A 55,664-nucleotide genomic window follows, 5' to 3' on the forward strand; every position below is an offset into this window, starting at 1 on the left:
CTTCGGCCCAGGACCAGCCACTGGCCCCTGGTTCCTCGCTTCCACGCACGGGCTCCCAGTGCAACGCGCCCTCGGGCGATCGCGACCAACTCCGGCAGGCACACGCCACCCAGAAGAGCCATCCCAGCGCGCCCAGCACCGGCACGACCGTGTGCCGGGCAGGACTGGCCGGGGCGTTCGACGTGTACAGGTACAGCGCCAATGTCGTGGCGGTTGCCAATCCGAGAAACAGCAACAGCCCCGCCTGGAACGCAGAACGCCCCACCGGGTAGACCACGGACGGGGCGCTTTGCATGGTGGGCGTGCTGGATAGGAGCGATCGGTAGGATCAAACGCGTTTGAATACCAGCGAGCCGTTGGTGCCGCCAAACCCGAAGTTGTTCTTGAGCGCCACATCGATCTTCATGTCGCGCGCCGTGTTGGCGCAGTAATCCAGGTCGCACTCCGGGTCCTGGTTGAATATGTTGATCGTGGGTGGGCTCTTCTGATGATGCAGGGCGAGCACGGTGAACACACTTTCGATGCCTCCGGCGCCACCCAGCAAGTGCCCCGTCATGGACTTGGTCGAGTTCACCACCACCTTGGCAGCGCGATCGCCGAGCGCAGCCTTGATGGCGTTCGTTTCGTTCAGGTCGCCCAGCGGGGTCGAGGTGCCGTGTGCGTTGAGGTAGTCGACCTGGTCCGCATTGAGCCCGGCGTTGCGCAAGGCGCTCACCATGGCTCGGCGGGGGCCGTCCATGCTGGGTGCAGTCATGTGACCCGCATCGGCGCTCATGCCGTATCCGGAGAGTTCGGCGTAGATCCGTGCACCTCGGGCTTTGGCAAACTCATATTCTTCAAGCACCATCACCCCGGCGCCCTCGCCCAGCACAAACCCGTCGCGATCCTTGTCCCACGGACGGGAGGCGGTGGAGGGGTCGTCGTTGCGGGTGGAAAGCGCACGCATCGCGGCGAAGCCGCCCACGCCCAGCGGCGACACGGTTGCTTCGGAGCCGCCCGCAACGATCACGTCGGCGTCTCCATACTCGATTTTTCGCGCCGCCTCTCCGATGCAGTGCAGGCCGGTGGTGCATGCCGTCACCACCGCCAGATTCGGACCCTTGAAACCGTATCGCATGGACACGTGGCCGGCAATCATGTTGATGATCGAGGCCGGCACAAAGAATGGCGAGATGCGACGAGGCCCGCGGCTCACCAACTCGGCATGGGTTTCCTCGATCAGCGGCAAGCCACCGATGCCCGAACCGATGATGCAGCCGATTCGGATCGCCGTCTCTTCGTCCAGCGCATCCCCCAGTGGCAGACCGGAGTCCATCACGGCCTGATGGGCCGCGGCGACGCCGAAGTGGATGAAGCTGTCCATCGTGCGCGCTTCCTTGGCGCTCATGTAGGACTCGATGTTGAAGCCCTTCACCTCGCCGGCAATCTTGCAGGCGAAGCTGGATGCGTCAAACCGGGTGATGAGGTCAATGCCGGAGCGCCCGGCCAACAGGTTGGCCCAGGCATCTTCCACCGTGTTGCCCACGGGGCTGATACATCCCAGGCCGGTCACGACGACGCGACGACGGCTCATTCATTTCCCCCACGCTGTATGCCATGCAGCTCGAACGCGATGTCCTGCGGACCTGCGATCGGGGCTTGGGGCAAGCGTTTTGCAATCAACAATCAGGCCTTCTGGTGAGCCATTGCGTAATCGATGGCGTTTTGCACCGTTGTGATCTTCTCGGCATCTTCATCGGGAATTTCGATACCGAATTCGTCTTCGAGGGCCATCACCAGTTCCACCGTGTCCAGGGAGTCGGCGCCGAGGTCGGCCACAAAGGCTTTCTCGTTCGTGACCTGTCCCTCTTCCACGCCGAGTTGTTCGGCAATGATTTTCTTAACACGTGCTTCGATATCGCTCATAAGTCCCTCTGAGGGTGGTTGAAATGCAAGGCCGCCATTTTAGCCGTGCCAGGAAGGTCTCCCGGGATGGCCCGCCGGGCGGCTGGCGCGGCGATTCAACAAAAACGATGTGAGCGCGTCGTCAGGACATGAACATGCCACCGTTGACGTGCAACTCCTGTCCGGTGACATACGAGGCATGCGGACCGGCCAGGTAGGCCACTGCATGGGCGATGTCGGACGGCTTGCCCAGATGACCGAGCGGGATCTGACCGAGCAGCGCCTTCTGCTGCTCTTCCGGAAGCGCTGCCGTCATGTCGGTTTCAATGAATCCGGGGGCAACGCAATTCACCGTGATGTTGCGACTGCCGAGCTCGCGAGCCAATGCACGGGTCATGCCTGCCACGCCGGCCTTGGCCGCAGCGTAGTTGGCCTGACCCGCGTTGCCCGACGCGCCCACCACACTGGTGATGCTGATGATGCGACCGTAGCGCTGCTTCATCATCGGGCGGATCACCGCCCGGCTCATGCGAAACACGGCCTTGAGGTTGGTGTCCAGCACCGCGTCCCAGTCGTCGTCTTTCAGGCGCATGGCGAGCATGTCGCGGGTGATGCCTGCATTGTTCACCAGCACCTGCAGCCCGCCGTGGGACTTGACGATCTCGTCGATCAAGGCTTCGGCCGACGCCGCATCGTTCACATCAAGCCGCGCACCCCGACAGCCCGCGGCAGCGTTGGCAACACCCGCCAGGGTGTGGGTGATCTTCGCGGCGCCGTCATCGCTGGTGGCGGTGCCGATCACCACCAGACCGCGCGCGACCAGCTCTTGCGCAATGGCCGCGCCGATACCGCGCGAGGCACCGGTGACCAGCGCCACCTGACCCGCAAACTTCACTTCCGACATGGTGTGCTCCCGGCCTCAGGCCAACAAGGTTTTGACCTCGGCCAGCGAGGCCGGGTCGTACAGGGGTGCGCCCGTGAGTTCGGGATCGATGCGTTTGACCATACCGGCGAGTACCTTGCCCGGACCACACTCGATGATCGTCTCGATGCCCCGCGCCTTGATGGTCTGAACACATTCCACCCAGCGCACCGGCCCGAAAGCCTGACGGTACAGCGCGTCGCGAATTCGACCGGCTTCGGTCTCCACAGCCACATCGATGTTGTTGACAACAGGAATCTGCGGGGCAGCAAAAACCGTGCTGGCCAGTTTCTCCTTCAACCGCTCGGCCGCGGGCTTCATCAGACTGGAATGAAAAGGCGCCGAAACCTGCAACGGCAGCGCACGCTTGGCGCCGTTGGCCTTGAGCACTTCGCACGCCTTGTCGACGGCTGCCTTGCTGCCGGCGATCACGGTTTGGGCAGGATCGTTGAAGTTCACTGCCTCGACCACCTCGTGGCTGCCGGCACCAAAGCTGGCTTGAGCCTCCGCGCAACCGGCGATCACGCGTTGGGCATCCATCCCCAGAATCGCAGCCATGGCGCCGGTGCCGACCGGCACGGCTTCCTGCATGGCGGCCGCCCGAAAACGCACCAGCGGAGCTGCCTGCGACAGCGTCAATGCGCCCGCTGCCACCAGTGCCGCATATTCACCCAACGAGTGCCCTGCAAGAACATCGGGTTTCGCGCCCCCTTCGGCACACCAGACGCGCCAGGCCGCAACGCCTGCCACCAGCATCACCGGTTGGGTGTTCGTGGTCAGGGACAACTGTTCCTTCGGCCCCTCATGGATCAGGCGCCCCACGTCTTCGCCCAGGGCGTCCGACGCTTCGGCAAGGGTGCCCAGCACTTGCGGATGCTCACCCCAGGCGTCCAGCATGCCCACCGCTTGCGAACCCTGACCCGGAAAAACAAAGGCGAAATTCTTCATGAAATCTTCGATGGTTGGTGTGCGCAAACAGCCGTGACCCCAGGGTCACTCAAAAGACCAGCAGCACGGCGCCCCAGGTGAAGCCACCGCCAACGCCTTCAAGCATCAAGGTGTCGCCCTTCTTCACCTGACCCTGGCGCACGGCGTGATCGAGCGCGAGCGGGATCGACGCTGCCGAGGTATTGCCATGCTGGTCAACGGTCACCACCACCCTGTCCATGGGCAACTTGAGCTTGCGGGCCGTGCTCTGCATGATCCGGATATTGGCCTGGTGGGGAATGAGCCAGTCGACGTCCTCGGCGGTGCGGCCCGCCTTGGCGAGCACGGCGCGGGCCGTGTCTTCCAGCACGCCGACCGCCAGCTTGAACACCGCCTGGCCGTCCATCTTGAGCAGCGGATCTCCCAGCACCGCCCCCCCGGACACATGCCCGGGCACGCACAGGATGCCGGCGTGTTTGCCGTCTGCATGGATGTCGGTGGCGAGGATGCCCGGAGCGTCCGCGGCTTCCAGCACCACAGCTCCCGCGCCGTCGCCAAAAAGCACGCAGGTGGTGCGGTCGTTGAAATCCAGGATCCGGCTGAACACCTCGGAGCCGACCACCAGGGCCTTGTGCGCCGTGCCGGACTGGATCAATGCGTCGGCCACGGTGAGGGCATAAATGAAACCGCTGCAGACAGCCTGCACATCAAAGACCGGGCAGCCGGAGATGCCGAGCTTGTGCTGCAACAGCGCCGCGGTGGAAGGAAACACCATGTCGGGCGTGGAGGTGGCCACGATGATCAGGTCGATGTCTCCCGGCTGCAGTCCTGCTGCACTCAGGGCTGCGCGGCAGGCTTCGGCGGCCAGGTCGCTGGCAAACACCCCATCGGCGGCAAAGTGGCGTGCGCGGATGCCGGTCCGCTCGACGATCCACTCGTCGCTGGTTTCAACGCCGCGCCGGGCCAGCATGTCCACCATGTCGGCGTTGGTCATGCGATTCGGGGGCAGGCAGCTGCCGGTACCGGTGATGCGGGCGAAACGGGTCATGCGGGGCGAAGGGTCAGAGTGTCGGGATGCTTTTGAGTTCGCTGGGCAGCGACTCTGGCGAGATCAACTGCTGCGCATGGGCGATGCGGGCACGCACGTTCTCCAGCAGGCGATTGTGGGCCGCATCATAAGCCCGCCCCAGCGCCTGCTCGAACGCAAACGCGTCCGCGGATCCATGGCTCTTGAACACAAGCCCCTTGAGTCCCAGCAAGGCTGCGCCGTTGTACCGGCGGTGATCAACCCGGTTTTTAAAAGACTTTAGAACAGGATAGGCAACGATCGCTGCCATTTTCCGAAAGATGCTGCTGGTGAACTCTTCCCGAAGAAAGCCGCTGATCATGGAAGCCAATCCTTCGCTGGCCTTGAGCGCCACGTTGCCAACGAAGCCGTCACACACGACGATATCGGTCGTTCCCTTGAAGATGTCGTCACCCTCCACATTCCCGAAAAAGTTGAGATCGCCGGTGTTCGCCGCATTTCGCAACAATACGCCCGCTTTTTTGATCACTTCACTGCCTTTGATGACCTCTTCACCCACATTTAGCAAACCGACGCTGGGCTCCTGCCGTCCGGTGGCAGCGGCCACCAGTGCAGATCCCATCACCGCGAACTGCAGCAGGTGTTCCGCCGTGCAATCGACGTTGGCGCCGAGGTCCAGCACGGTGGTGGCGCCACCCCGGGCGTTGGGCATCTGCGTGGCGATCGCCGGACGGTCGATGCCGTCCAGGGTCTTGAGCACGTAGCGGGCGATGGCCATCAGGGCGCCGGTGTTTCCGGCAGACACCACGGCCTGCGCATGCCCGTCCTTGACCTGGTTGATGGCCACCCGCATGGACGAGTCCTTCTTGCGGCGAAGCGCCACTTCAACCGAGTCGTCCATGCCGACCACCTCGGCAGCAGGGACCACGGTACAGCGCACGTTGTTGAGCAACTGGGGCCAGGCCTTGAACAGCTCGGGTTTTCCCACCAGCAGCAACTGGACTTGCGGGTGGCTGATCAGAAAGGCCTGGCAGGCGGGCATCGTCACGCCCGGACCGACATCTCCACCCATGCAATCCACGGCAATGGTGATCATCTCAACTTCCTGAGGCGGGCACGATGGGTGCCCCGTCCATGAAAAAAGCCCGCATGGGACATGCGGGCCTGGGCCGGTTGATTCCGCCTGACCCCGAGCGCATGACGCAGCGAGGCCAACGGCGCGCCATCACGTCAGGCTTCGGATTTGTTCTTCAGCACCTGACGGCCACGGTAAAAGCCGTTGGGGCTGATGTGGTGACGCAGGTGGATTTCACCGGTGGTGGGCTCCACGGCGATGCCGGGCACGTTCAGCGCGTTGTGCGAACGGTGCATGCCGCGCTTGGAGGGGGACTTTTTGTTTTGCTGAACAGCCATGGTGGGCTCCTGAAATCGGTGGGGACAAACGGGTGCGCCTGATGCAGGCACATCGGAGTGCCAATGGATGCCAGCGCAAAGCCAAGGATTATAGCCCGAAGTGCGGACTCACCACCCAGGCAGCTTCGGGGACCGGCGCAGTGCCTATTTTTTGAGCTTTGCCAGCCCGGCAAAAGGATTCTTGCGCTCAGGCTCGCCGTCGTCGAGCCCCACCATGGGATCGGAAACCTGCATCACCACCGGCACCGGGCAGGTTTCGTGCAGGGGAACCAGGGGCAACTCCATCAACAATTCGTCTTCCAGCACGTCGTGCAGGCTCGGCCGAGGCTCCAGTGCAAGAAGGTCTTCCTCACAGTCGTCGTCTTCGGCAGCGGCGGTGGCTTCGTCGTTCACGAACCGGAACCAGCGGTCGACCGACAAAGAGGTGTCGACGGGGCCCAGGCAACGCTGGCAGGTCAGCGGCACGCTGGTGCCGGCCTGCAAATGGAGCCAGGCGGCAGCCGCACCGCCCGTGGTCCCGGCGCGCATTTCACCGTGGGCCTGCCAGGCCACCGAACCCAGGTTGGCCTGGCCGTCCTCGGCGTGAGCCTCTGCCTTCAAGCGATGGAAGTGCTCGATCGGCTCGTCGGCTTGCAGGCTGGCACCGGCCTGGGCGAAGGCGCGCACGTCCAGCCTGTCCGGACTCCAGCTGGTTTTGGGGGTGGGTTTCATGTGGGGCAGTTTAAGAGAATGCAAGGAGAATAGCGGGATGACCTCCGACCGCCCCGCCACTCCCCCTCCCACCTCAAGACCTCTCATCCTGGGTTCCACTTCGCGATACCGGCACGAGTTGCTGTCAAGGCTGAAGCTGCCGTTCGAAACCGTTGCGCCCAACGTGGACGAAACCCCGCTGTCGGGTGAAAACCCCGCGGACCTCGCCGTGCGACTGGCGTTGGCGAAGGCGCGCGACGTGGCAGCGCGCCACCCGCAGGCAGTGGTGATCGGCAGCGACCAGGTGGCGGACCTGCGCGGCGAGCCACTGGGCAAGCCCGGCAGCCACGAGCGGGCGGTGGTGCAGCTCAAGCGGCTGCGCGGCGAAACCGTGGTCTTCCAGACCGCGCTGGCGGTGGTGTGTGCGGCCACCGGGTTTGAACAGTGCGACATCGCATCGGTGCGCGTGGTCTTTCGCAAACTCAGCGACGCCGAGATCGAGCGTTATCTCCGCGCAGAACAACCCTACGACTGCGCCGGCAGCGCCAGGAGCGAAGGACTCGGCATCTCGCTGCTGGAGCGCATCGACAACGACGATCCCACGGCACTCGTGGGGCTGCCATTGATCCGCACCTGCCGGATGATCCGCGCCGCGGGCGTGCACGTGCCGTGAACGCCGAACCTGCGAAGAAAGGGGCTCTCTACCTGGTGCCCACGCCACTGGATTTCGGCATGTCTGTGGAGTCCGCCGCGCTGGACACCTGGCTGCCCCGGGAGACGTTGGCAGTGGCCAGCAGGTTGACGCACTGGATCACCGAGAACGCCAGGAGCACGCGCGCCTTCCTGAAGCGGCTCGACGCGGCCGTGGGCATCGCCGCGCCCGTTCAAGGTCAGCACATCACGGAATTGCCCCGCGCTGCGCACAAGAAAGGCGACCACGCGCCGCAGGCGCAGGGCGACGCTCAGGCACGCGAACTGCTGGATCCGGCCTTGCAGGGCCACGACGTGGGACTGGTGAGCGAAGCCGGCATGCCGGCCATTGCCGACCCGGGCAGCGCCGTCGTCCGCGCTGCGCACGGCCTGGGCCTTCGGGTGGTGCCCCTCACGGGACCGGTCTCGTTGATGCTGGCCCTGGCTGCCAGCGGCTTGAACGGGCAGAACTTTGCATTCGTCGGCTACGTCCCGCAGGAATCTGCCGATCGGGCCAGGCGACTGCGCGAGCTGGAAGCACTGGCCTTGAAGACGGGACAAACGCAGATCCTGATCGAGACGCCCTACCGCAACAGCGCGCTGCTGCAGGCGCTGCTGCACAACCTGCACCCGCACAGCCGGCTGGCGGTCAGCTGCGCCATGTCGCTGCCCCAGCAGGTGAGCCGAAGCGCCCTGGTCAGCGAGTGGAAACGCAGCACGGCCCTGACCAGCGCGCTGCCGCTGGAGACGCCGGCGGTGTTTCTGTTCGGACGTTGAAGCGATCCCCCGGGGGGCCTCAACCCAATACGCGCTGAATGTGGGCGCGCACCGACGCGCCGAGTTCGGCATTGGCCAGCGCCAGGTCAATGGTGGCCTGCAGAAAGCCTTCCTTGCTGCCGCAGTCGTAGCGCGTGCCGTCGTAGCGGAACGCCTGCACCTTCTCGGTACCGATCAGCGCGGCGATGCCGTCGGTGAGCTGGATCTCGCCCCCGGCTCCGCGGGGCTGGCGGCGAATGCTCTCGAAGACCGCCGGCGTGAGCACATAGCGGCCGGCCACAGCGAGTGTGGACGGGGCCACATCGGGCGCGGGCTTCTCCACCATGGCAAACACCTCGGCCAGCGCAGCGCTGACACCGTGAACATCGACCACGCCGTAGCGCCGGGTGTCGGCGCGCGGCACGTCCTGCACGGCCAGCACGGTGCCCGGGCTCGATTCGTAGGCTTGCACCATCTGCTGCAACACCGTCGGACCACCTTCGGCCTGCCGTTTGCCGATCATCAGGTCGTCGGCCAGCAGCACGGCAAACGGCGCGTCGCCCACCAGGCGTTCGGCACACAGCACGGCATGGCCCAGACCCAGGGCGCGCGGCTGGCGCACGTACACGCAATCCATGTCGTCGGGTTTGATGGAGTGCACCAGTTCGAGCAAGGCCGACTTGCCACCCGCTTCGAGCTCCATTTCCAGTTCGTAAGCGGTGTCGAAGTGGTCTTCGATGGAACGCTTGTGACGCCCGGTCACGAAGATCATTTCGCGAATACCGGCGGCGTAGGCCTCCTCCACCGCGTACTGGATCAGGGGCTTGTCCACCACCGGCAGCATTTCCTTGGGAATGGCCTTGGTGGCGGGCAGGAAGCGGGTGCCGAGACCACCCACGGGGAAAACGGCTTTGCGGATTTTCATGGTTTCTCTCTGAGGTATTGTTTCCAGGGCTGCCCGGCATGGTAACGGCGCATCGTGCAAGTCCATCAAAGGGCTACACTGATTCGACCGCCCGACGGGCCCGGTATTCTTTGTACCGCCTTCGCGCATTCTCCCCCTCGCCAACCTGCCCACCAGCCCACGAGCCGCCCATGAGCATCACACCCGTCATTCTTTGCGGAGGCTCCGGCACCCGCCTGTGGCCGCTGAGCCGCCAGAGTTTTCCCAAGCAATTCGTGCCCCTGGTGGGCGACCAGAGCCTGTTGCAGCTGACGCTGGAGCGTCTGGCCTGGTGCGGGAACACGCCCATTTGCGTGGCCGCGGAAGACCACCGATTCCTGGTGGCCGACGCGATGGAATCGCGCGGCTCTTCGGGGCAGGTGCTGCTGGAGCCGGCCGCTCGCAACACGGCGGCGGCCATGGCACTGGCCGCCCTGCTCGCCACCAGTCCGCCCGATGCCGATCCGCTGCTGCTGTTCTGCCCTTCCGACCACCACATTCCCGATGCCGAGGCTTTTGCGCACACCATACAGCTCGGCGTCGCGGCGGCAGAGGCCGGTGCCATCGTCACCTTCGGCGTGATGCCCAGCTTTCCCAGCACCGCGTATGGCTACATCGAGCAGGGAGAGGCCCGGTCCGACGGCAGCCGCCGCGTCGCACGCTTCATTGAAAAACCCGCACCCGCGGCTGCGCAGGCCTTGCTGCTGCAAGGCAACGTGCTGTGGAATGCCGGCATCTTCCTGGCGCGCGCCAGCACACTGCTGACAGCCCTCGGCCAGCATGCCGACGACATCCTTCAAGCCTGCCGCCAGGCGATGGCGCGCCCGAAACAGGACACCGTGGGCCTGATTGACTTCGTGCGGCCCGACGCGGCGTCGTTCCTCGCCTGCCGCTCGCAAAGCATCGACTACGCAGTGATGGAACGCCATGCCGACGTGGCCGTGGTGCCCTTTCAGGGCCAGTGGAGCGACGTCGGGAGCTGGAACGCCGTGGCCGATCTCAGCCCGGCCGACGACGATGGCAACCGGATCACCGGCCAGGGCCACACCCTGCACGCCAGCAACACCTTCATTCACGCGCCGGGCCGCACCGTGGTGGCGCTGGGCACGCGAGACCTGCTGATCATCGACACGCCCGACGCCCTGCTGGTGGCCCAGCGCGACCACGCCGAACAGGTCAAGGATGTGGTGGCCCACCTCTCGCGCCTGAAAGTACCGCAGGCTGCGCTGCACCGCCGGGTGGCCCGCCCCTGGGGCTGGTACGACAGCGTCGACATGGGCGAACGCTTCCAGGTCAAGCGCATCGGCGTCAAGCCCGGCGCCAGCCTCAGCCTGCAGAAACATCACCACCGCGCTGAACACTGGATCGTGGTCCAGGGCACGGCCGAAGTCACTCGGGGCAGCGAAACCTATCTGTTGTCGGAAAACCAGTCGACCTACATCCCCATCGGCGAGGTGCACCGGCTGCACAACCCCGGCAAGCTGGCACTGGAAATGATCGAGGTGCAGTCGGGCAGTTACCTGGGTGAAGACGACATCGTGCGGCTGGAGGACAAATACGGCCGTCAACCCGATGCCGCCAAATCCTGAGGCAACCCGCATGAAGATCCTGCTCACCGGCGGCGCCGGCTACATCGGCAGCCACACCGTGGTGGCCCTGGTCGAAGCGGGCTTCGACCCCGTCGTGCTGGACAACTTTGCCAACAGCCACCCGGTGGTGATGGAGCGCCTGGCCACCATCACCGGGCGCCCCGTGGCGCTGGAGCGTGGCGACGTGCTCGACACGCCCTGGGTGGAAGACGTGTTGCGCCGCCACCAGCCGGCCGGCGTGGTGCATTTTGCGGGCGACAAGGCGGTGGGCGAGAGCGTGGCGTTGCCGCTCAAGTACTTTCACAACAACATCGGTGGTGCGGTGAGCCTGCTGAGGGCCATGCAGGCCGTGCACGCGCAAGACCCCGCCATCGCGCCCACACTGGTGTTTTCCAGCAGCGCCACGGTGTACGGGGACCCGGTCACGGTGCCGATCACCGAAGACTTTGCGCGCAGCCACACCAACCCGTATGGCCACAGCAAGCTGGTGATCGAAGACATGCTGGCGGCGCTGCGCACCGCCGACCCGCACTGGCGTGTGGGCGTGCTGCGTTATTTCAATCCGGTCGGCGCACACCCCAGCGGACTCATCGGCGAAGACCCGGCCGGCATCCCGAACAACCTCATGCCCTTCGTGGCGCAAGTGGCCGTGGGCCAGCGCGAGCACCTCAACGTCTACGGCAACGACTACCCCACGCCCGATGGCACCGGGGTGCGCGACTACATCCATGTGCAGGACCTCGCCGCCGGCCATGTGGCCGCGATCAAATCGCTGCTCGGACGCAGCGAGAGCTTCACGGTGAACCTGGGCACGGGCCGCGGCCACAGCGTGCTGGATGTGGTGAAGGCATTCGAGGCCGCCAGCGGGCGGCCGGTGCCGTTCCGGGTGGCGCCACGCCGTCCCGGAGACGTGGCGCAATGCTGGGCCGACCCCGCACTGGCTCTGCGACTGCTGGGCTGGCGGGCCCTGCACACGCTGGACGACATGTGCGCCGACGCCTGGCGCTGGCAAAGCGCCAACCCGAAGGGTTATCGCAGCTGAACACCCGCGGCGCGGGCGGCCAGGAACATGCCTTCGCCCACGCTCGCACCGAAGCGTTTGGCCAGACGCAGGCCGACGTTTTCGCGACGGGTGTAGTCCACCAGTTCCTCGGCCTTGACGATCTCGCGCGCCACATAGTCGAGGTTGCCCAGCCCGTCGGCCAGGCCCAGCGTCACGGCCTGCTGGCCGTTCCAGACCAGGCCACTGAAAGTCTCGGGGGTCTCCTTCAGACGGTCCCCGCGGCCTTTCTTGACCACCTCGATGAACTGGGTGTGGATCTCGCCCAGCAGGTTCTGCATGAACTGGCGCTGCGACTCGTCCTGCGGGCTGAACGGATCCAGCAGACCCTTGTTGTCGCCCGCGGTCATGAGACGTCGCTCGATGCCGAGCTTGTCCATCAGGCCTGTGAAGCCGAAGCCGTCCATGAGCACACCGATGCTGCCCACCAGGCTGGCCTTGTCCACATAGATGTCGTCTGCGGCCGCCGCGATGTAGTACGCCGCCGATGCGCAGGTCTCTTCGACCACCGCATACACCTTCTTGTTGTGGATGCCCTTGAGCCGGGTGATCTCGTCGTTGATGATGCCGGCCTGCACCGGACTGCCGCCCGGGGAGTTGATCAGCAACACCACCGCCTGGGCGCCCGCGTCCTCGAACGCCGATCGCAGGGCGGCCACGATGTTCTCGGCGCTCGCCTCCGAATCGGAATCGATGGCTCCCTTGATTTCCACCACGGCCGTGTGAGGCGTGCTGATGGACGATGTCACGTTGCTGCTGGCAAAAACAAACCAGACGATCGCGCCCAGAATGGCCAGCCACATGAAGCGGGTGAACATCTTCCAGCGGCGGGCCGCCTGCTGCTCGCGGATGGTGGCGAACACCAGCTTTTCGAGCGTGGCACGCTCCCACGCCACGCCTGTGGTGCGGTCACCGCCAGCGGGGGTCGTCGAGCCGATGTTGTCGTCGTTCATGGTGGGTTTTCCCGGGTGTTTCTCAGAATTCAACAGGTTTGAGGTGGTATTGTGACCGCCAGTGGATCACCCCATCGAGCTCGAGCAGTTCGATCTTGAACAGCCCGCCACGGCAGGGACCGCCCCGGCATTCACCGGTGGCGGGTTCGTACACCGCTCCGTGGGTGGCGCACATCAACCAGCGCCCCGTGTCGTCGAAAAAGCGATCGGGCTGCCAGTCCAGCTCCATGGCCACATGGGCACAGCGGTTCAGATAGGCGTGCGGGCGGCCCTGAAAACGCACCGCAAACGCGCGGCAGGTCTGTCCCGCGTAGTTGACATCGAAGGACACCGCCCTGCCCCCCTCCACCAGATCGAGGCTGTTGCACAGCGGGTGGATCGGGTCGTCTCCTGCTGGGGTCATGATGCTTTCAGGCGTGGGTGACGAGCCAGTCGTGCAGCTCGCGCACCGAGTGCGCCACGTGCCGGGGCTTGAGTTCGTGAAAGGCCTCGGGCTCGTGCGCGCCGTAGCTCACGCCCACACTCGCGCAGCCGGCGTTGAGTGCCATCTGCAGATCGTGGGTGGTGTCGCCGATCATCAGCGTGCGCTCGGGCGGCACACCGAACTCGCTCATGAGCTGATGCAGCATCAGCGGGTGCGGCTTGCCCGCCGTCTCGTCCGCGGTGCGTGAGCCGTCGAACACGCCGGCGAGCTCGACCGTGCGCAGCACGTCGTTGAGCCCCCGGCGGCTCTTGCCCGTGGCCACGGTCAGCCAGTGCTGGCGCTCCTTGAGCTCGGCCAGCAAGGGCAACACACCCTCGAACAGGCTCAGGTCGTGCTGGTGCGCCATGTAGTGGTGGCGGTAGCGCTGACCCAGCTTGGCGTATTTGCGGGGCGACACATCGGGCGCGGCATGGGCCAGCGCCTGCGTCAGGCCCAGGCCGATCACATAGCTGGCCGCCTCGGTGGTCGGCGGCGTACCGCCGACGTCGGCCACGGCTCGCTGGATGCTGCGGGCAATCAGCGCGGTGGAGTCGAACAGGGTGCCATCCCAGTCGAAGGCGATGAGGTCGAATTGGCGAGGACGCATGGGGTTGGGGTTTCGCAATCAGGGCAGGGTCTGCAGCCTTGCGGTCAAGCCGCGTGGTGGCGCAAGTGGTCTTCGATGCAGCCAGCGATGAAGTAATACCCATGGTCGTAGCCCTCGTGCCGGCGCAGCGTCAGTGGCTGACCAGCCTCCTGGCAGGCTGCCTCGAACCGGTGGGGGTGGAGCTGCTCGGCCAGAAACGGGTCGGCCAGGCCCTGATCGATCAGCACCGGCGGCAAACGCCGCCCGTGCTTGACCAATTCGGTGGCGTCATGCTCTGCCCAGGCCGCCCGGTCCGGCCCGAGGTAGGCGCCAAACGCCTTCTCGCCCCACGGACACTGGGTGGGCGCAGCGATCGGAGCGATGGCGGAGACGCTCTGGTACAGATCGGGATGCCGCAAAGCCAAAGTCAAAGCGCCGTGACCACCCATGGAGTGGCCGCAAATGCCCACCTTCTGCTGCTGCGCCGGAAAGTCCGACAGCACCGTTTCATGGAGTTCGCGGGCGATCCAGCTTTCCATGCGGAAGTGTCCGGACCAAGGCGCCTGGGTCGCATCCAGGTAAAAGCCAGCGCCGTGGCCCAGGTCCCAGGCCGCGTCGGCACCCTCGATGCCGGTGTTGCGCGGGCTGGTGTCGGGAGTGACGATCATCAGGCCGAGCTCGGCGGCGATGCGCTGGGCGCCGGCCTTGATGGCAAAGGTCTCTTCGGTGCAGGTCAACCCGGCCAGGAAGAACAGCACCGGCACCGGGCCCTGCTGCGCCTGCGGCGGCACGAACACGCCGAACTTCATCGGCAGGCCGGTCTCGGTGGAGGCGTGGCGGTAGAAGCCCTGCACGCCACCGAAGCAGCGGTGTTCGCTGATCGTCTCGATGGTCATCAGAATTCCACCACGGCGCGGATCGATTCGCCGCGTTTCATCAACGCAAAACCTTCGTTGATGTCGGCCAGCTTGAGCTTGTGGGTGATCAGGTCGTCGATGTTGATCTTGCCTTCCATGTACCAGTCGACGATCCGGGGAACGTCGGTGCGTCCGCGTGCGCCGCCGAAGGCCGAACCTTCCCACTTGCGCCCGGTCACCAGCTGGAACGGACGCGTGCTGATTTCGGCTCCGGCCTCGGCCACGCCGATGATGATGCTGCGGCCCCAGCCCTTGTGCGTGCACTCCAGCGCCTGGCGCATCACCTGGGTGTTGCCGATGCATTCAAAGCTGTAGTCGGCGCCGCCATCGGTGAGCTGCTGGATGGCGTCGACCACGTTCTCGGTGGTCTTCGGGTTGATGAAGTGCGTCATGCCGAACTTGCGTGCCATGGCTTCGCGCTCGGGGTTCAGGTCAACGCCGATGATCTTGTCGGCGCCCACCATCTTCGCGCCCTGGATCACATTCAGGCCGATGCCGCCCAGACCGAACACGACCACGTTGGCGCCCGCCTCCACCTTGGCGGTGAAGATCACCGCGCCGATGCCGGTGGTGACACCGCAGCCGATGTAACAAACCTTGTCGAACGGAGCGTCTTCGCGAATCTTGGCCAGCGAAATCTCGGGCGCCACCGTGTAGTTGCTGAAGGTGCTGGTGCCCATGTAGTGAAAGATGGGCTGGCCGTCGATGCTGAAGCGGCTGGTCGCGTCGGGCATCAGACCCTTGCCCTGCGTACCGCGGATCAGCTGGCACAGATTGGTCTTGCGGCTCAGGCAGAACTTGCACTGGCGGCACTCGGGTGTGTAGAGCGGGATCACGTGATCGCCCTTCCTGAGCGATGTCACGCCCGGGCCCACGTCGACCACGATGCCGGCGCCTTCATGGCCCAGGATGGCGGGGAAGATGCCTTCAGGGTCGGCACCCGAGAGCGTGTAGTAGTCGGTGTGGCAGATGCCGGTGGCCTTGATCTCCACCAGCACCTCGCCAAACTTCGGTCCCTGCAGGTCGACGGTTTCAATGGTGAGGGGCTGACCTGCTTTCCAGGCGACGGCGGCTTGCGTTTTCATGGTGGGGCGATGGGTTGGTGTGATCGGCATCGAGGGTACCGCAGAAGCCATTCCCCCCGACGCTCCTCGCCCATGCGTCAGTCCACCCTCGACCCCCCCTTGAACCACTGCGCGAACAGGGCTCGCTCTTCTTCCGTGAGTCCGGTGGCATTGTTCATGGGCATCAATTTCGAGACCACCACCTGCTGGTAGACCGCCAGCGCATGCTGCTGGACCGCTGGCGCGGAATCGAGCCGCACGTTTTTCGACTGCAAGGCCTCGCCGTGGCACATCACGCAGCGCTGCTCGATCACCGGCTTGAGCTGTGCATAGCTCACGCTCTCGGGCACCGACACCGCCTGCACCGGGGCGGGCCTGAGCCAGACGATCAGCGCGAGCAGCACCACCGCGCCGGCTGCCGCGTAGGGCCAGGGGTGTGCGTTGCGGCCCAGCTTGAAGCCATGGCGCATCACGAAAAACTGCCGGATCGCCGCGCCCGCGAACATCATGCCGATCAGGATCAACCAGTTCTGCGGGTGGTTGTAGGTGAAGCTGTAGTGGTTGCTCAGCATGGCAAACAGCACCGGCAGGGTGAAATAGGTGTTGTGCACGCTGCGCTGCTTGCCGCGCTTGCCGTGGATCGGGTCGACCGGGCGGCCGGCCTTCAGGTCGGCCACCACCGTGCGCTGGCCGGGGATGATCCAGAAGAACACGTTGGCGCTCATGGCGGTGGCGATCATCGCGCCCATGAGCAGAAAGGCGGCACGACCCGCGAACAACTGTGTGGCCAGCCACGCCGCCACGCACACCAGCACGAGAACCAGCGCGCCCACCTTGGCGTCGCCGTTCTCACGCTGGCCCAGCGTGCGGCAGATCGCGTCGTACAGCAACCAGAACACCACCAGGAAAGCCAGCGCACCGGCAATCGCGGCGGGCGGACTCCAGGCGAACACATTGGGGTCGATCAGATAGACGCTCGGGCTCCAGAGGTAGGAGATGAGGAACAGCGCAAAGCCCGACAGCCAGGTGGAATAACTCTCCCAGTAGAACCAGTGCAGGTGCTCGGGCAGTCTGGGCGGTGAGACCGCGAACTTCACCGGGTGATAGAAGCCACCGCCGTGCACGGCCCAGAGTTCGCCGCTCACACCGTCTTTCTTGAGTTGTTCGTCTTGCGGCGGCGTGAGGCTGCTGTCGAGGAACACGAAATAGAAGGAGGAGCCGATCCAGGCAATCGCCACGATCACATGGAGCCAGCGCAGCAGCAGGTTGGCCCAATCGAGCAGGTAGGTTTCCATGGCACCTCAAGGCAAGGACATCACTTGCGACTCACCACCGCGGGCGCTCTGAGTCGTCTGAGGGCCGCGACAGGCTGGGCTCACGCCCACCCGCTCCGCTGCGACCGGATCGGCAAAGTGTATACAGATTTTGAAGACAATCAAGCCGGCCTGGCGGCCTTTGCACCGGCTTCCACGACAAGCAACAACTGCGCCACCACCGAGGCGGCGATCACCGCCGGCTCCTTGCCGTCGATGCCCGGCAGCCCGATCGGACAGGTCACGCCCTGCAACTCTTCCGCGGTGAAACCACGCTCGACCAGCCGACGGGCAAAGGTGGCCCACTTGCTCCGGCTGCCGATCAGGCCGATGAAGGCCAGGTCCCTGCTCGAACGCTGACGCTGGAGGCAGGCCGCCACGACATCGAGGTCCTCTGCATGCGAGAAGCTCATGATCAGCACGCAGGCACCAGCGGGCACGTCGCGCACGGCGGCTTGCACCGGGTCGGACTGTTCGGTGAACACCTGCGGCGGCAGGTCTGGTGCAAACACACCATCGCGACTGTCGATCCAGCGCACGTCGAACGGCAGAGGCCCCAGCGCCTGCACGATCGCCCGTCCCACATGGCCCCCCCCGAACAGTGCCAGCGGCGTGTGCGCGGGCTGCAGTCGAACCCGCAGCGAGGCCGCCTGGGCAGCATCCACCGGTTCGAAATGCAGCACCAGGTCGCCGCCGCAACACTGGCCCAGGCTCGGCCCGAGTGCGACGCGTTCCCGCCACGCCTGTGGCGGATCGTGGGGCGGCAGGGACCATCGATCCAGCGCTGCGCGCGCCTGTTGTGTTGCTTTCCACTCCAGATGACCGCCGCCGATCGTGCCCACTTCACCACACGTCGCGTCGGCAAAGACCGCCATCCAGGCACCGGCTTCGCGAGGAACGGAGCCGCGCGATTGCTCAACGGTGATGAGAACGGCCGGGCCCTGCGCCAGATGCAGCAGAAAGGTTTCAAGCTCGCGGGGCATGTGTGGCGTCGACGTCAAAGAATGTGTATGCAGAAGTAAGGAGGCTGCGGCACAGCAGTATCGACCGTACTGTGCGAAACGCCACAGCCGATCCACAATACCCGCCATCCACCCGTTCGTATGCGCCCACATGGCCGGAACGGGATCCGATCCGTTCAAACAGGCCCACCCCATGAGAGACATCGAACCCGCACCGCAACCGGCTTCCCGCCCCGATGCCGCTGTTTCCACCACCCGCGCCGGCCGCGCGTCCTGGGCCTGGATCGGCGTCCTGAGTGCGGCCCTGCTCGCCTCCTGTGCCGCCCCTCCACCCCCACCCCCCCCGCCACCACCGCCAGCTCCGGCACCGGCACCCGCTCCTGCTCCTGCTCCCCCACCTGTTTCCGAATTGCCCCCGCCAGCCTTCATTTCCCATGCGGTGTCGCCCATGGATTACCGCAAGGACGGTGCGCGCCACATCTATGAGCGCAACAGCCATCGCATCTACAAGGGCCAGATGCCGCCGCTGATGCATGCGGTCGGCGTGCTGCAGGTGGAAGTGGATCACCGCGGCCATGTGCGCAACGTGAGCTGGATGCGTGCGCCGAGCCACGTGCCCGACGTGATGCGCGAGATCGAGCGCACGGTGCGCGCCGCCGCGCCGTTTCCGGCGCCGGTGCGCCTGGGAAGCGTCACCTACACCGATGTCTGGCTGTGGGACAAGAGCGGCAATTTCCAGCTCGACACGCTGACTGAAGGGCAACGAAGCAAATAGCACCCCCGTGCCGACTGAGGCGTCACCCCCTCAAGGGGGCAACGCGGTGCGGCCCGGCAAAGCCGGTTCCGCCGCATTCCGGGTTCGGGCACGCTCTTTGGCTGCAGCGATGCCGGGTCAACTGCCCCGGTACGTGGAATAGCTCCACGGGCTCACCAGCAGTGGCACGTGGTAGTGCTGATCGGTGTGCGCCACACCGAAGTCCAGCGACACCCGGTTGAGAAAATTCGGCTCGGGCAAGCTCACGCCCCTGGCCGCGAAGTAACCCTTCACATCGAACACCAGCCGGTAGGTGCCGACCTTCAGGCCCGCGTTGTCGTACAGGGGTCCGTCGGGATTGCGTCCGTCCTGGTTCAGCACAAAGCGTTTGACCAGGGTGGCCTGGTCGCCTTGTGTGGTGTGCAACTCCACCTGCATGCCCGCGGCGGGGCAACCGTGCATGGTGTCCAGAACGTGTGTACTCAGGCCCATCGTCATCCTTGAAGTGGTTGGCAGTCGACTGAAAGTGTATACACTTTTTGCCTTTTTTGGATATGATGCGGCGATGGAAACCTCCAGCACCCTTCACATCGTCGAGTCGCTCACGCGGGCCATCGTCGAACACCGGCTGCACCCGGGCACCAAACTGGCCGAGCAGAAACTCGCCGACCATTTCGGGGTGTCGCGCACCCTGGTGCGCCAGGCGCTGTTCCAGTTGTCGCAGAACCGGCTGATCCGCCTGGAGCCCGCGCGCGGCGCTTTCGTGGCGGCGCCATCGGTGGAAGAGGCGCAGCAGGTGTTCGCCGTGCGGCGCATGCTGGAAGCAGAAATGACGCGCGCATTCGTGAAGAACGTGACCCACGCCAAGATCAAGGCGCTGCGCGAACATGTGGCGCAGGAAAAGCTCGCGGTGCACAACGAAGACGTGGCCGGGCGCACCGAGCTGCTGGGCGACTTCCACGTTCGCATGGCCGAACTCATGGGCAACCAGGTGCTGGCCGACCTGCTGCGCGACCTGATCTCGCGCTGCGCCCTGATCACGCTGATGTACCAGACGAACCAGGCCGCAGAGCACTCCAACGACGAGCACGCCGACATCGTGAAGGCGCTGGCCGCACGGGACGAAGAGCTGGCAGTGCGCCTGATGAACGAGCACCTGCTGCATGTCGAGGAAAACCTGACCTTCGACCGCAAGCTGCCCACGAACGACATCTCGATGGCACTTTCATGATTCTTCCCCGTTGCCTGCGCACCGCGTGTTGCCGCATCACTCCGCCAGGAGCAATGCCTGCGGCCCGGCAGAGCCGGCAGCACTGCATTTCCGGTTGATTCCATCTCGCTCCATCTCATGTCTCTTTACGATTCCACCGCTTCCTACCCCCGCGACCTGGCCGGCCATGGCCGCGATGTGCCGCATGCCCGCTGGCCCGACGGTGCGCGCATTGCGGTGCAGTTCGTGCTGAACTTCGAAGAAGGCGGCGAGAACAGCGTGCTGCACGGCGACGACGGGTCCGAGCAGTTCCTCTCCGAGATGTTCAATCCGCCGGCCTACCCGGCGCGGCACATGAGCATGGAAGGCATCTACGAGTACGGGTCGCGCGCCGGTGTGTGGCGCATCCTGCGCGAATTCGAGCAGCGGGGCCTGCCGCTCACCGTCTTCGGCGTGGCCACCGCATTGCAGCGCTGCCCCGATGTGACGGCGGCCTTTCAGGCACTCGGCCACGAGATCGCGTGCCACGGCCTCAAGTGGATCAGCTACCAGAGCGTTGATGAGTCCACCGAGCGCGATCACCTCGCACAGGCCATGAAGCTCATTGAAGCGCTGACGGGCAGCCGTCCGCTGGGCTGGTACACCGGGCGCGACAGCCCCAACACGCGCCGGCTGGTGGCCGACCACGGCGGCTTTGAATACGACAGCGACTACTACGGCGACGACCTGCCCTTCTGGATGAAGGTGCGCAAGACCGACGGCAGCGACCAGCAGCAATTGATCGTGCCCTACACCATGGACTGCAACGACATGCGCTTTGCACTGCCCCAGGGGTTTTCGCACGCCGATCCGTTCTTCGAATACCTCAGGGACAGCTTCGACGCGCTCTATGCCGAGGGTGACCCCGCCGGCCTGGACCGGCCGAAGATGATGAGCATCGGCATGCACTGCCGCCTGCTGGGCCGGCCCGGCCGCATCACCGCGCTGCAGCGTTTCCTGGACCACATCGCACAACACGATCGGGTGTGGGTGGCGCGGCGCGTCGACATCGCACGCCATTGGCGCCAACACCACCCGGCCCCTGCCTGACCCATGACCCTCACCCTGCAACAACTCAACACCGCCGCGCCCGAGGAGGCACTGCGCCTGCTGGACGGCCTGTACGAACATTCCCCGTGGATCGCCGAGCAGGCGCTTGCACAGCGCCCCTTTGTCTCGCTGTCCGCGCTCAAGCACGCCATGGTGACGGTGCTGGCCAACGCCGGTGTGGACGCCCAGCTGGCCCTCATCCGCGCCCACCCGGAGCTCGCCGGCAAGGCCATGGTGAGCCGGTCGCTGACCGCCGAGTCCACCCACGAACAGACCCGGGCCGGCCTCACCGACTGCACCCCTGCGGAGTTCGACCACATCCAGCACCTCAACGCGCAGTACAACGCGAAGTTCGGCTTTCCTTTCATTCTGGCCGTGCGCGGTCCGCGCGGCACCGGCCTGTCCAAGCGGGAGATCATTGCCACCTTCGAGCGGCGCCTCGGCAACCCGAGCGACTTCGAACGAAACGAGTGCCTGCGCAACATCCACCGCATTGCCGAGATCCGCCTGAACGACAAGTTCGGCTTCGAGCCACGGCTGGGCAACGCGGTGTGGGACTGGCACGAAGACCTGGCGCGTCACAGCGATCCCGGATTCGCGGAACGCGGTGAACTCACCGTGACCTACCTCACCGATGCGCACCGGGCGTGTGCGGCCGATCTGGTGGAACGCATGAAGGCATGCGGGTTTGATGAGGTGAAGATCGATGCTGTCGGGAACGTGGTGGGTGTCTACGGCGCCAGCCCTTTCCCCAGCCCTCTTCCGCAAGCGGCAGGAGGAGTCAGGACGCTGCTCACCGGCAGCCACTTCGACACCGTGCGCAACGGCGGCAAGTACGACGGACGCCTGGGCATCTTCGTGCCCATGGCCTGCGTGAAGCGACTGCACGAAGCGGGCCGGCGCCTGCCGTTTGCGATCGAAGTCGTGGGTTTTTCCGAAGAGGAAGGCCAGCGTTACAAGGCCACCTTCCTCGGCTCGGGTGCGCTCACCGGCCACTTCAACCCGGCCTGGCTCGACCAGCAGGACGCCGAGGGCGTGACCATGCGCGAGGCCATGCAGCACGCCGGTCTGCCCGCCACACTGAGCGCGATCAACGCCCTTCAGCGCGACCCGTCGCGCTACCTCGGCTTCGTCGAGGTCCACATCGAGCAGGGACCGGTGCTCAACGAAATGGACCTGCCGCTGGGCGTGGTCACATCCATCAACGCCAGCGTGCGTTACCAGTGCGAAGCCATCGGCATGGCCAGCCACGCCGGCACCACCCCGATGAACCGCCGCCGCGATGCGGCCAGCGCCGTGGCCGAGCTCGCGCTCTTTGCCGAACAGCGGGCCGGCGCCGACGGCGACTCGGTGGCCACCATCGGCATGCTGCAGGTGCCGGGCGGATCGATCAACGTGGTGCCCGGACGCTGCCGTTTTTCGCTGGACCTGCGCGCACCCTCCGATGCACAGCGCGACGCGCTCGAGCGCGACATCCTGGCGCAGCTGCGTGCCATCTGCGAGCGCCGGGGCATCGGCCTGAGCCTGGAGGAAACCATGCGTGCGTCCGCTGCCCCCAGTGCGCCTGCGTGGCAGCTGCGCTGGGAACGCGCCGTGGCGGCACTCGGTGTGCCGCTGCACCGCATGCCCAGCGGCGCCGGCCATGACGCGATGAAGCTGCACGAACGGATGCCCCAGGCCATGCTGTTTGTGCGCGGCCTCAACAGCGGCATCAGCCACAACCCGCTCGAGTCCACCACCAGCGACGACATCGAGCTGTGTGTGGACGCCTTCTCGCACCTGCTCGACCAACTCGCCACCGAACACCGCTGAAACACCACCGTCGCAGTGAGCCCTTCGACAGGCTCAGGGCGAACGGCCACCACCCTCCATTGCAACCTCCTCCGTTCGGGCCGAGCTTGTCGAAGCCCTCACCAATCATGACCCTTGATTCCCAACTCGATGCCTGGATCGACGCCCACTTCGATGAGGAGGTTCGCTTCCTGCAGGAGCTCGTGCGCGTGCCCACCGACACACCGCCCGGCAACAACGCGCCGCATGCCGAGCGCACGGCCGAGCTGCTGGCCGCGATGGGCCTGAACGCCGAGAAGCACGCCGTGCCGGCGAACGAGGTGCAGGCCGCCGGCCTGCAAAGCATCACCAACCTGATCGTGCGCCGTCCGTACGGCCCGGGCAAGACGATCGCGCTCAACGCCCACGGCGATGTGGTGCCACCCGGCGAGGGCTGGACGCACGACCCCTACGGCGGCGAGATCGTCGACGGCAAGATCTACGGCCGCGCCACCGCGGTGAGCAAGTGCGACATCGCCAGCTTCACCTTCGCCATCCGGGCCCTCGAATCGCTGAACGCGAAGCTCGCCGGTGGCGTCGAACTGCATGTGACCTACGACGAGGAATACGGCGGCGAGGTCGGCCCGGACTGGCTGCTCAACAAGGGCATCACCCGGCCCGACCTGATGATCGCCGCCGGCTTCAGCTACCAGGTCGTGGTGGCGCACAACGGCTGCCTGCAGCTCGAGGTGACGGTGCACGGCGACATGGCGCACGCGGCGATTCCCGACAGCGGCACCGACGCGCTGCAGGGCGCCACACACATCCTCAATGCACTCTATGCGCTCAACCGCGATTACCTCCAGGTGTCCTCCAGCGTCGAGGGCATCACCCACCCGTACCTCAACGTGGGCCAGATCAGCGGCGGCACCAACACCAACGTGATTCCCGGCAAGGTGGTGCTCAAGATCGACCGGCGCATGATCCCGGAGGAAGACCCGGCCGAGGTCGAAGCCTCGCTGCGCCAGACCATCGCAACGGCTGCCGCCAGCTTCGAGCCGCCCCGCGGCGGCCGGGCACTGAAGGTGGACGTGCGCCGCCTGCTGCTGGCCCGCGCCATGAAACCGCTGCCGGGCAACCGCCCGCTGGTGCAGGCGATCCAGCGCCACGGGCAAGCCGTCTTCGGCGAGCCCATCCCGGCGATCGGCACACCGCTCTACACCGATGTGCGCCTGTATGTGGAGCGCGGCATCCCCGGCGTGATCTATGGCGCAGGCCCGCGAACCGTGCGCGAATCGAACGCCAAGCGCGCCGACGAACACCTGGTGCTCGAAGACCTTCGCGGGGCGACCAAGGTGATCGCACGCACCTTGCACGAGCTGCTTCAACCCGGCTGAACCCCGATGGGCAAAGCCCGGGCCATCGGCACAATGACATCCACAACAACGGCCACCGGAGACAGCCATGACACCCGCTGAAGAAGCATTGCGCGACGCCGCGTTCGAGTACCACCGACTGCCGCGCCGCGGCAAGATCGCCGTCCACCCGACCAAGCCCCTGTCGAACCAGCGCGATCTCTCGCTGGCGTACTCGCCGGGTGTGGCCTACCCCTGTCTGGCCATCGAGGCCGATCCTTCGCTGGCCGCCGAGTACACCAGCCGGGGCAACCTGGTCGGCGTGATCACGAACGGCACGGCGGTGCTCGGCCTGGGCGACATCGGCCCGCTGGCCAGCAAGCCGGTGATGGAGGGCAAGGGCTGCCTGTTCAAGAAATTCGCCGGCATCGACGTGTTCGACATCGAACTGGACGAGAAGGACCCCGACAAACTGGTCGAGATCATCGCGGCGCTCGAACCCACGCTGGGTGGCATCAACCTCGAGGACATCAAGGCGCCCGAGTGTTTCTACATCGAGCGCAAGCTGCGCGAACGCATGGGCATTCCGGTGTTCCACGACGACCAGCACGGCACCGCGATCATTTCGGCCGCAGCCCTGCTCAACGGCCTGGAACTGGTGGGCAAGGACATCGGCTCGGTCCGGCTCGCGGTGAGTGGTGCGGGCGCAGCGGCCATTGCCTGCCTGGACGTGATGGTCGGCCTGGGCGTGGCGCGCGAGAACATCTTTGTCTGTGACTCCAAGGGCGTTGTGTACGAAGGCCGCCCCGGCGGCTTCGACGAGTCGAAGGCGCGTTATGCGCAAAACACGACGCTGCGCACGCTGGCCGACGCGGTGAATGGTGCGGACGTGTTCCTGGGCTGCTCTGCGCCGGGCGTGCTCACCGCCGACATGATGAAGACCATGGGCCCGCGGCCGATCGTGCTGGCGCTGGCCAACCCCGAACCGGAGATCCGGCCCGAACTGGCCAAGGCCGTGCGGCCCGACTGCATCATCGCCACCGGCCGCAGCGACTATCCCAACCAGGTCAACAACGTCCTGTGTTTCCCCTACATCTTCCGGGGTGCGCTCGATTGCGGCGCGACCCGGATCACCGAAGAAATGAAGCTGGCCTGCGTGCGCCAGATCGCCGATCTGGTCAAGAGCGAAACCAGCGAAGAGGTGGCCAACGCCTATGCTGGTCAAGACCTCAGCTTCGGCCCCGACTACATCATTCCCAAGCCCTTCGATTCGCGCCTGATCCTGCGCATTGCCCCGGCGGTGGCGCAGGCCGCAGCCGACTCCGGCGTGGCGACACGCCCGATCCAGGACATGGAGGCCTACCGGCAGGAACTCAGCCGCTTCGTCTACCAGACCGGCATCCTGATGCAGCCGGTCTTTAACGCCGCCAAGGCGCAACCCGAGCGCCAGCGCGTGGCCTATGCCGATGGCGAAGACGAGCGCGCGCTGCGGGCCGCGCAGATGGCCATCGACGACCAGCTGGCCGTGCCCATCCTGATCGGCCGCCCGGCCGTGATCGAGGCCCGCATTGCCAAGGCCGGCCTGCGCATGAAGCTCGGGCAGGACGTGCAGAACGTCAACCCCGAAGACGACCCGCGCTTTCGCCAGTACTGGGAGCACTACCACCAGCTCATGGGGCGCGAGGGCGCCACGCCCGAGGTGGCCAAGGCCGCGGTGCGGCGCTCCAACACCATCATCGGCTCGCTGATGGTCTCGCTCGGGGATGCCGATGCGCTGATCTGCGGCCTGGTGGGTGGCTACATGACGCACCTCGAGCGCATCGACCACGTGCTCGGACGACGGGCCGGTGCCAGGCTCTATGCCTCGGTGAACGCGCTGATGACCGACCGCGGTCCGCTGTTCATCGCAGACACCTATGTCAACGAGATGCCCAGCGCCGAAGACCTGGCCGAAATCGCCTGGATGGCGGCGCAGGAAGTCCAGCGTTTCGGCCTCCCGCCCAAGGTGGCCTTTCTTTCTCATTCGAGCTATGGGTCGAGCAAGCGCCTCTCGGCGCGCAAGATGGCGCAGGCGCGCGACCTGTTCGTGGCCGCGCACCCCGAGATCGAGTGCGACGGCGAACTGCACGGCGATGCCGCGCTGCAGCCGGAGATCCGCAAGGCCTACCTGAGCGACACCACCCTCGAGGGCTCGGCCAACCTGCTGATCTGCCCCAACCTCGATGCGGCCAACATCCTCTACAACGTGATGAAAACGACCGCCAGCGGCGGCGTCACGGTGGGCCCCATCCTGATGGGTGCAGCCAACACGGTGCACATCCTCACGCCGGCAGCCACGGTGCGGCGCGTGCTCAACATGACGGCCCTCGCCGCGGCCGCAGGCGGCTCCCGCGGCTGAAGTCGCAGGCCGGCCATCAAGGGACGCTGCGGCGTCCCTTTTTTCTTGTCCCGGGCTCGCGTGGCGCCGGGTCGTGCGGGGCTGTCGTGCATGGCCCGATGACCGCACCACCGGTCAGAAAGCGGGTTTCCCCTAGCTGCTCTTCATCCCATCGTACACATAAACTGTATACACATTTTGCATGCATTGAAGGAGCATTCCATGTCCAACCCTGTTCACCCGGTCGATGAAGTCCTGCCCGCAGGCCGGCTCACGGCACTCGGCCTGCAGCACGTGCTGGTGATGTACGCCGGCGCCGTCGCGGTGCCGCTCATCGTGGGCCGCGCGCTCAAGCTCAGCCCGGAGCAGGTGGCCATGCTGATCTCGGCCGACCTGTTCTGCTGCGGCCTGGTCACGCTGATCCAGTCGCTGGGCGCCACCCAGTGGTTCGGCATCAAGCTGCCGGTGATGATGGGCGTGACCTTCGCGTCGGTCGCCCCCATGGTGGCCATGGCCAACAACAACCCCGGCGTGCAGGGCGCGGGGCTGATCTTCGGCGCCATCATCGGCGCGGGTGTGGTGTCGATCGCGATCGCGCCCGTCGTCAGCCGCATGCTGCGGTTCTTTCCGCCGGTGGTCACCGGCACCATCATCGCGGTCATCGGCATCAGCCTCATGCGCATCGGCATCAACTGGATCTTCGGCAACCCCTTCGGTCCCACCGCACCCAGCGTTCCCAGCCCCGAGCACCTGCAGTGGCTCGATGCGGTCAAGCAGGCATCTGCCAGTGGCGCGGTGCCCGACATGCCCAAGGGCGTGGCCCTGGTCGGCAGCGTGCCCAACCCGGCCTATGCGCAGCTGCCGCACATCGCCATTGCCGCCGTCGTGCTGGTGTCCATCCTGCTGATCGCCAAGTTCGCTCGCGGCTTCATTGCCAACATCTCGGTGCTGCTGGGCATCGTCATCGGCGGCGTGATCGCCACCGCCGCCGGCCTGATGAACTTCGACAAGGTCGGCAAGGCGCACTGGTTCGACCTGGTGCTGCCGTTCGAAATCGCCACGCCGGTCTTCGACCCCATCCTGATCCTCACCATGAGCCTGGTGATGATCGTGGTGATGATCGAATCCACCGGCATGTTCCTGGCGCTGGGCGACATGACCGAGCGCAAGATCGACCAGAAAGCGCTCACTGCCGGCCTGCGCACCGACGGCCTGGGCACGCTCATTGGCGGCATCTTCAACACCTTCCCGTACACCAGCTTCTCGCAGAACGTGGGGCTGGTGGGCGTCACCGGCGTGAAGAGCCGATTCGTCTGCGTGGCCGGCGGGGTGATCCTCATCGTGCTCGGTCTGCTGCCCAAGATGGCGGCGCTGGTCGAGTCGCTGCCCACCTTCGTGCTGGGCGGTGCCGGCCTTGTCATGTTCGGCATGGTCGCCGCCACCGGGATCCGCATCCTCGCGGGTGTGGACTACAAGGGCAACCGCAACAACCTGTTCGTTGTGGCGGTGTCGATCGGTTTCGGCATGATTCCGCTGGTGGCACCCAACTTCAAACAATGGATGCCGCACGCGATCCATCCGCTGATCGAATCGGGCATCCTGCTGGCGTCCATCAGCGCGGTGGCGCTCAACCTGTTCTTCAACGGCAGCCAGGGCGACACCGCGGGCGCGGTCCATGCTGCCCGACAGGCCGAGGCGCATTGAAGCGCGTCAGCGCCACCCGAAAGGCCCCTTCCGGGGCCTTTTTCGCGGACCCGGTGGCCTCATGCTGGTGCGCCCCAGTTTGGTGCACTGAATTCAGGGTAAGCCATGTAGACGCACCGATCGCGGGAAATCAGAATCTGTATACACATTCTGTGTTCAAAACGATCCCCTGCGCCCGTTTCCAAGGGTAAGCACGGCTGGCACCCTTATTGCTGATGAAGAAACATGCCGGAGCGCGCCCGAAACGCCCATTTGCAAACCCTCACACCAACGGAGAACCCATGAACAAACGCCACTTCCTCCAGACCGCCGCAGCCATCGCCACCCTGGCCACCATGGGCACTGCCGCGGCCCAGACACCCATCAAGTTCCAGCTCGACTGGCGCTTCGAGGGCCCGGCTGCGCTGTTCCTGCAGCCGGCGGCCAAGGGTTACTTCAAGCAGGCAGGGCTCGACGTCACCATCGACTCGGGCAACGGTTCGGGCGGCACGGTGACCCGTGTGGCCTCGGGCACCTACGACATGGGCTTTGCCGACATGGCGGCACTGATGGAGTTCCACGCCAACAACCCGGACGCACCCAACAAGCCGGTGGCCGTGATGATGGTCTACAACAACACGCCGGCGGCCGTGCTCGCCCTCAAGAAGAGCGGCATCACCAAGCCGGCCGACCTCAACGGCAAGAAACTCGGCGCTCCGGTGTTCGACGCTGGCCGCAAGGGCTTCCCGATCTTCCAGAAAGCCAACAACATCGGCAACGTGGCCTGGACCTCGATGGACCCACCGCTGCGCGAGACCATGCTGGTGCGCGGCGACATCGACGCCATCACCGGTTTCTCGTTCACCTCGCTGCTCAACCTGGAAGCGCGCGGCGTGAAAGCCGAAGACGTGGTCATCATGAATTACGCCGACAACGGCGTGAAGCTCTATGGCAACGCCATCATCGCCTCGCCCAAGCTGATTGCCGAGAACCCGGCCGCCATCAAGGCCTTCCTCACCGCCTTCGCCAAGGGTGCCAAAGACGCCATGGCAAACCCCACTGCGGCCATCGAAACCGTGAAGGCGCGCGACGGCATCATCAACGTGCCGCTGGAAACGCGCCGCCTGCAGCTGGCGATCGACGCGGTGGTGGCCAGCCCCGACGCGCGCAAGGAAGGCTTCGGTCAGGTGGTTCCCGGGCGCCTGGCGCTGATGGCCTCGCAAGTCTCCGACGCCTACGGCACCAAGACCCGCGTCGACGCGGGCAAGGTCTGGAACGGCTCCATGCTGCCTGCCGCTGCCGACCTCAACGTGCTGCCGCCCGCGAAGAAATAAGGCCCGAGCCCGGCCACTGGCCCAGGCCAGCCACCCTGCGGCGGCTGGCCTTTTTTTCAGGATTTTCAGGACAAGCCCATGCAAGACACTCCCGGCGCTCCGCCCTTCGTCGACTTCGATCAGGTCTGGCTGGCCTACAACGACGATCTGCTGGCACAGAACACCTTTGCCGTCGAAGACATCAACCTCAAGGTCAGGCAGGGTGAGTTCATCGCCATCGTCGGTCCCTCGGGGTGTGGCAAGTCCACCTTCATGAAGCTCACCACCGGGCTGAAGATGCCCAGCATGGGCAAGATCCGCATCGACGGCCAGCCCGTCACCGGACCGCTGAAGATTTCGGGCATGGCCTTCCAGGCACCCTCGCTGCTGCCCTGGCGCACCACGCTGGACAACGTGCTGCTGCCGCTGGAGATCGTCGAGCCGTTCCGCAGCCAGTTCAAGGACCGCAAGCGCGAGTTCGAGGAGCGCGCGAAAAAACTGCTGGCCAGCGTGGGCCTGGGCGGCATGGAGAAGAAATTTCCGTGGGAACTCTCGGGCGGCATGCAGCAACGCGCCAGCATCTGCCGCGCACTGGTGCACGAGCCCAAGATGCTGCTGCTCGACGAGCCCTTCGGCGCGCTCGACGCCTTCACCCGCGAAGAGCTCTGGTGCACGCTGCGCGATCTCTGGGAGGCGCAACGCTTCAACGTCATCCTGGTCACGCACGACCTGCGCGAATCGGTGTTTCTCGCCGACACCGTGTACTGCATGAGCAAGAGCCCGGGTCGCTTCGTGGTGCAGCGCGAGATCCCGATCCCGCGCACGCGCGACCTGGAAGTGACCTACACCAAGGAGTTCTCCGACATCGTGCTCGAGCTGCGTGGCCACATCGGCGCCATGCGAACCCCGGTCAACCAGTGAACGGAACCTCACCATGAACCTGAACAAAAAACAGATGGAGCGCTGGTCGCCCTTCCTGCTCCTGCTGGCCATCATCGTCGTCTGGGAAGTCATCACCAGCGGCTTCGGCGTCTCCGAATTCATCTTCCCCAGCCCTTCGCGCATCTGGGAACAGACGCTGGAGCACAAGACCACCATCCTCGGCCACGCCTGGCGCACCTACTGGGTGACCATGGCCGGCTTCGGCATCGCCATCGTGGTCGGGGTGCTGCTGGGCTTTCTCATCGGCAGCTCGCGCCTGGCGTATGCGGCGGTCTACCCGCTCATGACCGCCTTCAACGCGCTGCCCAAGGCGGCCTTCGTGCCCATCCTCGTGGTGTGGTTCGGCATCGGCGTGGGCCCGGCCATCCTCACCGCCTTCCTCATCAGCTTCTTTCCCATCATGGTCAACATCGCCACCGGGCTGGCCACGCTGGAGCCGGAGCTCGAAGACGTTCTGCGGGTGCTCGGTGCCAAGCGCTGGGACGTGCTGACCAAGGTCGGCCTGCCGCGCTCCATGCCCTACTTCTTCGGCTCGCTCAAGGTGGCGATCACGCTGGCCTTCGTGGGCACCACGGTGTCGGAGATGACGGCCTCCAACGAGGGCATCGGCTACCTGCTGATCTCGGCGGGTTCCTCGATGCAGATGGGCCTGGCCTTCAGCGGTCTGCTGGTGGTCGGCGCGATGGCGATGGTGATGTACGAACTGTTCAGCTGGATCGAGAAGCACACCACGGGCTGGGCACACCGCGGGTCGCAGAACTGACCTTCCGCGCGCCTGACCATGCTCCTCGATCAGGCCCCACCAGGCCTCTGTCTGCGCTCTGAATGAACCACGATCAAGTCACCCGGCACCTGCGACACGCCAACGACGTCGCGCGGCGAGCGGCCAGCATGGGCCGTCACCCGTTTGGCGCCTTGCTGGTCGCACCCGACGGCGAGACGGTGCTGGCCGAGCAGGGCAACATCGACACGGTGAACCACGCGGAGTCCACGCTGGCGCGCACGGCGGCGGACAACTGGCCAGGCGAGTACCTGGCACGCTGCACCCTGGTGACCACCTTCGAGCCGTGTGCCATGTGCACCGGCACGATCTACTGGGCCAACATCGGGCGGGTGGTCTACGGGGCGAGTGAAGAGGCCTTGCTCGCACTCACCGGCAGCCATGAAGAGAACCCCACGCTGTCCCTGCCTTGTCGCGAGGTGTTGGCCCGGGGTCAGAAGTCCGTGGAGGTGGTGGGACCGGTGGCTTCCATGGAGGCCGAGATGCTGGAGCCGCATCTCGGGTTCTGGGCGGCCCGTTAGGTCTTGGCCAACCGGGCAAAGGTCTTGCGGAACTTCGCCACCTTGGGTGCAGCGACCATCATGCAGTAGCCCTGGTTCGGGTTGCGTGCAAAGAAATCCTGGTGGTAATCCTCGGCTGGCCAGTAGTTGTCCAGCGGCTTCACCTCGGTCACGATCGGCCGGCCAAAAGCCTTGTCGCGCGTGAGCTCCTCGATCAGGTCCTGCGCCACGGCCTGCTGCTCGGGCGTGGTGAAGTAGATCCCGCTGCGGTATTGCGTGCCCACGTCATTGCCCTGGCGGTTCAGCGTGGTCGGGTCGTGGATCACGAAGAAGATCTCAAGAATTTCGCGCGTGCTGATTTGCGCCGGGTCGTACTCCAGCCGCACCACCTCGTTGTGCCCGGTCGTGCCGCTGCACACCGCCTCGTAGCCCGGCTGCTGGACATGGCCGTTGCTGTAGCCCGACTCCACGTCGCTCACGCCCTTGACTCCCACGTACACCGACTCGGTGCACCAGAAGCAGCCACCACCCAACACCAACACCTGTTTGTCGCTCATGCCTTCATCCTTCCGATCGACACATCCACCGTCCGGGAACGGATGGCTGGAAACCGCTTCACTGTACCGATTGCGCGGCATCGCGCACCGCGCCCAGGAATGCCCCCAGCGCGGCCTGGTCTCTGTCGGTCTTCCACAGGCAGTGCGTTTCATAGGCCGGCGTCTGGACATCCAGCGGCACGAACACCGCGCCGGGCAGGCCGGCCTGCTGCAGCGCGGCCGGCACCAGGGCGCAGCCCAGGCCCTGGGACACGATGGAGACCACACTGAGCCAGTGGCGCAGCTCGAAGCGGATCTCGGGCGAGAAGCCCGCGTCGGCACACAGGCCAAGGATGCGTTCGTGGTAATCGGGCGAGACAGCGCGCGACACCACCGCGAACGGCTCGCCCTGCAGCCGCGCCAGCGACAGCTTCCTGCGTCGCGCCAGCGCATGCCCCTGCGGCAGGCAGGCCACAAAAGGCTGGCTGGACACCAGGATCTGCGAGAAGCCCGCCGGCACGCGCGTGGTGTGCACGAAGCCGATGTCCAGCCGCTCGTGCATGAGGTCGATCAGCTGGTCGCTCGAACTCAGTTCGCGCAACACCAGCCGCAGTTTGGGGTGCCCGGCCGAAAACCGCTTCAGGATCTGCGGCAGGCCGCGGTAGAGCACGGTGCCGGCGAAACCGATCTGCAGGCTGCCCACCATGCCCTGCGACACCTCGCGGGCCTCGCGTGCGGCCAGCCCGGCCTGGTCCAGCAGCGATCGCGCCGCCGGCACGAAGGCCTGGCCGGCCGCCGTGAGCTGAACGCCCCGGCTGTTGCGGGTGAAGAGCTGCGCCCCGACCGAAGCCTCGAGCTGCTGGATATTGAGCGAGAGCGGCGGCTGCGTGATGGCCAGGCGCTGGGCTGCGCGGCCAAAGTGCAACTCCTCGGCCAGCACCAGGAAGTAACGCAGGTGGCGGAATTCCATGAATAGCTTTCCTGTATGGACGGATACCTATTCGATATTAGACAGGTATTCATGGCGGGCAGACAATGCATGCATTGCCACCCACAAACGGAGACACCGACCATGCTTTCACCCACCAAGGCCAAAGCCAGCTTCAGCTGGGAAGATCCCTTCCACCTTGACGCGCAGCTCACCGACGACGAGCGCCAGGTGCGCGAGGCGGCCCATGCCTATTGCCAGGAAAAGCTGCTGCCACGGGTGACCGAGGCCTTCCGCCATGAGAAGACCGACCCGGCCATCTTTCGCGAGATGGGCGAACTCGGCCTGCTCGGCCCCACCATTCCCGAGGCCTATGGCGGCAGCGGGCTGAACCATGTCTGTTATGGCCTGGTGGCGCGCGAGGTCGAACGGGTGGATTCGGGTTACCGCTCCATGATGAGCGTGCAGAGCTCGCTGGTGATGGTGCCGATCAACGAGTTCGGCACCGAGGAACAGAAACAGAAATACCTGCCCAAGCTGGCCAGCGGCCACTGGATCGGCTGTTTCGGCCTGACCGAGCCCAACCACGGCTCCGACCCCGGCAGCATGGTCACGCGCGCCAGAAAGGTCGCCGGCGGCTACAGCATTTCCGGCTCCAAGATGTGGATCAGCAACAGCCCGATCGCCGACGTGTTCGTGGTCTGGGCCAAAGACGACGAAGGCTCGATCCGTGGCTTCATCCTCGACAAGGGCATGAAAGGCCTGTCGGCCCCGGCGATCCACAGCAAGGTCGGCCTGCGCGCCTCCATCACCGGCGAGATCGTGATGGACGGCGTCTTCTGCCCCGAAGAAAACGCCTTCCCCGAGGTGCGTGGCCTCAAGGGCCCGTTCACCTGCCTCAACAGCGCGCGCTACGGCATCGCCTGGGGCGCGCTCGGTGCGGCCGAAGACTGCTACTTCCGCGCCCGCCAGTATGTGATGGACCGCCACCAGTTCGGCCGTCCGCTGGCGGCCAACCAGCTGATCCAGAAGAAGCTGGCCGACATGCTCACCGAGATCAGCCTGGGCCTGCAGGGCTGCCTGCGCCTGGGCCGCATGAAGGACGAAGGCACGGCAGCGGTGGAGATCACCAGCATCCTCAAGCGCAACAGCTGCGGCAAGTCGCTCGACATCGCCCGCATGGCGCGCGACATGATGGGTGGCAACGGCATCAGCGACGAATTCGGCGTGGCCCGCCACCTGGTGAACCTGGAGGTGGTCAACACCTACGAAGGCACGCACGACATCCACGCGCTCATCCTGGGCCGTGCCATCACCGGGATCCAGGCGTTTTCCTGATGCCTTGAGGCGCCATCCGTGCCACGGGCGCTGGCACGGATTCTGTTAGCTTCAAGGCATGTTCCTGTCGCTCGACTTCCTCACGCTTCCCCTGCTCGGCGCCGCGGCGCTGGTGTTCCTGAGCGTGCTCGCCGGCGTGGTGTCGGCACGCGCCGGCTTCTCCTTCCTGCTGGTGTTTCTCACCGTCGGCATCCTTGCGGGTGAAGACGGTCCGGGCGGCTTTGTCTTCAACGATTTCCGCCTGAGCTTCTGGGTCGGCAACGTCGCGCTGGCGGTCATCCTGCTCGACGGCGGGCTGCGCACCGACCTCACCACCTTCCGCACCGGCCTCAAGCCCTCGCTGCTGCTGGCCACCCTGGGCGTGGTGGTGTGCACCGGCATCACGGCCACGGCGGCCTGGGCGCTGCTCGACCTCTCCTGGCCACTGGCCCTGCTGGTGGGCTCCATCGTCGGCTCCACCGACGCGGCGGCGGTGTTCTCGCTGCTCAAGTCTTCCGGGGTGAAGCTCAACGAGCGGGTCGCCGCCACGCTGGAGATCGAATCCGGCATGAACGACCCGATGGCGGTCTATCTCACGCTCACCTTCATCGCGGTGGCGCTGTCGGTCATGGCGGGCGAGGCAACGAGCATCGGCGCGCCGGAGGTGCTGCGCTCGCTGTTCGAGCAGTTCGGCTACGGCACGCTGGCGGGCCTGGCCAGCGGCGTCGGGCTGGCCGGCCTGCTCAAGCGCCTGGGCCGCGGCACCGACGGTGGCGGCGGCATCCGGGCGCTGCTCATCGTCTCGGGTGGACTGGCCGTGTTTGCCGGCACCACCTGGCTCGGCGGCTCGGGCTTTCTTGCGGTCTACCTCATGGGCATGATCACCGGCAACCGAGCACGGCGCCAGGTGCGCCCCTCGCTCTCGGCCATGGACGGCTACGCCTGGCTCGCGCAGGCCGGCATGTTCCTGTTGCTCGGCCTGCTGGTCAACCCGACCGAGCTGCTGCGCACCATCTGGCCCGCGCTGGGCGTGTCGGCGGTGCTGATGCTGGTGGCCCGGCCGATCTCGGTCTGGCTGTGCCTGGCGCCCTTTCGCTTCAACCGGCAGGAGATCACCTTCATTTCCTGGGTGGGCCTGCGCGGCGCGGTGCCCATCGTGCTGGCCGTCTTCCCGGTGATGGCCGGCGTGCAGGGTGCGCAGACCTTCTTCAATGTGGCCTTCGTGGTGGTGCTCACCTCGCTGCTGCTGCAGGGCTCGACCATCGCCTGGGCGGCCCGGCGAACCCACGTGGTCCTGCCCGACCTCGATGACACCGAGCACGCCAGGCTGGTGTTCGGCGACTTCGTGATGGACGCCAGCACACCGCTGGAGGACCTGTGCGGCTTCTACGGTCTGCCGGTGCCTGCCGAGTCCAACCTTTCGGTTGGCCAGTGGCTGCGCAACGAACTGCACCGGCCGCCGGTGGTGGGCGATGCGGCCCAGTTGGGCAAGGCCGAGGTGAGCGTGCGCGAAATGAACGCCAGCCGCATCACACGGGTGGGCATCAAGCTGGGCTGAGCCGCGGCCGCCCACCCCCGGTTTGCCGGGGCTTTACCCCCGCGACACAGCCGGCGAGGGAGCGGTGGAGTACATTAATAACCCATCGGTCATTAACATCCATCGCATGCCTGTGTCCCCCGCCACCGACCTGTCAGACGCCAGCACGTCCCATGACGAAGCCGCGCCGCAGCGCCGCTCACGGCGCAAGCAGGCGCGCCCCGGCGAGTTGCTGGACGCCGCGCTCACGCTGTTTGTCGAAAAGGGCTTTGCCGCCACCCGGGTGGAAGAAGTCGCCGCCCTGGCCGGCGTCTCCAAAGGCACCCTCTTTTTGTACTTTCCCAGCAAGGAAGAGCTGTTCAAGGCGGTCGTGCGCGAAACCATCGCCGGGCGCTTCACCGAGTGGAACGAAGAGTTCGAGCGCTTCAGCGGCGACAGCGCCGAGCTGGTCCGCTACTGCATGCACTCCTGGTGGGAACGCATCGGCATGACGCCCGCCTCGGGCATCACCAAGCTGGTGATGAGCGAAGCCGGCATGTTTCCCGAGATCGCCACCTTCTACCAGCAGGAAGTGATCGAGCCCGGGCACGACCTGATCCGCCGCATCCTTCAGCGCGGCGTCGACCGCGGTGATTTCCGACCCCTGCCCATGGAATACGCGGTCTACAGCCTGATCGCACCGATGATCTTCCTGCTGATGTGGAAGCACGCCATGGCGCCGTGCTGCCCGACCTCCGCGCAGATCGATCCCATCGGCTTCATCGATGCCCAGGTCGACCTGCTGCTGGCCGGCATGCAGCTTCCCAAGCCCCCGCGCCAGAACGCCTGACCCGACCGCCACCACCATGACCACACGCCGTTCGTTCTCCTACTGGGTCAAGTGGCTGTTGCTCGCGGCGCTGGTGCTCGGCATCGCCCTGGGCGTCACCCGCGCACTGGGCAAACGCAAGGCGACCAGCGAAGCGGCCCGGGCCGCGGCCGAGTCGCTGCAGAAAACGCCCACCTACACGCTCTCACCCAGCGATGTGGTCGCGGTGCAAAGCCTGGAGCTCACTCAGACCGTGGCCCTCTCGGGCTCCGTGGACGCGCTGCAGACCGCCGCCATCAAGGCCAGGACAGCGGGAGAGATCCAGGGCCTGACCAAACGCGAGGGTGACCCGGTGAAAGCCGGCGAAGTGGTGGCACGCATCGACAGCACCGAAGCGCAGGCGCGCGTGCGCCAGGCGGCGCGCCAGGCCGAATCGGCCCAGGCGCAGGTCGCCATTGCGCGACGCACCTTCGACAACAACCAGGCCCTGGTGCGCCAGGGCTTCATCTCGAACACCGCGCTCGACACCGCCAACGCCAACCTCGCCAGCGCCGAAGCCACGCACCAGGCGGCGCTGGCCGCACTCGACATCGCCCGCAAGGCGCTGGCCGACACGACGCTGCGCTCACCGCTGACCGGCCAGGTGTCGGCCCGGATGGTGCAGAACGGCGAACGGGTGGGCATCGACGCCCGGGTGCTCGACGTGGTGGACCTCTCAAGCTTCGAGATGGAAGCGGCCATCGCACCGGCCGACGCGGCGGCGGTGGTGGTCGGCCAAACGGCGCTGCTCACGGTGGAAGGCCAGAGCGAGCCCGTGAAGGCCACCGTGGCGCGCATCAATCCCAGCGTGCAGGCAGCCAGCCGCAGCGTGCTGGTGTACCTGCGCGTGCCGGCACTGCCCGGCATGCGCCAGGGCCTGTTTGCGCAGGGCCACATCGTGACCGGCTCGGTGTCGACGCTGGCCGTGCCGGCGTCCACCGTGCGCAACGACAAGCCGCAGCCCTACGTGCAGGTGGTGCGCGAAGGCACGGTGGTGCATGTGCCGGTGCAGGCCGGTGCCACCGGTCTGGCGGGCACCGAGCCCATGCGGGCGGTTCAGGGCCTGCCGGCGGGCACCCAGCTGCTGCGCGCCCAGGCCGGCCTGATCCGCGAAGGCACGGCGGTTCGCCTGGCCTCTGCCGCCAGCGGCAACTGAGCAGCACGGCATGTGGTTCACCCAGGTCTCGCTGCGCAATCCGGTCTTCGCCACCATGGTGATGGTGGCCTTCGTGGTGCTCGGCATCTTCTCGTTCCAGCGCCTGCAGGTCGACCAGTTTCCCAACATCGACTTTCCGGTGGTGGTCGTCACCACCGCCTACCCGGGTGCTTCGCCCGAGATCGTTGAATCCGAGGTCACCCGCAAGGTGGAAGAAGCGGTCAACGCCGTGGCCGGCGTCAACACCCTGACCTCGCGCAGCTACGAAGGCTCCTCGATCGTCATCATCGAATTCCAGCTCACAGTGGACGGGCGCAAGGCGGCTGAAGACGTGCGCGAGAAGATGGGCATCCTGCGACCGGTGCTGCGCGACGAGGTGGAGGAGCCGCGCGTGCTGCGCTTCGACCCGGCGGCGCGCTCGATCTGGTCGGTCGCCGTCATTCCGGTGGCCGTGAACGGCCAGGCCCCCAGCGCGGTGGAGCTCACCACCTGGGCCGAACAAACGTTCAAGAAGCGGCTGGAGAACGTGCGCGGCGTGGGCTCGGTCACGCTGGTGGGCGGCACCAAGCGCGCCATCAACATCGAGCTCGACCCCTCGGCGATGGAAGCACTCGGTGTGACCACCGAGCAGGTCACCAGCGCCGTGCGCAACGAAAACCAGGACCTGCCGGTGGGCACGCTCAAGACCGGCGAGAGCGAACGTGTGGTGCAGGTGCTCTCGCGCCTGCAGAACCCGCAGGACTTCGGCGACATCATCGTCGCGCGCCGCGCCGGCCAGGCGGTGCGCCTGTCGCAGGTGGCCACGGTGAACGACGGCACCGAAGAAGTGCAGAGCCTGGCGCTCTACAACGGCCAGCGCACGCTGCTGCTGCAGGTGCAGAAGGCGCAGGACGAAAACACCATCGCCGTGACCGATGGCCTGAAGGCGGCCGTGGAGACGCTGCGCGCCGAGCTCCCGCCCGGCGTACGGCTCGAGCAGATCGCCGACGGATCGCGGCCGATCCGGGTGTCGGTGGACAACGTGCGCCGCACGCTGATCGAAGGCGCACTGCTCACCGTGCTGATCGTGTTCCTGTTCCTGAACTCCTGGCGCTCCACCGTCATCACCGGCCTCACGCTGCCGATCGCGCTGATCGGCACCTTCTTCTTCATGAACCTGTTCGGCTTCACCATCAACATGATCACGCTGATGGCGCTCACGCTCTCGGTGGGTCTGCTGATCGACGACGCCATCGTGGTGCGCGAGAACATCGTGCGCCACGTGCAGATGGGCAAGACGCCGTACAACGCAGCCATGGAGGGCACGCAGGAGATCGGCCTGGCCGTGCTGGCCACCACGCTGTCCATCGTCGCGGTGTTCCTGCCCATCGGCTTCATGGGCGGCATCATCGGCAAGTTCTTCCACGAGTTCGGCATCACCATGGTGGCCGCGGTGCTCATCTCGATGTTCGTGAGCTTCACGCTCGACCCGATGCTGTCGTCGGTGTGGCACGACCCCGAGATTGAAAAACACGGCAAGGGCGGTGCCCCGCGCACCCTGTATGACAAGACCATCGGTCGCGTCACCGGCTGGTTCGACCGTTTCCAGGACGACCTGGCCGACACCTACCAGACCACGCTGCGCTGGTCGCTCAAACACAAGCTGGCCACGCTCGGTGTGGCGCTGGCCACCTTTGTGGGCAGCCTGTTCGTGCTGCCGCTGCTGGGCACCGAGTTCGTGCCCAAGGCCGACTTCTCGGAAACCTCGCTGAGCTTTCACACACCGGTGGGCTCCTCGCTGCAGGCCACCGAAGCCAAGACGCGCGAGGTCGAAGGCATCCTGCGCCAGTTCCCGCAAGTGCAGTACACCCTGTCCACCCTCAACACCGGCAACGCCCAGGGCACCATGTACGCCAGCGTCTATGTGCGCCTGGTCGACCGAAAGGACCGCACGCTGAGCGCCGACGCGATGTCGGCCCAGCTGCGCGAGCGCCTGCGCAGCGTGCCCGGCATCACCGTCACCCACGTGGGCCTGCTCGACGCGGTGGGCGGCAACAAGCAGGTGGAGTTTTCCCTGCAAGGCGACGACCTGGCCGAGCTGGAGCGCCTGAGCGCTGCGGTGATGGAACGCATCCGGCCCATCGTCGGCCTGGTGGATCTGGACGCCAGCGTGAAGCCCAACAAGCCCACGGTGGACGTGAAGATGCGCCGCGAGCTGGCGTCGGACGCCGGCATGAACGTGGCTGCGGTCGGCGCCGCGCTGCGCACGCTGGTGGCCGGCACCACGGTCGGGAACTGGCGCGCGCAGAACGGCGAGAGCTACGACGTGAACGTGCAACTGGCCGCCAGCGGTCGCGAGCGCGCCAGCGACCTGGAGCAGTTGCCGTTCATGGTGGGCACCGCCGCAGACGGCACCGCGCGCGTGGTGCGCCTGGGCCAGGTGGCCGAGGTGGTGGCGAGCACCGGCCCGAACCAGATCAACCGACGCAACCTCAACCGGGAGGTCTCGATCAACGCCAACGTGTTCGGCCGCTCGGCCGGCGAGGTGTCGGCCGAGATCCGGCAGGTGCTCGACAGCACCCCGTTCCCGCCCGGCTACCGCTACGAGTTCGGCGGCTCCACCAAAAACATGCAGGAGTCCTTCGGCTACGCCCTCTCGGCGCTGGCCCTGGCCATCATCTTCATCTACATGATCCTGGCCAGCCAGTTCCAGAGTTTCCTGCAGCCGCTGGCGCTCATGACGGCACTGCCACTCACGCTGATCGGGGTGGCGCTGGCGCTGCTCATGTTCGGCTCCACCATGAGCATGTTCTCGGTCATCGGCATCGTGCTGCTCATGGGCCTGGTGACCAAGAACGCCATCCTGCTGGTCGACTTCGCGATCCGGGCCCGCAACGGTCTGGCCGGCGAGGCACCGATGGACCGCGAGTCGGCCCTGCTGATGGCGGCCCGTGTGCGGCTGCGCCCCATCCTCATGACCACGCTGGCCATGGTCTTCGGCATGGTGCCGCTGGCGTTCGCGCTCACCGAAGGCTCCGAGCAGCGTGCGCCCATGGGCCAGGCCGTGATCGGCGGGGTCATCACCTCCTCGCTGCTGACCCTGGTGGTGGTGCCGGTGATGTACTGCTACATGGACGATCTGGCGCAGTGGTTCCGGCGCAAGCTCGGCATGGGCACGGCAGCGGCAGAGCCCGCGGTGTCCGCTCCGTAAAATCCAGCCATCTGCTTCATCTCCCAGACGTCCCTCCCAGGAGCACCTTCCATGACGACCACAACCGATACCGCCATCCAGAACGGCTTTGACCACGCCCGCTTCAACATGATCGAGCAGCAGATCCGCCCCTGGGAAGTGCTGTCCCCGCAGGTGCTGGACCTGCTCTCGCGCATCCGCCGCGAGGACTTCGTCCCGGCCGCGCACCGCTCGCTCGCCTTCGCCGACATGGAACTGCCGCTGACCCATCCCGCGGTCGAGGGCCAGTGCATGCTCGCGCCCAAGGTGGAGGCCCGCCTGCTGCAGGACCTGGACCTCAGGCCCTCCGACAAGGTGCTGGAAATCGGCAGCGGCAGTGGCTACATGGCCGCCTTGCTGGCCAGCCTCTCGCGCAGCGTGGTGTCCGTCGAGATCGACCCGGTGCTGGCCGCCACCGCCCGTGACAACCTGCGCAACGCCGGCATCGGCAACGCCGAGGTCAGGCATGCCGACGCTGCTGCGCAGGACTTTGCCGCCTGCAGCGTGAACGGCCCGTTCGACGCCATCCTGCTCAGCGGCTCGGTGGCCGAGCTGCCGCCAGCCTTGCTTGCCCTGCTGGCCCCCGGTGGCCGGCTGGCCGCCATCGTCGGCTTTGAACCCATGATGCGTGCCACCATCGTCACCCGCACGGGCGACGCCTCGTTCCAGACCGCGCAGCCCTGGGACACGGTGGCGCCGCGCCTGCTGAATTTTCCGGAGCCGTCCCGGTTCCGCTTTTGACACCCGCTGCAGGCACCCGCCAAGGACCCCCATGAAAGCGATTGCACCCGCACAACTCGACGAGTGGCTGGCCCAGGTGGCCGCCGGGGCACCGGCCGGCGGCTTGCCGGTTGTGCTCGACGTGCGCGAGCCCTGGGAGCTGCAGACCGCCAGCGTCAAGGGTGACAACTTCGAGTTGCGACACATCCCCATGCGCGGCGTGCCGCAGCGACTCGCCGAGCTCGACCGCGATCTGCCCATCGCCTGCCTGTGCCACCACGGCGTGCGCAGTGCCCAGGTGGCGAACTTCCTGATCCAGCAGGGGTTCACACAGGTCGTGAACATCCACGGTGGCATCCACGCCTGGTCGCAGGAACGCGACCCGGGTGTCCCGGTCTACTGACGCCACACCACACTCCCTGCATCCCATTGGCCCAGACGCCCAAAGGAATTTCATGAACGCCCCGCAAGCAACCCACCTCTCGCCGGCCCGATCCCATGCGCTGGGCCGACTGGCCGTGGCCGCCTGGCTGGCCCTGGGCGTGACCTCGGGCGCCAACGCCCAGAACCTGGTCGAGCTCTACGAAGCGGCGCGCCTCTACGACGCGACCTTCCTGTCGGCGCGTTCCCAATACGAGGCCAATCTCTTTCGCGCCGACCAGGCCAGGGCCGGCCTGCTGCCCGAGGTCGGCCTGGGGGCCGCTGCCAGCTGGGCGCGCCGCGACATCAACAACGGGCCGGGCAGCACCAGCAACAGCCAGAGCGCCACGCTCGCGGCCAGCCAGCCGCTGTACCGCCCGGCCAACAGGATCGCCAACGACCAGGCCCTGCTGTCGGTGGACGTCGCCAAGGCTGCGCTCACGCTGGCCGAACAAGACCTGATCGTGCGCACCACGCAGGCCTATTTCGACGTGCTGGCCGCCACCGACACGCTCGCTTTTGTGCGGGCCCAGAAAACCGCCGTGGGTGAACAGCTGGCTGCTGCCAAACGCAACTTCGAGGTCGGCACGACCACCGTGACCGACTCGCGCGAAGCACAGGCCGGTTTCGACCTCGTCGTGGCACAGGAAATCGCCGCCGAAAACGACCTGCGGGTGAAGCAGCTCGCGCTGAACCAGCTGGTGGGCATGGCCTCGGTGGTTCCCAAGCCCCTGGCCGCACCGGTCGTGCTGCCGCCGCTGCTGCCGGCCGACCCACAGGCGTGGGTGGCACTCAACGACGAGACGCACCCGACCATCCTGCAGGCCACGCGCGGGCTGGAAATCGCCGAGTTCGAGACCCGCAAGGCCGAAGCGGGCCACAAGCCCACGCTGGATCTGGTGGCGCAGTACCAGGTGGCCCGCGCGCCCTCCACCACCACCCTGACGCAGAACACTGTGCGCAGCAACAACGCCAGTGTCGGCGTGCAGTTCAACATGCCGCTGTTCGCCGGTTACGCCATCCAGAACCGGGTGATGGAAACCCTGTCGCTGCAGGACAAGGCCCGCACCGACCTCGAAGCGGCCCGGCGCGGTGTCGACCTGGCCACGCGCAGCGCGTTCCTCGGCGTGCTGTCGGGCCAGGGCCAGGTGAAGGCACTGGAAGCCGCAGAAGCCTCCAGCCAGAGCGCGCTGGACGCCAACCGCCTGGGCTACCAGGTGGGCGTGCGCATCAACATCGACGTGCTCAACGCACAAAGCCAGCTGTTCCAGACCAAACGCGACCTGGCCCAGGCACGCTACAACGTGTTGCTCGGCGGCCTGCGCCTGAAGCAGGCCAGCGGCAAACTCGTGCCGGAAGACCTGCTGCCGATCAATTCGCTGCTGGCGAAATAAGGCGTCAGCGCACGCTGGCCGCGATCTCGGCCAGCACCGCTGGTTCGGGCGCGGGCAGGTCGCCGGCCTGCACGGCTCGCAGGTACTGGCGGCGCATCCGCACCTGCAGCTCTCCCCGGTTCTTTTTCAGCAGGGGAATGCCCAGCAAACGGATGCTGGCAAAGCAGAACGACGAATGGAAGTTGCGCTTGTTCACCACCGCTCGAATGTGGGCGATGGCCTGGGCACGCCACGCCTGCGACCCGCCCTCGGCCTGCAGCAGGGCCTCGCCCTGCGACGCCAGGTCGGGGTCGGTGTAGGCGCCGTAGGTCAGCGTCTGGCGCAGGAAGTCTGCAGGCTGCTGCTCGACCGCCGCCATGAAGCGGTCCCGGGAGTACAAGCCCTCGCTGGACACACCGGCGGCAAACAGCGCGCGGGAAAAACCGCGTTCGCCACGTCGCACCGTGAGGTATTTGTTGCTGGTGGAGACGTAGTTGTTCCAGTAATTGATGAACACCTCCGAGGTCAGCACCGGCCGCTTGATCAGGAAAAAATACGACAGAAAGATGCCGGCGTGCTCGGTGTCCGACCCGGGCAGATCGACATGCCTGAGCGCACCGAGAAAGTCAGCCCGTGACGACTCCATCGTGCCCAGCATCGTCTCGTTGTGGTCGAGCGGAAACCACACGCTGTCGTTCAACACGATGAGGCACTCGGGCGACACCGACCAGTGCCAGAGCAAACGGATGCCGTCGCGGTATCCCCCGAAGTCGTAACCGAAATTCGGGCGTTCGACGAAACGCCAGACCCAGCGGCCCACGGTCTGTTCATCGACGGCGGAAAGGGGCGAGTTGGCCACCAGCACCACCGAATAGCCACGTTCGCTGAGATGGCGGCAGGTGGCCACCGCCGAAGCCGACAGGCCACGCGGCTGGTACACGAGGAAGATGGCGACCTTGCTGCGCAGCGGCGCCACGCCGTTGACGACACGAAAGTCGCCGGGAAACCGGCTGTCGAGTCGCCGCTGCCGGGCGGGGCCGATCAGTCGCTCGGGAATCGCCTGCAGCTGCTGTCGCGCGGTCTCGAGCTCGCGCCGGATCTTCCAGCCCGGGATCATGCGGCGGGCTCCGGCACCAAGGGTTGATGGCCGGGCAGACCGGGTGGGCGCCATCCGGCCATGAGCAAGGGCAGCACCGAGGCGAACAGGTGGCGCTCGGTCGTCACCCAGAAGGGCCCGTTGATGAAGCTGTCCACGAACAGGATGGCCAGAAACGCCACCAGCAGGTTGCGGTAGCGTGGACCCAGCTTGAAGGCGGCCGCCAGCGCCCGCTGCATGAGCATCACGTAGAACACGAGTCCGAACACGCCGAATTCGACCGCCAGAAAAAGAAACTGGTTGTGCGGATGGAAACACGAGACCGAACACACACCCGGATCGGTGTAGATGAGTTCGCTCAGCACCCGGTAGCTCGCGGTGCCATGGCCCCACAGAGGGCTGAGCAGAAACATCTCCATCGCGTTTTTCCACATCTCCAGACGAAAGCCGGTGGAGGTGGTGAGCACGCCGGCCTCGGTGTATTGCGCAAGGTCGGTCAGTACCTCGGCGACCCGCTCACGCAGCAGGGGCGACGACAGGAACAGAACCCCCATCGCGAGCACGACCAGCGCCAGCACGCGCACGCGCCATCGCGCCGGTGGCGCCACCCACGCCAGGGCACAGAACATCGCCAGCAACACCACCTGCCCCGTGCGACCCTGCAGCAGGTGCGTGATGCTGAAGACGGTGAGGGCCGCCACCAGTGCCCATGCCCAACGCAGCGAAGGCCTGCGGGCATCCAGAGCGATCACCACCGCCAGCGCGGTGAAGAACGACATCGCCAGGCCCTGCGCGATGTAGTCGTTGAACACGTGGTGGCTGACCCCGAAGCCCTGGTTGTTGCTGTCGGACCAGGGAACGGTGAACCAGATGTTGGCGTAGGTGCTGGCGACCGTGATCACCGACCCCGCCACAAACGCCAGCAAGCCGCGACGTTGCCAGCGTGGATCATGGAACAGGGTCAGCAGCATGAGCATCAGCGGCAGCTTGCTGTAGACGTACAGGTGGTGCCCCAGGTAGGCCCGGGGGGCATCGGTGTAGGTGATGCCGATCAGCACCAGGGCCGACAGCAGCACCGCCGGCAGCGTGATCGGATTGCGACGGATCACGTCGAACTTCCAGCGCCAGCGTCCGGACAGGAACCAGCCGATCAGGACCAGCAGGATGCCGATGTTGACCAGCGCAATCGAGGTGGGAACGCCGAGCAGCAGGGCCACGGCACCGCCCTTGGCGGTGTTGTCCATGGCGGACTCGAAACGCGCGCGCGCGACCTGCAGGTCAATCACCGGCAAAGGCCTTCTGCAGCGGCTTGAGCCAGAAGTCGGGCCGGTTGAGCACCTCCACGAAGCCGGCGGCGGCATGCCCCGCCCCGAACAGGGTGTCCGCCTGGAAGCGCTGGCCCCAGCGCTCGCCGAGGAAAGCATCGATCAGCTCGCGGTCCATCGCCGAGCAGGAGGTGATGGATGCCCCGCTGGCCCGCCGGTGCTGGCGCGTGCCCACGTCCAGGCTCGGCACGCCGAGAAACGGCGCTTCGCGCACGCCTGCGCTGCTGTTGCCCACCATCGCCGAGGCGTTCTTCATGAGCTCGGAAAAATAGTTGAAGCGCATCGACGGAATCTGCCGAAAACGATCCGCCGGCAGACGCTCCAGCACCGCGAAGATGTCTTCGGTACCGGGGTCGTTGTTGGGGGCGATGACCACAAAATGGCGGCCGCTGGCTTGTAGCCGGTCGAACAGGGCTTGCGCCTGCGCGCCGATGGTCCCGGCCTCCGAGGTGACCGGATGGAAGATCGCGATGCCGTAGTCGTCGAACGGGATGGCGTAGCGCTCCTTCACCTGCGCCAGCGTCACACCCGACGGCCTGGCGTGGGTGTCGAGTTCGGGTGAGCCGATGTTGTAGACGCTCTCGGGCGATTCACCGAGCGCCAGCACACGCTGTTTCGCCCCCTCGGAGCTCACGAAGTGCGCGGCGCAGAGTTTGGTGTTGCAGTGGCGGATGCTCTCGTCGATGGTGCCCGAGACCTCGCCCCCTTCAATGTGGGCCGAGGGGATGTACTTCATGGCGCAGACGATGGACGCAGCAAGTGCCTCGACACGGTCGCCATGGATCACCACAAGGTCGGGCCGGTGCTCGTGCACGAAGTCGGAAAAACCCAGGATGGTCTTGGAGAGGATGAAATCCTGCGCGTCGCCTTCGCGCTGGTTCACAAACTCGAAAAAATCGGCGCCGGGGAAACGCTTGACCTCCAGCCGGGTCTCGCCATAGCGCCGCATCATGTGCATGCCGGTGATGAAGAAGCCCACCGCGAAGCCGGCGTGCTGGGCGGCCAGCGCGAGCGGTTCGAGCTTGCCGAAATCGGCCCGCGTTCCGGTGACGAAGAGCAGGCGCTGGCGGCTCATCACGAATTCACTTGCGGTTTCACGCCGTCGAGATCGCTCCACAGCAATTGCTGGTTGCGCTTGACGGCGCGCGTGAGCCGGGCGCCCACGAGACGGTCGAAATGCTGCACCGAAATCTCCCCCGAGCCCGGTCGCCGCGCCCAGATGTCGGCAGGCGTGACCACATGCCCGGCGGGCAGGTCGCGGTCGGCCACCATGGAGCCGCGTGCGAAACGGTACACATCTTCTTCGGGTGCCGTGCGCACCTTGGGGTTGTGCAGCGCGGTGTGGATCTCGCGCGATCGGTCGATCAGGAACTTGAGCTCGGCCGGGTCCATCGAGCAGGAGATGTCCGGGCCCTTGCGGTAGCGGGTGTCGGTGAAGTGACGCTCCAGGATGCAGGCGCCCAGGGCCACCGCCGAGAGCGCCATCTCGGGGCCGATGCTGTGGTCGGAGAAGCCGATCACCGCCCGCGGGAAGGCGTTCTTCAGTTCGGTGATGCCCTGCAGGCTCACGATCTCGGGTGGCGAGGGATAGAGGTTGGTGCACTCCAGCAGCGCATAGTCCACCCCGGCATCGTCCAGCGCCTGCACCGAGGGCCGCATGCCGTCGATGGTCTGCATGCCGGTGCTCATGATGATGGGCCGCCCGAAGCTGGCGATGTGGCGGATCAGCGGCACGTGGTTGCATTCGCCCGAGCCGATCTTGAACGCGGACACACCGATGTCGTTGAGGAAGTCGGCCGCGGCGCGCGAGAACGGGGTGGAGATGTAGATCATGCCGAGCGACTCGGCATGTTTCTTGAGCGCGATTTCGTCGTCTTTCGAGAGCGCGCATTCTTCCATCACGTCCCAGATCGATTTGTCGGCATTGGGCGGAAAGATCTGTTTCGCCTCGTCGGTCATCTCGTCGTCGACGAAGTGCGTCTGGTGCTTGACCATTTCGCAGCCGGCGCGGTGGGCTGCAAGCACCATGCCTTTGGCCACCTCCAGGCTGCCGCCATGGTTGATGCCGATTTCGGCCACGACCAGCGGGGGGTGTGCGGGAGAGATGTCGCGGTGGGCGATTTTCATGAAGGCCTCTTGCCAATGGCGTCGGGGGATTGCAGGGAACCGGCGTAGAACGCCTGGATTCTGGAGCGCATGAAACCCAGCGTCTTTTCACTCCAGATCAGCTTGCGCGATTTTTCGTCAACGATCACATCGCCCTCTTTCAGCGAGAGCAGTTTCTCGGGCTTGATCATCAGCCCGTTGAGCGTGACGGCCACCAGTGCGCTGCGCCGGCGCTGCACCCAGGGCAGGCGCGCCTTGATGTAGAGCCAGAAGCCCCAATGGAACATGTACTCGCCGGGAAACTTGACCGCGAAGGTGCCGGGAATGCGCACCATGTGCTCCTGCGCCACCCAACTGATGAAACGTTCGTCGGCCGCCATGGGGCGAAACTCCAGGCGCGGGTACTGCTCCAGCAGCGCCTTGAACCGCTCGGCAATGAAATGGCATTCGGCCGGGTGATAGATCACGAAAGACGAGTTGCCGCGCGCGTATCGGCGGCGATTGGTCCAGCGGTAGAGGGTGCGTCCGATCCAGCCGAACGGGATGATGGCGCTGTGCAGGATCGCCACGGTCTGCCGGTTCTCCATCAAGGCCAGGCCGGTGCCCAGGTCCCCCAGCACGATGGTGTCCAGATCGACATAGATCGCGGGCAGGTCGGTGGGCACGATGCCGTGCTCGAACATCACCAGCTTGGCCTGGCAGCCCGAGGTCTTGAGCCTGTCCTGCAGCCAGTAGTCGGGAAACCGGACCAGCCCGATGGCATCGGCCAGGCCGGCGTGTTCGCGGTCCGAGATCAGGATGAAGCGCGGTGGCGACGAGGCCTTGTCGGCGATGCTGCGCGCGAGGTTGTTGATGAGCGAGGTGGGGTACTTCGTGCCCCAGCAGATCATCACGCACTGCCAGGTGGGCGCGGCGTACAGGTCCAGGTGATCGGTGTTCGGCTCACTCGCCATGCGCGGCCCCCAGCGCGGCTTCGCAGCGTTCGAAGTCCTCCAGCGAGTCGATGTCCTGGCTGCGTTCCACCGGCATCTCCACCACCCCGATGCGCTCGGAGACGAAGCTGCCGCTGGCCACGAAACGTTCGGCGTTCAACACATAGAGCGCACCGTTGGGACGCACCACCGGCGGCAGGCTCTGACGATTGGCGAAGCAATAGGCCGGATCCGACAGCGGCTGGAATCGGTTGCCGCGCAGCGTGCCCCACTTGAGCACACCCCGATCGGCGCTCGTGACCGACATCACCAGTTCGAAATAGCCACCGGCAAACACCGCCAGCGCGGCGTCGATGTCGCTGCACCGGCGCAGTGGCGAAGTGGCCTGCAGCAACACCACCGTGCCGTGGCAGTCGGCGGCGTGCAGCGCGTGTTGCAGCACCGGGGCCATGGGCACGCTGTCGCCCGAGAGTTCGGACGGGCGCTCCACCAGCGTCACCTCGGCAGGCAGTTCGGCCCACAGCACCTCGGGGATGTCGGTCGTGATCACCACGCGCGAAGCGCCGGCCTGCAGCGCCTGGTCCACCGCATGGCGGTACAGGGGCTTGCCGGCCAGCGGGCGGATGTTTTTGGAGGGCAGGCCCTTGGATCCGGCGCGCAGTGGAATGACTGCGGTCCAGGCCGGCGTGGGAAGGGGCATCGGTGGGGTTCCTGTGTGGAAGGCGGCCCGCTGGGAGGGCCTGCCTGAGGGCGTAACTATACTGAATGGCCTTCGTCCGGAGCCCCTGGCGCGACGCGCAGGCACCCCCGCCCGTACCGTATCGTCCCCACTGATGGCATCCCCCTCCTCCACGTCCACCGCCGCCCGCCCGTTTCCGCCCAGCTGGCGGCTGTCGTTGCTGATCGGCGTGTACGAGGCGCTGTGGCACCTGCTGCTGCCGGTGTTCCTGCTGTTCTTGTGGCAACGCGGCCGGCGCGAGCCGCTGTACAGGGCGCACTGGAGCGAGCGTTTCGGTGCGGCGCCCACCGGGCCGGACCGCCCGGTCTGGGTCCACTCGGCCTCCATGGGCGAGCTGCGCGGCGCCGCACCGCTGGTGCATGCCCTGCTGGCGGCGGGGTATCCGGTCTTCATCACCACGCTCACGCCGGCGGGCCGCACGGCGGCCCACACATTGTTTGCCGAAGCGATGGCGCAGCAGCGCCTGCGGGTGAGCTACGTGCCGTTCGAGCTCGGCTGGGCGGTGCGCCGGCTGATCCGGCGGGTGCACCCGCGCGCGGCACTCATGACCGAGATCGACACCTGGCCGGTGTTGCTCGCCACCATCCGCCGCCAGGGCGTGCCGCTGGCCATGGCGAACGCCCAGTACCCGAAGAAGAGCATCGTGCGCGACCGGAAATGGGGCGGCTTTCGCGCCGGCATCTTCCAGGCCTACGAGCTGGTGCTGTGCAAGTCCGAAACCCACGCCCGGCGCTTTCGCGACGTGGGTTGCGCGCAGGTGGTGATCGCGGGCGAGACCCGCTTCGACCTCCCGGTGTCGCCGCAGCAGATCGCTGCCGCGCGGGCCCTGCTCGAACCCTGGCAGCTCGCCACGGCCTCCTGCGGGCAGCGGCCGGTGCTGTGTTTCGCCAGCGCCATCGTGGGCGAAGACGAGCCGTTCATCGACGCGATCCGGCAGGTGCAGGCGGGTCTGCAGGCCGCGGGCCTGCCGCCACCGCTGGTGGTCTACGTGCCGCGCAGCCCGCAGCGTTTTGATGCGGTGGTGCAGCTGTTTGAGGCGGCGGGCCTGCGCGTGGCGCGCCGCAGCCGCATGCTCGACGCCGCGCTGCAGCCCACACCCGATGCGCCCGACATGGCCGCCGTGGACGTGCTCATGGGCGACTCGCTGGGCGAGATGTATTTCTACCTCGCGCTCGCGCAGGTGGTGGTGGTGGGCGCGTCTTTCGTGCCGATGGGCGCGCACAACGTGATCGAACCGCTGGCGCTGAAGAAGCCGGTGATGGTCGGACCCAGCATCTGGGGCATCGAATACCCGGGCGTCGAAGCGCTGGCCGCGGGGGTGCTGCAACAGCACCTGACGATCGCCAGCCTCGCGGCCGCGCTGGTGCAACTGCTCACCTCACCCGCTGACTACGCACGCGCCATGGCGGGCGCCGATGCGTTTTACGCCGAACACGGCGGCGCCACCGCCAGGCACATGGCCACCCTCGTGCCCTGGCTGGAAACCCGATGACACCGGTGCGCCAGCCCCGGGCCCTGCAGGCCTACCTGGTGGTGGCCCGGCTGCTCGCGCCGGTCTGGCACAAGGGCTTGCAGCGGCGTTTGCTGCGCGGCAAGGAAACGCCACGCAGCGTGCGACAGAAACTGGGCAGCGAATACGCCGACCGTCCCGGCGGCACCCTGGTCTGGGGCCACGCGGTGGGGGTGGGCGAATCGATGGCGCTGGCCGGCCTGTTCGCCCGGCTCGGCGAGCAGCGCCCTGACTGCAGCTTCCTCATCACCACCACCGCGCGCACCTCGGGTGATGCGCTGCGCACCACCGGCCTGCCGGCGCGTTGCCAGCACCAGTTCGCCCCGGTCGACACGCCCGAGGCCGTCGCGCGTTTCCTCGATCACTGGCGGCCGTCGCTGGCCTTGTGGTGCGAGATGGACCTGTGGCCCGCGCTGATCGCCGAAACCGACGCGCGTGCGATCCCGCGCGTGCTGGTCAACGCGCGCCTGTCGCCCGAATCGCTGGCCAGGCGCCGCTGGGGCCGCTGGTTGTACCAGGCCCTGTTGCCCGGTTTTCGCGACCTGTTTGCACAGAACGAGGCCACCGCCGACGCGCTGCTGGCGCTGGGCGCACCGCGCGAACGGATCACGGTGAGCGGCACGATCAAGGCGCTGGTGCCCCCGCTGGGCTGCGATGCGGAGGACCTGCAGACCTGGCAGCAAGCCCTGACGGGCCGTCCTGTGTGGTTGCTCGCGTCCAGCCACCCGGGCGAGGAAGCCTTGGCCCTCGCGGCGCATGCGCGGCTGCGCGAACAGCGGCCCGATGCGCTGCTGGTGATCGCACCGCGCGCTCCCGCGCGCGGGCTGGAAGTGGCCACGCTCGCCGCCACAGCGGGTCTGCAGGACGTCCCGTTGCGCAGCACCGGTGCCCACGTCGCCACCCGCTGCCCGGTCTACATCGCCGACACCATCGGCGAGATGGGGTTGTGGTACCGGCTCGCGCCGGTGGCCCTGGTGGGCGGCTCGTTCGCCAGCGTGGGCGGCCACAACCCGCACGAACCTCTGGCGCTGGGCTGCGCCGTGCTGCATGGGCCCAACGTGTGGAACTTTGCCGAAAGCTATGAGCGCCTGGACAGCCTGCGCCAGGCCCGGCGGGTGGGCAGCGAGGCCGAGGTGGCGCAGGAAGTGGCTGCGGTGTGGGGAAGCAACCGGCCGGTGAACACCGCGGCCCTGGTGGACGCACAGGCCGAAGCGGTGATCGAGCGCGTTCTGGGCCACCTGCCCGATCCGGCGGTTTGAGGGAACCCGCCAGCGGCGGGGGTGAACCCGCTCAGTGCGCGCTGGCGCCCACCACAGCGTCGGGCTTGGCCTGCTTGAGCAAGGCCAGCATCACCGCTTCGATGCGGTGCAGCGCTTCGGTGGTCTGCCCCTCGAAGCGCAACACCAGCACCGGCGTGGTGTTGGAGGCGCGGATCAGGCCGAAACCATCGGGCCAGTCCACCCGCACACCGTCGATGGTGGACAGCTTCGCCGGCGCGTCGAACTTCGCCAGGGCCACCAGCTTCTCCACCACCGCGTGCGGCTCGCCTTCGGCGCAGGCCACGTTGAGTTCGGGCGTGCTGAAGCTGGTGGGCAAGGCATTGAGCACGTCGCTGGCGTCCGGGCTGCGGCTCACGATCTCGAGCAGGCGCGCGCCGGCGTAGGTGCCGTCGTCGAAGCCATACCAGCGCTCCTTGAAAAAGATGTGGCCGCTCATCTCGCCGCCCAGCGGGCTGTCGAGTTCCTTCATGCGGGCCTTGATCAGCGAATGACCGGTCTTGTAGATGTGGGCCACGCCGCCGGCCGCTTCAATGGCCGGGGCCAGCCGCTGCGAGCACTTGACGTCGAACACGATGTCGCCACCGGGCACGCGCGAGAGCACGTCCTGGGAGAACAGGATCATCTGGCGGTCGGGGTAGATGTTGGAGCCGTCCTTGGTGACGATGCCCAGGCGGTCACCGTCGCCATCGAAGGCCAGGCCGAGTTCGGCATCGGTTTCGCGCAGCGCGCGCATCACGTCCTGCAGGTTTTCCGGCTTGCTCGGATCCGGGTGGTGGTTGGGGAAGTTGCCGTCCACCTCGCTGAACAGCTCGACCACCTCGCAGCCGAGCGCGCGAAAGATCGCGGGCGCCGAGGCGCCGGCCACACCGTTGCCACAGTCCACCACGATCTTCATCGGGCGCGAGAGTTTGATGTCACCGACGATGCGCGCCTGGTAGGCCGCCTGCACATTGATCAGGCGCACCCGCCCGCCATCGGCACGCCGGTGTGTCTCGGCTTCCATGGTCTTGCGCAAGGCCTGGATGTCGTCACCGTAGATGGCGCGCCCGGCCAGCACCATCTTGAAACCGTTGTAGTCCCTGGGGTTGTGGCTGCCCGTGACCTGGATGCCGCTGTTGCACAGCGTGGCGGCAGCGAAATACAGCATGGGCGTGGTCGCCAGACCGATGTCGATCACGTCCACCCCGGCGGCGACCAGTCCACGGATCAGCGCTGCCGACAGGGCCGGCCCACTCAGGCGCCCGTCGCGCCCCACCGCCACGGACGTTTCGCCCAGGCTCATGGCCTGGGTGCCGAAAGCCAGCCCCAGCGCCTCGGCCACGTCTTCGTTGAGCGCGGTCGGGGTCACGCCGCGGATGTCGTAGGCCTTGAAGATCGAGGGGGTGACTTGCATGAGGGTGTCCTGGGTTCGGGGGGTTGCCCATTGTAGGAGTGAGCTTTGCGGCGAATGGAGTCACAGGTCCGGAAACGACCAGTCACGAAGCCCCGGTGCGCCTACCATTCACCCATGGACGCCACCCGGACTCACCACGCCGACGCCCGCTATCTCGCGATGTGCTCACGCGACGCCCGCTTTGACGGCCGCTTCTTCACCGGCGTGACCTCCACCGGCATTTACTGCCGGCCAGTGTGCTCGGTGCGCACGCCCAAACGCGAGAACTGCCGTTTTTTTGACCACGCTGCACAGGCCGAACGCGCCGGCTTTCGCCCCTGTCTGCGCTGCCGACCGGAACTCGCCCCGCTGGACCGGGCCTGGTCGGCGCAGGACGCCGGCGACATCCTCATGGGCCAGGCCACCCGGCTGCTGGACGACCCGCAGCGCTGGCACCTGTCCACGGACACCGGCCCGTCGGTGGCCGAACTGGCCGCGCGCCTGGGCGTGAGCGACCGCCACCTGCGCCGGCTGTTTGAAACGCGCCTGGGCGTCTCGCCGTTGCAGTACCTGCTGACCCGCAAGCTGCTGAGCGCCAAACAGCTGCTGGCCGACACGGCCTTGCCGGTCTCCGGGGTGGCACAGGCCAGCGGCTTTGCCAGCGTGCGCCGTTTCAACGCGGCGTTTCGCGCCCACTATGGGCTCAAGCCCACCGAGTTGCGCCGCAGCGCGCCATCACCGGGCCTGGGCAGTGCGGTGCGCCTGGGCTGGCGTCCGCCGTTCGATGCACGGGCCCTGCTGGGCTTCATGGCCACGCGGCAGATGCCGGGCGCCGAACATGTCGATCTCGACCGTTTGACGCTGGCACGCACGGTGCGGCTGGAATCGGCGGGTCGCATCCACACCGGCTGGTTGTCCGCCACGCTGGAGCCCGAGGCGCACCGGCTGTTGCTGCGCACCAGCGACAGCCTGCATGCGGTGCTGCCGGCGGTCATCTGGCGCGTGCGCGCGCTGTTCGATCTCGACGCCGACCCCCAGGCGATCAACGCCGCGTTGCAGGCCGACTTTCCTGGCGCCGACGGCCTGCGGGTGCCGGGGTGCTTCGATGGCTTCGAACTGGCCGTGCGGGCGGTGCTGGGCCAGCAGATCACGGTGGCCGCCGCACGCACACTGGCCACCCGGCTGCTGGCGCGCTTCGGTGAGCCGCTGCGCACGGACCACCCCGACCTGCACCGCCTGTTTCCCGGCGCCGGCGTGCTGGCAGCGGCCGCGCCCGACACACTGGGTGAACTCGGCATCGTGCGCCAGCGCCAGGCCGCCATCCAGGCG

53 protein-coding genes (2 of these 53 cut by a window edge) are annotated in these 55,664 nt (G+C 66.4%); 26 read left to right on the forward strand and 27 right to left on the reverse strand.

The window, feature by feature from the left end; genetic code table 11:
• From QUV35_RS02755 to QUV35_RS02795, 9 genes are all read right to left on the reverse strand, one after another.
• Positions 1-295, reverse strand: the 5' portion of a protein-coding gene (locus tag QUV35_RS02755) for a hypothetical protein (RefSeq protein ID WP_300870660.1). The gene continues 179 nt to the left of window position 1, outside the view; the window shows 295 of its 474 coding nt (coding positions 1-295); the start codon lies at positions 293-295; its stop codon lies beyond the left edge, outside the window.
• Positions 296-328: 33 nt separating this feature from the next.
• Complete coding sequence (gene fabF, locus QUV35_RS02760) at positions 329-1,573, reverse strand: beta-ketoacyl-ACP synthase II (RefSeq protein ID WP_300870661.1); 1,245 nt, start codon at positions 1,571-1,573, stop codon at positions 329-331.
• Positions 1,574-1,665: 92 nt separating this feature from the next.
• Entirely contained in the window at positions 1,666-1,905 is a 240-nt protein-coding gene (gene acpP, locus QUV35_RS02765; RefSeq protein ID WP_068173947.1) for an acyl carrier protein, read from the reverse strand.
• A gap of 121 nt (positions 1,906-2,026) precedes the next feature.
• Positions 2,027-2,788, reverse strand: coding sequence for a 3-oxoacyl-ACP reductase FabG (gene fabG / locus QUV35_RS02770; protein ID WP_300870666.1), 762 nt, complete (start codon positions 2,786-2,788; stop codon positions 2,027-2,029).
• Positions 2,789-2,803: 15 nt separating this feature from the next.
• Positions 2,804-3,754, reverse strand: coding sequence for an ACP S-malonyltransferase (fabD, locus tag QUV35_RS02775; protein WP_300870667.1), 951 nt, complete (start codon positions 3,752-3,754; stop codon positions 2,804-2,806).
• 49 nt (positions 3,755-3,803) lie between these two features.
• On the reverse strand, positions 3,804-4,781 hold the full coding sequence (locus tag QUV35_RS02780; protein WP_300870669.1) for a beta-ketoacyl-ACP synthase III: 978 nt from the start codon (positions 4,779-4,781) through the stop codon (positions 3,804-3,806).
• Positions 4,782-4,794: 13 nt separating this feature from the next.
• Positions 4,795-5,856 (reverse strand): phosphate acyltransferase PlsX, encoded by a 1,062-nt coding sequence (gene plsX, locus QUV35_RS02785; protein ID WP_300870671.1) that lies wholly within the window; start codon positions 5,854-5,856, stop codon positions 4,795-4,797.
• A 134-nt stretch (positions 5,857-5,990) separates the two neighbouring features.
• The gene (rpmF, locus tag QUV35_RS02790; protein WP_019575026.1) at positions 5,991-6,173 is read right to left on the reverse strand and encodes a 50S ribosomal protein L32; all 183 of its coding nucleotides are present in this window, start codon (positions 6,171-6,173) and stop codon (positions 5,991-5,993) included.
• Positions 6,174-6,317: 144 nt separating this feature from the next.
• Complete coding sequence (locus QUV35_RS02795) at positions 6,318-6,884, reverse strand: DUF177 domain-containing protein (protein WP_300870673.1); 567 nt, start codon at positions 6,882-6,884, stop codon at positions 6,318-6,320.
• Between the two features lie 37 nt (positions 6,885-6,921).
• Here QUV35_RS02795 and QUV35_RS02800 point away from each other — a divergent pair, with 37 nt between their 5' ends.
• A complete protein-coding gene (locus QUV35_RS02800; RefSeq protein WP_300870674.1) occupies positions 6,922-7,536 on the forward strand; it encodes a Maf family nucleotide pyrophosphatase in 615 nt (204 codons plus the stop codon).
• Between the two features lie 59 nt (positions 7,537-7,595).
• Complete coding sequence (locus tag QUV35_RS02805; RefSeq protein ID WP_300870800.1) at positions 7,596-8,330, forward strand: SAM-dependent methyltransferase; 735 nt, start codon at positions 7,596-7,598, stop codon at positions 8,328-8,330.
• 19 nt (positions 8,331-8,349) lie between these two features.
• Here QUV35_RS02805 and galU read toward each other — a convergent pair whose 3' ends face one another.
• Positions 8,350-9,234, reverse strand: coding sequence for a UTP--glucose-1-phosphate uridylyltransferase GalU (galU, locus tag QUV35_RS02810; RefSeq protein WP_300870676.1), 885 nt, complete (start codon positions 9,232-9,234; stop codon positions 8,350-8,352).
• A 170-nt stretch (positions 9,235-9,404) separates the two neighbouring features.
• On the opposite strand from galU, the gene QUV35_RS02815 reads away from it, so the two are divergent.
• Together QUV35_RS02815 and galE are read left to right on the forward strand one after the other, a co-directional pair.
• A complete protein-coding gene (locus QUV35_RS02815; protein ID WP_300870677.1) occupies positions 9,405-10,841 on the forward strand; it encodes a mannose-1-phosphate guanylyltransferase/mannose-6-phosphate isomerase in 1,437 nt (478 codons plus the stop codon).
• A gap of 10 nt (positions 10,842-10,851) precedes the next feature.
• A complete protein-coding gene (galE, locus tag QUV35_RS02820) occupies positions 10,852-11,883 on the forward strand; it encodes a UDP-glucose 4-epimerase GalE (protein ID WP_300870679.1) in 1,032 nt (343 codons plus the stop codon).
• On the opposite strand, the gene QUV35_RS02825 is transcribed toward galE, so the two are convergent.
• From QUV35_RS02825 to xdhC, 7 genes are all read right to left on the reverse strand, one after another.
• Entirely contained in the window at positions 11,871-12,854 is a 984-nt protein-coding gene (locus QUV35_RS02825; RefSeq protein ID WP_300870680.1) for a S49 family peptidase, read from the reverse strand. The two genes, galE and QUV35_RS02825, sit on opposite strands and share 13 nt — an antisense overlap.
• A 22-nt stretch (positions 12,855-12,876) precedes the next feature.
• On the reverse strand, positions 12,877-13,257 hold the full coding sequence (locus tag QUV35_RS02830; RefSeq protein ID WP_300870683.1) for a Rieske 2Fe-2S domain-containing protein: 381 nt from the start codon (positions 13,255-13,257) through the stop codon (positions 12,877-12,879).
• Between the two features lie 7 nt (positions 13,258-13,264).
• On the reverse strand, positions 13,265-13,924 hold the full coding sequence (locus QUV35_RS02835; RefSeq protein ID WP_300870685.1) for an HAD-IA family hydrolase: 660 nt from the start codon (positions 13,922-13,924) through the stop codon (positions 13,265-13,267).
• Positions 13,925-13,968: 44 nt separating this feature from the next.
• A complete protein-coding gene (fghA, locus tag QUV35_RS02840; protein ID WP_300870687.1) occupies positions 13,969-14,799 on the reverse strand; it encodes an S-formylglutathione hydrolase in 831 nt (276 codons plus the stop codon).
• On the reverse strand, positions 14,799-15,905 hold the full coding sequence (locus QUV35_RS02845) for an S-(hydroxymethyl)glutathione dehydrogenase/class III alcohol dehydrogenase (RefSeq protein WP_300870689.1): 1,107 nt from the start codon (positions 15,903-15,905) through the stop codon (positions 14,799-14,801). Before QUV35_RS02845 ends, fghA begins: the two co-directional genes overlap by 1 nt.
• A 77-nt stretch (positions 15,906-15,982) precedes the next feature.
• Complete coding sequence (locus tag QUV35_RS02850; RefSeq protein ID WP_300870690.1) at positions 15,983-17,179, reverse strand: urate hydroxylase PuuD; 1,197 nt, start codon at positions 17,177-17,179, stop codon at positions 15,983-15,985.
• A 140-nt stretch (positions 17,180-17,319) separates the two neighbouring features.
• Positions 17,320-18,180 (reverse strand): xanthine dehydrogenase accessory protein XdhC, encoded by an 861-nt coding sequence (gene xdhC / locus QUV35_RS02855; protein WP_300870691.1) that lies wholly within the window; start codon positions 18,178-18,180, stop codon positions 17,320-17,322.
• Between the two features lie 427 nt (positions 18,181-18,607).
• On the opposite strand from xdhC, the gene QUV35_RS18875 reads away from it, so the two are divergent.
• Entirely contained in the window at positions 18,608-18,934 is a 327-nt protein-coding gene (locus QUV35_RS18875; RefSeq protein WP_366945388.1) for a hypothetical protein, read from the forward strand.
• Between the two features lie 117 nt (positions 18,935-19,051).
• Here the strand turns inward: QUV35_RS18875 and uraH are convergent, their stop codons facing one another.
• Positions 19,052-19,405, reverse strand: a complete 354-nt coding sequence (uraH, locus tag QUV35_RS02865; protein WP_300870694.1) for a hydroxyisourate hydrolase — start codon at positions 19,403-19,405, stop codon at positions 19,052-19,054.
• A gap of 73 nt (positions 19,406-19,478) precedes the next feature.
• Between uraH and QUV35_RS02870 the strand changes: the two genes are divergently transcribed.
• From QUV35_RS02870 to QUV35_RS02915, 10 genes are all read left to right on the forward strand, one after another.
• Entirely contained in the window at positions 19,479-20,144 is a 666-nt protein-coding gene (locus tag QUV35_RS02870; RefSeq protein ID WP_300870697.1) for a GntR family transcriptional regulator, read from the forward strand.
• 117 nt (positions 20,145-20,261) lie between these two features.
• Positions 20,262-21,212 (forward strand): allantoinase PuuE, encoded by a 951-nt coding sequence (gene puuE, locus QUV35_RS02875; RefSeq protein ID WP_300870699.1) that lies wholly within the window; start codon positions 20,262-20,264, stop codon positions 21,210-21,212.
• Positions 21,213-21,215: 3 nt separating this feature from the next.
• On the forward strand, positions 21,216-23,024 hold the full coding sequence (gene uraD, locus QUV35_RS02880) for a 2-oxo-4-hydroxy-4-carboxy-5-ureidoimidazoline decarboxylase (RefSeq protein ID WP_300870701.1): 1,809 nt from the start codon (positions 21,216-21,218) through the stop codon (positions 23,022-23,024).
• 107 nt (positions 23,025-23,131) lie between these two features.
• Positions 23,132-24,379, forward strand: a complete 1,248-nt coding sequence (locus QUV35_RS02885; protein WP_300870703.1) for a M20/M25/M40 family metallo-hydrolase — start codon at positions 23,132-23,134, stop codon at positions 24,377-24,379.
• Between the two features lie 67 nt (positions 24,380-24,446).
• Positions 24,447-26,735 carry an NADP-dependent malic enzyme gene (locus tag QUV35_RS02890; RefSeq protein ID WP_300870704.1) on the forward strand — a complete coding sequence of 763 codons (2,289 nt, stop codon included), beginning with the start codon at positions 24,447-24,449 and terminating at the stop codon, positions 26,733-26,735.
• Between the two features lie 201 nt (positions 26,736-26,936).
• Positions 26,937-28,418, forward strand: a complete 1,482-nt coding sequence (locus tag QUV35_RS02895) for a nucleobase:cation symporter-2 family protein (RefSeq protein ID WP_300870706.1) — start codon at positions 26,937-26,939, stop codon at positions 28,416-28,418.
• A 281-nt stretch (positions 28,419-28,699) separates the two neighbouring features.
• Positions 28,700-29,731 carry an ABC transporter substrate-binding protein gene (locus QUV35_RS02900; protein ID WP_300870707.1) on the forward strand — a complete coding sequence of 344 codons (1,032 nt, stop codon included), beginning with the start codon at positions 28,700-28,702 and terminating at the stop codon, positions 29,729-29,731.
• Between the two features lie 78 nt (positions 29,732-29,809).
• Positions 29,810-30,631, forward strand: coding sequence for an ABC transporter ATP-binding protein (locus QUV35_RS02905; RefSeq protein ID WP_300870709.1), 822 nt, complete (start codon positions 29,810-29,812; stop codon positions 30,629-30,631).
• Between the two features lie 13 nt (positions 30,632-30,644).
• On the forward strand, positions 30,645-31,415 hold the full coding sequence (locus QUV35_RS02910; protein WP_300870711.1) for an ABC transporter permease: 771 nt from the start codon (positions 30,645-30,647) through the stop codon (positions 31,413-31,415).
• Between the two features lie 62 nt (positions 31,416-31,477).
• Positions 31,478-31,954: a nucleoside deaminase gene (locus QUV35_RS02915; RefSeq protein WP_300870713.1), complete on the forward strand. Its 477-nt coding sequence runs from the start codon at positions 31,478-31,480 to the stop codon at positions 31,952-31,954.
• On the opposite strand, the gene msrA is transcribed toward QUV35_RS02915, so the two are convergent.
• Positions 31,951-32,490 carry a peptide-methionine (S)-S-oxide reductase MsrA gene (gene msrA / locus QUV35_RS02920; RefSeq protein ID WP_300870715.1) on the reverse strand — a complete coding sequence of 180 codons (540 nt, stop codon included), beginning with the start codon at positions 32,488-32,490 and terminating at the stop codon, positions 31,951-31,953. The two genes, QUV35_RS02915 and msrA, sit on opposite strands and share 4 nt — an antisense overlap.
• Before the next feature lie 58 nt (positions 32,491-32,548).
• Positions 32,549-33,439 carry a LysR family transcriptional regulator gene (locus tag QUV35_RS02925; RefSeq protein WP_300870717.1) on the reverse strand — a complete coding sequence of 297 codons (891 nt, stop codon included), beginning with the start codon at positions 33,437-33,439 and terminating at the stop codon, positions 32,549-32,551.
• A gap of 102 nt (positions 33,440-33,541) precedes the next feature.
• Between QUV35_RS02925 and QUV35_RS02930 the strand changes: the two genes are divergently transcribed.
• The 8 genes from QUV35_RS02930 (at position 33,542) to QUV35_RS02965 (ending at position 43,996) form a co-directional block, all read left to right on the forward strand.
• Positions 33,542-34,735: an acyl-CoA dehydrogenase gene (locus tag QUV35_RS02930; protein ID WP_300870719.1), complete on the forward strand. Its 1,194-nt coding sequence runs from the start codon at positions 33,542-33,544 to the stop codon at positions 34,733-34,735.
• A gap of 58 nt (positions 34,736-34,793) precedes the next feature.
• Positions 34,794-36,272, forward strand: coding sequence for a potassium/proton antiporter (locus tag QUV35_RS02935; protein ID WP_300870721.1), 1,479 nt, complete (start codon positions 34,794-34,796; stop codon positions 36,270-36,272).
• Positions 36,273-36,378: 106 nt separating this feature from the next.
• On the forward strand, positions 36,379-37,080 hold the full coding sequence (locus QUV35_RS02940; RefSeq protein ID WP_300870723.1) for a TetR/AcrR family transcriptional regulator: 702 nt from the start codon (positions 36,379-36,381) through the stop codon (positions 37,078-37,080).
• A gap of 16 nt (positions 37,081-37,096) precedes the next feature.
• Entirely contained in the window at positions 37,097-38,254 is a 1,158-nt protein-coding gene (locus tag QUV35_RS02945) for an efflux RND transporter periplasmic adaptor subunit (RefSeq protein ID WP_300870724.1), read from the forward strand.
• Positions 38,255-38,264: 10 nt separating this feature from the next.
• Entirely contained in the window at positions 38,265-41,444 is a 3,180-nt protein-coding gene (locus tag QUV35_RS02950; protein ID WP_300870725.1) for an efflux RND transporter permease subunit, read from the forward strand.
• Between the two features lie 51 nt (positions 41,445-41,495).
• Positions 41,496-42,203: a protein-L-isoaspartate O-methyltransferase gene (locus QUV35_RS02955; protein WP_300870726.1), complete on the forward strand. Its 708-nt coding sequence runs from the start codon at positions 41,496-41,498 to the stop codon at positions 42,201-42,203.
• A 31-nt stretch (positions 42,204-42,234) separates the two neighbouring features.
• Positions 42,235-42,585, forward strand: a complete 351-nt coding sequence (locus QUV35_RS02960; RefSeq protein WP_300870727.1) for a rhodanese-like domain-containing protein — start codon at positions 42,235-42,237, stop codon at positions 42,583-42,585.
• Positions 42,586-42,637: 52 nt separating this feature from the next.
• Positions 42,638-43,996: a TolC family outer membrane protein gene (locus QUV35_RS02965; RefSeq protein ID WP_300870728.1), complete on the forward strand. Its 1,359-nt coding sequence runs from the start codon at positions 42,638-42,640 to the stop codon at positions 43,994-43,996.
• Positions 43,997-44,000: 4 nt separating this feature from the next.
• Here QUV35_RS02965 and QUV35_RS02970 read toward each other — a convergent pair whose 3' ends face one another.
• From QUV35_RS02970 to QUV35_RS02995, 6 genes are read right to left on the reverse strand one after another with little or no spacing between them, the layout of a single operon-like run.
• A complete protein-coding gene (locus QUV35_RS02970) occupies positions 44,001-45,092 on the reverse strand; it encodes a rhamnan synthesis F family protein (RefSeq protein WP_300870729.1) in 1,092 nt (363 codons plus the stop codon).
• A complete protein-coding gene (locus QUV35_RS02975; protein WP_300870730.1) occupies positions 45,089-46,315 on the reverse strand; it encodes an O-antigen ligase in 1,227 nt (408 codons plus the stop codon). The genes QUV35_RS02970 and QUV35_RS02975 overlap by 4 nt, the downstream gene beginning before the upstream one ends.
• 34 nt (positions 46,316-46,349) lie before the next feature.
• The gene (neuC, locus tag QUV35_RS02980) at positions 46,350-47,471 is read right to left on the reverse strand and encodes a UDP-N-acetylglucosamine 2-epimerase (protein WP_300870731.1); all 1,122 of its coding nucleotides are present in this window, start codon (positions 47,469-47,471) and stop codon (positions 46,350-46,352) included.
• A complete protein-coding gene (locus QUV35_RS02985; RefSeq protein WP_300870732.1) occupies positions 47,471-48,523 on the reverse strand; it encodes an N-acetylneuraminate synthase family protein in 1,053 nt (350 codons plus the stop codon). Before QUV35_RS02985 ends, neuC begins: the two co-directional genes overlap by 1 nt.
• Positions 48,520-49,455 carry a hypothetical protein gene (locus QUV35_RS02990; RefSeq protein ID WP_300870733.1) on the reverse strand — a complete coding sequence of 312 codons (936 nt, stop codon included), beginning with the start codon at positions 49,453-49,455 and terminating at the stop codon, positions 48,520-48,522. The genes QUV35_RS02985 and QUV35_RS02990 overlap by 4 nt, the downstream gene beginning before the upstream one ends.
• Entirely contained in the window at positions 49,445-50,134 is a 690-nt protein-coding gene (locus QUV35_RS02995) for an acylneuraminate cytidylyltransferase family protein (RefSeq protein ID WP_300870734.1), read from the reverse strand. Before QUV35_RS02995 ends, QUV35_RS02990 begins: the two co-directional genes overlap by 11 nt.
• 133 nt (positions 50,135-50,267) lie before the next feature.
• Here QUV35_RS02995 and QUV35_RS03000 point away from each other — a divergent pair, with 133 nt between their 5' ends.
• Positions 50,268-51,665 (forward strand): glycosyltransferase N-terminal domain-containing protein, encoded by a 1,398-nt coding sequence (locus tag QUV35_RS03000; RefSeq protein ID WP_300870735.1) that lies wholly within the window; start codon positions 50,268-50,270, stop codon positions 51,663-51,665.
• Positions 51,662-52,942, forward strand: coding sequence for a glycosyltransferase N-terminal domain-containing protein (locus QUV35_RS03005; protein ID WP_300870736.1), 1,281 nt, complete (start codon positions 51,662-51,664; stop codon positions 52,940-52,942). Before QUV35_RS03000 ends, QUV35_RS03005 begins: the two co-directional genes overlap by 4 nt.
• A 31-nt stretch (positions 52,943-52,973) precedes the next feature.
• Here QUV35_RS03005 and QUV35_RS03010 read toward each other — a convergent pair whose 3' ends face one another.
• A complete protein-coding gene (locus tag QUV35_RS03010; RefSeq protein ID WP_300870737.1) occupies positions 52,974-54,356 on the reverse strand; it encodes a phosphomannomutase/phosphoglucomutase in 1,383 nt (460 codons plus the stop codon).
• 114 nt (positions 54,357-54,470) lie between these two features.
• Here QUV35_RS03010 and QUV35_RS03015 point away from each other — a divergent pair, with 114 nt between their 5' ends.
• A protein-coding gene (locus QUV35_RS03015; protein WP_300870738.1) for an Ada metal-binding domain-containing protein crosses the window boundary here: on the forward strand, positions 54,471-55,664 show its 5' portion. 321 nt of this gene lie beyond the right edge of the window; 1,194 of the gene's 1,515 nt are visible here — the first part of the coding sequence; it begins with the start codon at positions 54,471-54,473; its stop codon lies beyond the right edge, outside the window.

Origin of the sequence: Hydrogenophaga sp. (genome assembly GCF_030373225.1) — a bacterium.
Classification (GTDB): domain Bacteria; phylum Pseudomonadota; class Gammaproteobacteria; order Burkholderiales; family Burkholderiaceae_C; genus Hydrogenophaga.

What these genes read in the sequence shown, in the direction of transcription:
- plsX (WP_300870671.1), bottom strand. Translation starts at nt 5,856, where the DNA reads ATGATCACCATTGCCGTGGATTGCATGGGTGGAGATGTCGGTCCGGGC.
- QUV35_RS18875 (WP_366945388.1), top strand. Translation starts at nt 18,608, where the DNA reads ATGGATTACCGCAAGGACGGTGCGCGCCACATCTATGAGCGCAACAGC.
- QUV35_RS02955 (WP_300870726.1), top strand. Translation starts at nt 41,496, where the DNA reads ATGACGACCACAACCGATACCGCCATCCAGAACGGCTTTGACCACGCC.
- QUV35_RS02985 (WP_300870732.1), bottom strand. Translation starts at nt 48,523, where the DNA reads ATGAAAATCGCCCACCGCGACATCTCTCCCGCACACCCCCCGCTGGTC.
- rpmF (WP_019575026.1), bottom strand. Translation starts at nt 6,173, where the DNA reads ATGGCTGTTCAGCAAAACAAAAAGTCCCCCTCCAAGCGCGGCATGCAC.
- QUV35_RS02930 (WP_300870719.1), top strand. Translation starts at nt 33,542, where the DNA reads ATGCTTTCACCCACCAAGGCCAAAGCCAGCTTCAGCTGGGAAGATCCC.
- QUV35_RS02815 (WP_300870677.1), top strand. Translation starts at nt 9,405, where the DNA reads ATGAGCATCACACCCGTCATTCTTTGCGGAGGCTCCGGCACCCGCCTG.
- QUV35_RS02870 (WP_300870697.1), top strand. Translation starts at nt 19,479, where the DNA reads ATGGAAACCTCCAGCACCCTTCACATCGTCGAGTCGCTCACGCGGGCC.
- QUV35_RS03010 (WP_300870737.1), bottom strand. Translation starts at nt 54,356, where the DNA reads ATGCAAGTCACCCCCTCGATCTTCAAGGCCTACGACATCCGCGGCGTG.
- acpP (WP_068173947.1), bottom strand. Translation starts at nt 1,905, where the DNA reads ATGAGCGATATCGAAGCACGTGTTAAGAAAATCATTGCCGAACAACTC.
- QUV35_RS02885 (WP_300870703.1), top strand. Translation starts at nt 23,132, where the DNA reads ATGACCCTTGATTCCCAACTCGATGCCTGGATCGACGCCCACTTCGAT.
- QUV35_RS02805 (WP_300870800.1), top strand. Translation starts at nt 7,596, where the DNA reads ATGTCTGTGGAGTCCGCCGCGCTGGACACCTGGCTGCCCCGGGAGACG.
- QUV35_RS02935 (WP_300870721.1), top strand. Translation starts at nt 34,794, where the DNA reads ATGTTCCTGTCGCTCGACTTCCTCACGCTTCCCCTGCTCGGCGCCGCG.
- QUV35_RS02825 (WP_300870680.1), bottom strand. Translation starts at nt 12,854, where the DNA reads ATGAACGACGACAACATCGGCTCGACGACCCCCGCTGGCGGTGACCGC.
- QUV35_RS03005 (WP_300870736.1), top strand. Translation starts at nt 51,662, where the DNA reads ATGACACCGGTGCGCCAGCCCCGGGCCCTGCAGGCCTACCTGGTGGTG.
- QUV35_RS02900 (WP_300870707.1), top strand. Translation starts at nt 28,700, where the DNA reads ATGAACAAACGCCACTTCCTCCAGACCGCCGCAGCCATCGCCACCCTG.
- uraH (WP_300870694.1), bottom strand. Translation starts at nt 19,405, where the DNA reads ATGGGCCTGAGTACACACGTTCTGGACACCATGCACGGTTGCCCCGCC.
- QUV35_RS02970 (WP_300870729.1), bottom strand. Translation starts at nt 45,092, where the DNA reads ATGATCCCGGGCTGGAAGATCCGGCGCGAGCTCGAGACCGCGCGACAG.
- QUV35_RS02895 (WP_300870706.1), top strand. Translation starts at nt 26,937, where the DNA reads ATGTCCAACCCTGTTCACCCGGTCGATGAAGTCCTGCCCGCAGGCCGG.
- QUV35_RS02830 (WP_300870683.1), bottom strand. Translation starts at nt 13,257, where the DNA reads ATGACCCCAGCAGGAGACGACCCGATCCACCCGCTGTGCAACAGCCTC.
- QUV35_RS02915 (WP_300870713.1), top strand. Translation starts at nt 31,478, where the DNA reads ATGAACCACGATCAAGTCACCCGGCACCTGCGACACGCCAACGACGTC.
- puuE (WP_300870699.1), top strand. Translation starts at nt 20,262, where the DNA reads ATGTCTCTTTACGATTCCACCGCTTCCTACCCCCGCGACCTGGCCGGC.
- QUV35_RS02945 (WP_300870724.1), top strand. Translation starts at nt 37,097, where the DNA reads ATGACCACACGCCGTTCGTTCTCCTACTGGGTCAAGTGGCTGTTGCTC.
- QUV35_RS02845 (WP_300870689.1), bottom strand. Translation starts at nt 15,905, where the DNA reads ATGAAAACGCAAGCCGCCGTCGCCTGGAAAGCAGGTCAGCCCCTCACC.
- QUV35_RS02950 (WP_300870725.1), top strand. Translation starts at nt 38,265, where the DNA reads ATGTGGTTCACCCAGGTCTCGCTGCGCAATCCGGTCTTCGCCACCATG.
- QUV35_RS02835 (WP_300870685.1), bottom strand. Translation starts at nt 13,924, where the DNA reads ATGCGTCCTCGCCAATTCGACCTCATCGCCTTCGACTGGGATGGCACC.
- QUV35_RS03000 (WP_300870735.1), top strand. Translation starts at nt 50,268, where the DNA reads ATGGCATCCCCCTCCTCCACGTCCACCGCCGCCCGCCCGTTTCCGCCC.
- QUV35_RS02925 (WP_300870717.1), bottom strand. Translation starts at nt 33,439, where the DNA reads ATGGAATTCCGCCACCTGCGTTACTTCCTGGTGCTGGCCGAGGAGTTG.
- uraD (WP_300870701.1), top strand. Translation starts at nt 21,216, where the DNA reads ATGACCCTCACCCTGCAACAACTCAACACCGCCGCGCCCGAGGAGGCA.
- QUV35_RS02795 (WP_300870673.1), bottom strand. Translation starts at nt 6,884, where the DNA reads ATGAAACCCACCCCCAAAACCAGCTGGAGTCCGGACAGGCTGGACGTG.
- QUV35_RS02960 (WP_300870727.1), top strand. Translation starts at nt 42,235, where the DNA reads ATGAAAGCGATTGCACCCGCACAACTCGACGAGTGGCTGGCCCAGGTG.
- QUV35_RS02990 (WP_300870733.1), bottom strand. Translation starts at nt 49,455, where the DNA reads ATGGCGAGTGAGCCGAACACCGATCACCTGGACCTGTACGCCGCGCCC.
- QUV35_RS02910 (WP_300870711.1), top strand. Translation starts at nt 30,645, where the DNA reads ATGAACCTGAACAAAAAACAGATGGAGCGCTGGTCGCCCTTCCTGCTC.
- galU (WP_300870676.1), bottom strand. Translation starts at nt 9,234, where the DNA reads ATGAAAATCCGCAAAGCCGTTTTCCCCGTGGGTGGTCTCGGCACCCGC.
- QUV35_RS02975 (WP_300870730.1), bottom strand. Translation starts at nt 46,315, where the DNA reads ATGGACAACACCGCCAAGGGCGGTGCCGTGGCCCTGCTGCTCGGCGTT.
- QUV35_RS02890 (WP_300870704.1), top strand. Translation starts at nt 24,447, where the DNA reads ATGACACCCGCTGAAGAAGCATTGCGCGACGCCGCGTTCGAGTACCAC.
- QUV35_RS02995 (WP_300870734.1), bottom strand. Translation starts at nt 50,134, where the DNA reads ATGCCCCTTCCCACGCCGGCCTGGACCGCAGTCATTCCACTGCGCGCC.
- xdhC (WP_300870691.1), bottom strand. Translation starts at nt 18,180, where the DNA reads ATGCCCCGCGAGCTTGAAACCTTTCTGCTGCATCTGGCGCAGGGCCCG.
- neuC (WP_300870731.1), bottom strand. Translation starts at nt 47,471, where the DNA reads ATGAGCCGCCAGCGCCTGCTCTTCGTCACCGGAACGCGGGCCGATTTC.
- QUV35_RS02905 (WP_300870709.1), top strand. Translation starts at nt 29,810, where the DNA reads ATGCAAGACACTCCCGGCGCTCCGCCCTTCGTCGACTTCGATCAGGTC.
- galE (WP_300870679.1), top strand. Translation starts at nt 10,852, where the DNA reads ATGAAGATCCTGCTCACCGGCGGCGCCGGCTACATCGGCAGCCACACC.
- fabF (WP_300870661.1), bottom strand. Translation starts at nt 1,573, where the DNA reads ATGAGCCGTCGTCGCGTCGTCGTGACCGGCCTGGGATGTATCAGCCCC.
- msrA (WP_300870715.1), bottom strand. Translation starts at nt 32,490, where the DNA reads ATGAGCGACAAACAGGTGTTGGTGTTGGGTGGTGGCTGCTTCTGGTGC.
- QUV35_RS02780 (WP_300870669.1), bottom strand. Translation starts at nt 4,781, where the DNA reads ATGACCCGTTTCGCCCGCATCACCGGTACCGGCAGCTGCCTGCCCCCG.
- fabD (WP_300870667.1), bottom strand. Translation starts at nt 3,754, where the DNA reads ATGAAGAATTTCGCCTTTGTTTTTCCGGGTCAGGGTTCGCAAGCGGTG.
- fabG (WP_300870666.1), bottom strand. Translation starts at nt 2,788, where the DNA reads ATGTCGGAAGTGAAGTTTGCGGGTCAGGTGGCGCTGGTCACCGGTGCC.
- QUV35_RS02800 (WP_300870674.1), top strand. Translation starts at nt 6,922, where the DNA reads ATGACCTCCGACCGCCCCGCCACTCCCCCTCCCACCTCAAGACCTCTC.
- fghA (WP_300870687.1), bottom strand. Translation starts at nt 14,799, where the DNA reads ATGACCATCGAGACGATCAGCGAACACCGCTGCTTCGGTGGCGTGCAG.
- QUV35_RS02965 (WP_300870728.1), top strand. Translation starts at nt 42,638, where the DNA reads ATGAACGCCCCGCAAGCAACCCACCTCTCGCCGGCCCGATCCCATGCG.
- QUV35_RS02940 (WP_300870723.1), top strand. Translation starts at nt 36,379, where the DNA reads ATGCCTGTGTCCCCCGCCACCGACCTGTCAGACGCCAGCACGTCCCAT.
- QUV35_RS02850 (WP_300870690.1), bottom strand. Translation starts at nt 17,179, where the DNA reads ATGGAAACCTACCTGCTCGATTGGGCCAACCTGCTGCTGCGCTGGCTC.